Source organism: Diaphorobacter sp., from assembly GCF_050251835.1.
Classification (GTDB): Bacteria; Pseudomonadota; Gammaproteobacteria; order Burkholderiales; family Burkholderiaceae_C; genus JBFXIE01.
The window spans coordinates 50874-107551 of sequence record NZ_JBFWLZ010000005.1 but is presented as its reverse complement, the minus strand read 5'-3'; the positions used below and the strand labels follow the sequence as shown (position 1 = coordinate 107551).

The following is a 56678-nucleotide window of genomic DNA, read 5'->3' as shown; positions in this document are numbered from 1 at the left end:
ACCTGCTCGCCAGCACGGTCGGTCACATCGGCCAGGCGCGCGGCAAGCTGCTCTGGCACATCGGCGCCCATACCCAGGTGAATGCCCTGCGTCAGCGTGATGTGCGCCGCCTCAAACGTGCCGGCACCCGCGCACAGGATGGTGCGGGTGGGCGCGCTCTCGTGCGCCAACGCCAGCATGGCGGGCACCACGGCCTCGGGCCGCAGCGCTTGCAGCACCTCCTGCGGAAAAAGGGATTCGGTCATGCGCGTGGCAGCGGTGGGCGCCAGCGCATTCACATGGATGCCGTATTTGGCGCCCTCGATGGCCAGGGTCTGCATCAAGCCCACCTGCGCCATCTTGGCCGCGCCGTAGTTGGCCTGGCCAAAATTGCCGTACAGGCCCGAAGACGACGTCGTCATGACGATGCGCCCGTAGTTCTGCGCCTGCATGTGTGGCCACACCGCCTTGCAGCAGTGGGCAGCGCCCATCAGGTGCACTTGCACCACCAGCGCAAAGTCGTCCATGTCCATCTTGGCAAACGACTTGTCGCGCAGGATGCCGGCGTTGTTCACCAAGATGTCCACACGGCCCCAGGCGTCCACCGCCTGCTGCGCCATGGCCTGAACGGCGGCAAAGTCGGTCACCGACGCGCCATTGGCCAGCGCCTGGCCGCCCGCGGCGCGTATCTCATCGACCACCGCCTGCGCCGCCGTCACCGAGCCGCCGCTGCCGTCCACAGCGCCTCCCAGATCATTGACCAGCACCTTGGCGCCGCGCGCCGCGAGTGCCAGCGCATGCTGGCGGCCCAGACCGCCGCCGGCGCCCGTCACGATGGCCACGCGGCCTTGAAAGTCGAGAGTCATGTCCCCGGTCTCCTATGCGATGAATGCATCAAAAAATATAGCTGCTTGCGCTTGTCGAATCAGCGCCGACGGCTGATTTTGCTTGAATTCGTACGGCCACCTCGCCGCAGCGCTCGCAACAATCCAAGGGTTATCCCTTGCCGCACTGGACAAACTTGTGGATAAGCATGAACAAGCGCTGTATGACAGATTTAAGGCATTGATTTACATGGAATTGTCTTGCACTGATGATTTTTTAGGCAGGCAGGCACCGGTTATCCATGGCCACATTGGACAATCATGGGGATAACTATGGACAAGCGCTGTATGGCTCGCGTAAGTGCTTGATTTGCTTCGCACCTCATCGTTGTGCCTGTTTTTTAGGCAGAATCGCCCACACTAAGGTGGATCCCGTCCTGGTGGACATCCACTATCAATTCAGTAGCTGCTCGCGCCCTTTCTCAAAAGGGCTGCAGCCGATTTTTATTAGAAACCATGAGCAACCAGAACACCCCACCCTTTTTCATCGCCCAGGTGGGCGACGACGGCACGCAATGCGACGCCTGGCCCGAGCAACCCTTGCTGGCATCGCTGGAGCAAGGCGGCATCGACTGGCCCAGCTCATGCCGCAACGGCACATGCCGCACCTGCATCGGCCTGCTGGCGAAAGGCGAGGTGCGTTATCGCCTGGACTGGCCGGGCCTGTCGCCCGAAGAAAAGGCCGAGGGCTGCGTGCTGCCCTGCGTGGCCTATCCGGTGAGCGACATCAAGCTGGAGGCGCCAGGCATCTGAGCGATGCATCTGGGACTAAAATCCGCCGCTTCGGGACTGCGCGTCCCTCATCCGTGCGGCCGGGGCCGCGACGCCTGTTCTTTGGGGGCACCCACCATTGCCCACCCGCCGGGGAACGCGCACCGCCCTGGCCTGGCCCGCACGGCCCACCCGAAAGCCCTGCATGAACACCCCCCTCACACCGGCGCCGATCTCGCCCGTCCAGGACATCGTGGCCGAGCTGCGCGCCGGCCGCGTAGTGATCCTGGTCGATGAAGAAGACCGCGAAAACGAAGGCGACCTGGTCATTGCCGCAGACCACGTCACGCCCGAGGCCATCAACTTCATGGCCCGCTTTGGCCGCGGCCTGATCTGCCTGACCCTGACCCGCGAGCGTTGCGAGCGCCTGCAGCTGCCGCCCATGGTGGCGCGCAATGGCACCAAGATGGGCACTGCCTTCACAGTGTCGATTGAGGCCGCCGAAGGCGTGACCACCGGCATCAGCGCTGCCGACCGCGCGCGCACCGTGCAAGCCGCCGTGGCGCCCGGCGCCCAGGCCGCCGATCTGGTGCAGCCCGGCCACATCTTCCCGCTGCAGGCCGTCGATGGCGGTGTGCTGATGCGCGCCGGCCACACCGAGGCCGGTTGCGACCTGGCCGCCATGGCCGGCTGCAGCCCGGCTGCGGTGATTTGCGAGGTGATGAAGGACGACGGCACCATGGCCCGCCTGCCCGACCTGCAGCTGTTTGCCGCCGAGCACGGCCTGAAGATCGGCACCATTGCCGACCTGATCGAACACCGCAGCCGCACCGAGTCGCTGGTTGAAAAGGTGGGGTCGCGCCAGATTGCCACGGCGTTCGGCGCGTTCACCATGCACGCCTTCCGCGACCAGCCCAGCCAGGCTGTGCACCTGGCGCTGGTCAAGGGCCAGTGGAGCGAGGCCGACAGCGTGCCCGTGCGCGTGCACGAGCCCCTGTCGGTGCTGGACCTGCTGGAGGCAGGCCGCGTCATGCACTCCTGGGGCCTGGACGACAGCCTGCGCTACATCAGCCAGCAAGGTCAGGGCGTGGCCGTGCTGCTGAACTGCGGCGAAAGCGCCGACCAGCTGCTGGAACAGTTTGAAGGCCGGGCCCGCGCCGCACAGGCGCCCGAGCGCGGCCGCATGGATCTGCGCACCTACGGCGTGGGCGCGCAAATCCTGCGCGACGTGGGCGTGACCAAGATGCAGCTCATGGGCCAGCCGCGGCGCATGCCCAGCATGGCGGGCTACGGACTCGAGATCACCGGCTACATCCCCAAGGAATAACCATGTTTGATGCACAAAAAGGCACATCTGACAAGCAAGTTGGCAGCAAGCTGCGCATCGGCATCGTGCAAGCCCGCTGGAACGAAAACATCACCAGTACCCTGGCGGCCGCCTGCCACGCCGAGCTGCTGCGCCTGGGCGTGCAGGAGCAGCACATCCGCCATGTGCTGGTTCCTGGCGCCCTGGAAGTGCCCACCGCCCTGCAGGCCCTGGCCGAGCGCGACGAGTTTGACGCGCTGATCGCTCTGGGCTGCATCATCCGCGGCGAGACCTACCACTTCGAGCTGGTGGCCAACGAGTCGGGCGCTGGCGTCACGCGCATCGCGCTGGACTACCAGATCCCGGTTGCCAACGCGATCATCACCACCGAAAACCTGGAGCAGGCCGTCGCCCGCCAGACCGAAAAAGGCGTGGACGCGGCCCGCGTGGCTGTCGAAATGGCCAACTTGCTGGAGGAACTGTCGTGAGCGACTCCAACGCGCCCAGCTCTCAGCGCGCACCGCGCCCGCCGCGCCAGTCACGCACCGGCACCACCAGCACCGGAGCGCGCAAGGCGGGCTCCAAGTCGGGCCGCAGCCGCGCCCGCGAATTTGCGCTGCAGGCGCTGTACCAGCATCTGGTGGGCGGCAACGACGCCGCCGCCATCGACCTGTTCACGCGCGACCTGGCGGGCTTTCACAAGGCTGACGCCGCGCATTACGACGCGCTCTTGCACGGCTGCATCACCACCGCCCAGTACATGGACGAGCTGATAGCGCCGCAGCTCGACCGCAAGATGAGCGAGATTTCGCCCATCGAGCATGCGGTGATGTGGATTGGTGTGTACGAGTTTCAGCACTGCCAGGACGTGCCCTGGCGCGTGGTCATCAATGAGTGCATCGAGCTGGCCAAGGAATTTGGCGGCACCGACGGACACAAGTACGTCAACGGCGTGCTGGGCAGCCTGGCGCCGCAGCTGCGCGCCGCCGAAGTGGCGGCCGACAAATCCGACAAGGGCGGCAAAGCCGACCCGGTCAGCTGACGGGCCGGGGCCCCGCAGGCCGCGGGTGCCGCCCGGCATCGTTTGTCACCCCTAAGCGCCCGCGCACTGCGGGCGAAAAGCACGCCATGAAATTCTCCACCCGCGCTGAGCGCATCGAACCCTTTTACGTAATGGAAGTGGCCAAGGCCGCCCAGGCTCTGGCGCACGAGGTGGCGGGCTCGCCCGAGCCGATGATCTTTCTGAACATCGGCGAGCCCGACTTCACCGCGCCACCTCTGGTGCAGCAAGCCGCCATCCGCGCCGTGCACGACGGCCAGACGCAGTACACCGCATCGCTGGGCCTGGAGGCTTTGCGCGAACGCATCAGCGGCTGGTATGCGCAGCGCTTCGGCGTGGATGTGCCTGCGCGGCGCATCGTGGTGACGGCTGGCGCATCGGCCGCGCTGCAGCTGGCGTGCCTGGCGCTGATCGACGCGGGCGACGAGGTGTTGATGCCCGACCCCAGCTACCCCTGCAACCGCCACTTCGTCAGCGCAGCGGAAGGCAAGGCGGTGCTGATCCCCACCACGGCGGACGAGCGCTTCCAGCTCAGCGCCGCCAAGGTCGAGGCCGCGTGGGGGCCCAGGACGCGCGGCGTGCTGCTGGCGTCGCCCTCCAACCCCACAGGCACATCGATCGCGCCCCATGAGCTGCGCCGCATCCACGACGTGGTGCGCGCCAAGGGCGGGCTGACCATCATTGACGAGATTTACCTGGGCCTGTCCTACGACGACGCGTTTGGCCAGACGGCTCTGTCGCTGGGCGAGGACATCATCAGCATCAACAGCTTCAGCAAGTACTTCAACATGACCGGCTGGCGCCTGGGCTGGATGGTGGTGCCAGACAGCATGGTGCCGGTGGTGGAGCGCATGGCGCAAAACCTGTTCATCTGCGCCAGCACCGTGTCGCAGCACGCGGCGCTGGCCTGCTTTGATCCAGACAGCATCGCCGAGTACGAACGCCGCCGCGCCGGGTTCAGGGCGCGGCGCGACTATTTCATCCCCGCACTGGATGCCCTGGGGCTGTCGGTGCCGGTGATGCCCGATGGCGCGTTCTACGCCTGGGCCGACTGCACGCAGGCTGCCGAGCGCCTGGGCGTTGCCGGCAGCTGGGATGTTGCCTACGAGCTGATGCGCCGCGCCCACCTGGCCGTCACGCCAGGGCGCGACTTCGGCACCGCCGACACCCGGCGCTTCGTGCGCTTTTCCACGGCCAACTCGATGGCGCAGCTGCAGGAGGCGGTAGCGCGCCTGCAGCGCCTGATCGGCTGAGGAACACGGCATGGCTTTCGAGTGGCCCGTGCGCATCTACTGGGAGGACACCGACGCCGGCGGCATCGTGTTCTATGCCAACTACCTCAAGTTCTTCGAGCGCGCGCGCACCGAATGGCTGCGCTCCATGGATCTGGGGCAGCAACAATTGCGGGAACTCACGGGCGGCATGTTTGTCGTATGCGACGCACGCCTGCGCTATTTGCGCCCTGCCCGGCTGGACGATGAACTGATTGTTACCGCCAGCCTGCGCGAAGGGGGCCGCGCTTCGCTCACAATCGAGCAGCAGGCGCTCCTGAAACCAGAGCAGATGACCCTCGATTCCCCACCCGCACTGCTGTGCGAAGGCACCATCCGCATCGGCTGGGTGGATGCCGCCACCATGCGCCCCGGGCGCATTCCGGCCTCTCTTTTCGAACGACTCACTTCATCATGAATTCCCAAGACATGTCCATCCTGAGCCTGATGCTCAATGCCAGCTGGGTGGTGCAGCTGGTGATGCTGCTGCTGCTCGGTGTGTCCGTGGCCAGCTGGGCCGCCATCTTTCGCAAGTTGTTCGCGCTCAAGCGCGTGAAAGCGCTCAACGATGACTTTGAGCGCGACTTCTGGTCGGGCACCAGCCTGAACGACCTGTACGCCAGCGCCGCACAAAACGCCAAAAGCGCCGGCCCCATGGAACGCATTTTTGCCAGCGGCATGCGCGAATACCAAAAGCTGCGCGAGCGCCGCATCAGCGATGCCGGCACGCTGCTCGACGGCGCACGCCGCGCCATGCGCGCGAGTTTTCAGCGCGAGATGGACGTGATCGAGTCCAGCCTGTCATTCCTGGGCTCGGTGGCCTCGGTATCGCCTTACGTGGGGCTGTTTGGCACGGTGTGGGGCATCATGCACGCCTTCACCGGCTTTGCCGGCATGGAGCAAGTCACGCTGGCCACCGTGGCGCCAGGCATTGCCGAAGCGCTGGTGGCCACCGCCATTGGCCTCTTTGCCGCGATTCCCGCTGTGATTGCCTACAACCGCTTTGCGCGAGACATCGACCGCGTGGCCACCCACCAGGAGACCTTCATCGAAGAATTCTCCAACATCCTGCAGCGCAACCTGGGCGCGCAGCCCGGCTCGCCCTCGGGGCATTGACCGAGAACTGACATGCCCGCAATGGCCTCTCGAAGCGGCACGCGCCGCCGCTCCATGAACGAAATCAACATGGTGCCCTTCATCGACGTGATGCTGGTGCTGCTCATCATCTTCATGGTGACGGCGCCCATGCTCACGCCCGGAATGGTGGATGTGCCCAGCGTGGGCAAGAGCAAGAACCAGCCCAAAATCTTTGCCACCGTGATCGTGAACCAAGACGGCTCACTGCGCTTTAAGACACGTGATGCCGAGCGCACGCTCAGCCAGCGTGAGATTGGCAACGCGGCGCTGATTTGGCAGCAGGCTCAGAGCGGCGAGTCTGCGGTGGTCATTGCAGCTGAGAAGAACGTCCAATACGAAACCGTGGTCAAAGCTATGGACGCGCTGCAAAAAGCAGGTGTCCAGCGCGTGGGCTTATCCGTCAAACAAGGCGGCTAAACCGGTTTGAACGAATCACGCATGCACGCCACCCACGACCGCGACCAGTTTGCCCCGCCCCGCCCGCCCGGACGCCTGCGGGCCGTCGCCCTGGCGGTGCTGGCCCACGCCGCGCTCATTGGCGCGCTGACCTGGGGCGTGAACTGGAAGAGCAGCACGGACCAGCCAGCGGTGGAGGCAGAACTGTGGTCCGCCTTACCACAGCAGGCCGCGCCGCGTGCGGTGGAGCCACCCCCACCGCCACCGCCCAGCCCGACACCTGAGCCCGCACCTGCGCCGACACCTGCACCGCCGCCGCCACGGCAGGAGCAGGCAGACGCACGCGAGGCCGACATTGCGCTCGAGCGCGAGAAAAAGCGCCTGCAAGAAGAAAAGAAAAAGCGCGAGCAACTGGAGCGCGAGAAGCGTGAACGCGAGCGGCAAGCGCAGCTGGAGCGGGAAAAGAAGGAAAAAGAGCGCCTGCAAAAAGAGAAGGAAAAAGCTGAACGCGAAAAAGCCGAGCGCGAGAAGGAGCAGCGCGAAAAACAGCTGGCCGAGCAAAAGAAGCTGGAGCAGCAAAAAGCCGAGCAGGAAAAGCAAAAGAAGCTGGCCGAAGAAAAACGCAAAGCCGCCGAAGAAGCCAGGCGCGTGGAAGCCATGCGCCAGGAGAACCTGCGCCGCATGCAGGGCCTGGCAGGCGCCACCGGCGGCGAATCTGCCACCGGCACCGCCCTGCGCAGCTCGGGCCCCTCGGGCAGCTACGGCGGCAAGGTGGCAGCCAAGGTCAAGCCCAACATCGTCTATCCCGACACCATTGCCGGCAACCCGCGCGCCGAGGTGGAGGTGCGCGCCGCGCCCGACGGCACCATCGTCGGCGCGCGCATCACCCAGTCCAGCGGCAACAAGGCCTGGGACGACGCCGTGGTGCGTGCCTTGCAGCGCACCGAAACCCTGCCGCGCGACGTGGACGGGCGCGTGCCCTCGTCCCTGGTGATCGGCTTTCGGCCAAAGGATTGAGTCAGCGCAAACGCAGCTGCCAAAGGTTACCGCACCGGGGTTTGAGCCAAAACAGGCTCAAGCCCATGTAAAACAAGCGCTGCCAGCTATAGTTTTTGAATCATTGTCAAGCGCGCTGCTCGATCATGCGGTTGATGCGCAACGCGCCCAGCGTGCACACCACGCCGGACAGCAAATACAGCGTCACGGCGCCAAGCCCGAAACGTGCCGACAGCCCCAGCGCCACCAGCGGCGCAAAGGCGGCGCCAATCAGCCACGCCAGGTCGGACGACAGCGCAGCGCCCGTGTAGCGGTGCTGGGTGGAGAAGTTCGACGTGACCGTGCCCGAGGCCTGGCCGTACGACAGGCCCAGCAGCACAAAGCCCAGCAGCAAAAACGCGGTGCCGCCCAGAGTATTGCCGCCCAGCAGCCAGGGCGTGGCCAGGCTGAACAGACCGATCAGCACCGCCATCGCGCCCAGCAGATTGCGCCGGCCCACACGGTCGGCCAGCCGGCCGGAAACGGCCACCGCTCCCATGGCCAAAAAGGCGCCCACTATCTGCACGCCCAGCACCTCGGTCATGGAGCGTTCGGAATACAGCGCCAGCCACGACAGCGGAAACACCGTCACCACATGAAACAGCGCAAAGCTGGCCAGCGCGGCAAAGGCGCCCAGCACCACGTTGCCGCCCTCGTCGCGCATCACGCGGCCCACGCCCACGGGCTCCAGCTCTTTTTCCTGCAGCAGCTCGGCATAAGACTGCCCCACCACCAGGCGCAGCCGGGCAAACAGCGCAACCACGTTGACTGCAAACGCCACAAAGAACGGGTAGCGCCAGCCCCAGGACAGGAACTCTTCGCTGGACAGGCTGCCGTAAAGATAGGCAAACAACCCAGCCGCCAGCGCAAACCCCACGGGCGCGCCCAGCTGTCCGACCATGGCGTACCAGCCACGGCGCTCGGGCGGCGCCGCCATGGCCAGCAGTGACGGCAGGCCGTCCCACGAGCCGCCCAGCGCCAGCCCCTGACCAAAGCGCAGCACCACCAGTGCCGCAGCAGCTGCCAGCCCCGCCGTCTGGTAGCCAGGCAAGAAGGCCATGCCGGCCGTGCAGGTGCCCAGCAGGAAAAGCGCCACCGTCAGCTTGGTGCCGCGCCCCCAGCGGCGCTGCACGGCCATCGACAGCGCCGTGCCCAGCGGCCGGGCGATGAAGGCAATCGCAAAAATGGCAAAGGCTGCCAGCGTGCCGTCCAGCCGCGACAGGAAGGGAAACAGCAGCGACGGGAACACCAGCACGCAGGCGATGCCGAACACGAAAAAGTCGAAATACTCGGAGGCGCGCCCGATGATCACGCCCACGGCAATCTCGCCCGGGGTGACGTCTTCGTCGGTGTGCGCGTGCGACAGCGACGCCGCACTCTCAGGGCCGTGAACGGGGTATGCGATGGAACCGCTAGTCATGACCGTACTCCTTGGGCTTTGCAGACACATTCACGTTCTACACGCAAGCCCGTAGGTCAACAAGTGCGCTTACACTGACGCCCCGCGCGGGAAAACCCGCACGCCCACCAGCCAGGAACGTCGGTGCGGCAACGCCCGCAAGCCGGGCAAGGCCCGGATCAAGCAAAAACCTTGACCCAGGACAAAATGTCCAATCGACAAAGCTGCTAGGCGTATTAAATTCCCGACGGTTCGGTAATCCGCGTTTACACCTAGCCTCGCGCTGCCCTGGCGGCGCAAGCCAGTTCATGTTTTTTACACGCCCTTTGCAATGCTCCAACTGAAGAAACTCCGCGGGCCCGCCTGGCTCGCCGCGGCCCTTGCCGCAGCCAGCCTGGCTGGTTGCAGCAAGGCCGTCGTCCTGAACCCTGCGGGAGACATCGCCTCCCAGCAGGGCAACCTGGTGGTGACTGCCACCTTGCTGATGCTGATCATCATCGTGCCAGTGATCGTGCTGACGCTGCTGTTCGCCTGGAAATACCGCCAGAGCAATACCAGCGCCGAATACGACCCAGAGTGGCATCACTCCACATCGCTGGAGCTGGTGATCTGGAGCGTGCCGCTGCTGATCATCATTGCCCTGGGCGCGCTGACCTGGATCGCCACCCACAAGCTCGACCCCTACCGCCCTCTGGATCGCATCGACGCACAGCGCCCGCTGCCCGCAGACGTGCGCCCGCTGGAGGTGCAGGTGGTGGCCATGGACTGGAAGTGGCTGTTTTTCTACCCCGAGCAAGGCATTGCCACCGTGAACGAGTTGGCAGCGCCGGTGGATCGCCCAATTTTGTTCAAGCTCACCGCCACATCGACGATGAACGCGTTTTATGTGCCCGATCTGGCCGGCATGATCTACGCCATGCCCGGCATGCAGACCGAGCTGAACGCCGTCATCAACAAGCCCGGCGTGTACAACGGCCTGGCCTCGCACCACAGCGGCCCTGGCTTTTCTGGCATGACCTTCAAGTTCCACGGCCTCAGCGATGCCGACTTCGCGCAGTGGGTGGACAAAGCCAAGACCGAGGGCAAGCCCCTGGACAAGGCTGCCTACCTGCAACTGGCCCAGCCCAGCCAGCGCGACCCCGTGCAGCGCTTTTCTGCGGTCGAGGACGGTCTGTACGACAAGGTGCTCAACCGCTGCGTCGAAGACGGCCAGATGTGCATGCACGACATGATGGCCATCGACGAGCGTGGCGGCGAGGCCTATGTCAAGGCCGTCGGCCTGACGCTGCCACAGGACGTGTGCACCGCCAGCAACGCGCCGCAGATTCTGGCTGCCCTGCAGCCGGTTGCGGCCACCCCTGAGGCAACCAACCAGCAGTGACTTTGACGGGTCCGTTGCCGGCGCGAGCTGGCGGGTGGCCCACTAGCCAAGAGATTCGATATGTTGTCTGAACAAACTACCCCGGCCCACTGGCTGTTGGGCCGCATCACCTGGGACTCGATCCCGATGGCGCACGAGCCCATCGTGCTGTGGACATTCATTGCGGTGGTACTGGGCGGCATGGTGATGCTGGCCGGCATCACCAAGTTCCGCCTGTGGGGCCCGCTGTGGCGCGACTGGATCTGCTCGATCGACCACAAGAAGATCGGCATCATGTACATGATCCTGGGCCTGGTCATGTTCCTGCGCGGCTTTGCCGACGCGGTGATGATGCGCCTGCAGCAGTCCATGGCCTTTGGCGAGAACATGGGCTATCTGCCGCCGCACCACTACGACCAGATCTTCACGGCCCACGGCGTGATCATGATCTTCTTCGTGGCCATGCCCTTCGTGACGGGCCTGATGAACTACCTGGTGCCGCTGCAGATCGGCGCACGCGACGTGTCGTTCCCGTTCCTGAACAACTTCAGCTTCTGGATGACCACCGGCGGCGCCGTGCTGGTGATGGTCTCGCTGTTCCTGGGCGAGTTCTCCACCTCCGGCTGGCTGGCGCTATCCACCCTCGGGGCGCAAGACACTGGCGTGGGGCTGGACTACTACATCTGGGGGCTGCAGGTGGCGGGGGTGGGCACCACCTTGTCGGGTATCAACCTGATCGTCACCATCATCAAGATGCGCGCGCCGGGCATGAACCTGATGAAGATGCCCGTCTTCACCTGGACTGCCCTGTGCACCAACGCGCTGATCGTGGCATCGTTCCCGGTGCTGACGGCCGCGCTGGTACTGATGAGCCTGGACCGCTACCTGGGCACCAACTTCTTCACGAACGACCTGGGCGGCAACCCCATGCTGTACGTGAACCTGATCTGGATCTGGGGCCACCCCGAGGTGTACATCCTGATCCTGCCGTGCTTTGGCGTGTTCTCAGAGATCGTGGCCACGTTCAGCCGCAAGCGCCTGTTTGGCTACACCTCCATGGTGTATGCCACGGTGTGTATCACCATCTTGTCGTACCTGGTGTGGCTGCACCACTTCTTCACCATGGGTTCGGGCGCCAGCGTGAACACCTTCTTCGGCATCACCACGATGATCATCTCGATCCCGACGGGCGCCAAGATCTTCAACTGGCTGTTCACCATGTACAAGGGCCGCATCCGCTTCACCGTGCCCATGCTGTGGACGGTGGGCTTCATGTGCACCTTTGCCATCGGCGGTATGACCGGCGTGCTGCTGGCCGTGCCCCCGGCCGACTTCGTGCTGCACAACAGCCTGTTCCTGATCGCGCACTTCCACAACGTGATCATCGGCGGCGTGGTGTTCGCCGTGTTTGCCGGCATCAACTACTGGTACCCCAAGGCCTTTGGCTACAAGCTCGATGAGTTCTGGGGCAAATGCTCGTTCTGGTTCTGGCTGGTGGGTTTCTGGGTGGCGTTCACGCCGCTGTACATCCTGGGCCTGATGGGCGTGACGCGCCGCGTGAGCCACTTTGAAGACCCTTCGCTGCAGATCTGGTTCATCATCGCCGCCTGCGGCGCGGGCCTGATCGCCCTGGGCATTGCCAGTTTCTTCATCCAGCTGATCGTGAGCTACCTCAAGCGCGAGCAGCTGCGCGACGTGACTGGCGACCCCTGGGACGCCCGCACGCTGGAGTGGGCCACCTCCTCGCCCCCGCCGCAGTACAACTTTGCCTTCACGCCCGTGGCGCACGAGATCGATGCCTGGTGGGACATGAAGAAGCACGGCTACCAGCGCCCGCTGACCGGCTTCCAGCCGATCCACATGCCCGCCAACACGGGCGCAGGCGTGGTGATTGCCGCGCTGTCCACCCTGTTCGGCTTCGCGATGATCTGGCACATGTGGCCGCTGGCGATCGCATCGTTCGCCGCGACCGTGCTGGCCTCGATCATCCATACCTTCAACTACAAGCGTGACTACTACATCCCCGCAGCCGACGTGGCCGCCACGGAAGACGCACGCACCCAGCAGCTTGCAGCAGCCCATGTCTGATACCACCACCTTGCACGCGGGCGGCGCCGCCGCCCTGGCCCCGCGCCAATACCACCTGGCACACGAGCCCCACCCCGAGAACGGCACGTCCCTGGGTTTCTGGCTCTATCTGATGAGCGACTGCCTCATCTTTGCCGCCCTCTTCGCCACCTACGGCGTGCTGGGCCGCAGCTATGCCGCGGGCCCCACGGGCGCGCAGCTGTTCGACCTGACGCTGGTGGCCATCAACACGGCCTTCCTGCTGACGTCGTCCATCACCTTCGGCTTTGCCATGCTGCAAAAGCAGGCGGGCAACGTGCGCGGCACGCTGACCTGGCTGGCAGTCACCGGCCTGCTGGGCCTGGCCTTCCTGGGCGTCGAGCTGTACGAGTTTGCGCACATGATCCATTTGGGCGCCACGCCCCAGCGCAGCGCCTTCCTGTCGTCGTTCTTCACGCTGGTGGGCACGCACGGCCTGCACGTCACCTTCGGCCTGATCTGGCTGGTCACGCTGATGATCCAGATCAGCAAGCACGGGCTGATCCATGAAAACAAGCGCCGCCTGAACTGCCTGTCCATGTTCTGGCACTTTCTGGACGTGGTCTGGATCGGCGTCTTCACCTTTGTGTACCTGATGGGGGTGCTGTAAATGAGCGCACACGACATTCACGCCGGCCACGCCGGGCACGACGACCATGGCCACGACCATGACGACCTGCACGTCACCAAGGGCGACTACGTCAAAGGTTTCATCCTGGCGGTCATCCTCACCGTGATTCCCTTTGCCCTGGTGATGGGCGACGTGATCCAGAACCGCAGCACCGCCGTGCTGGTGCTGGGCATCTTCGCGATGGTGCAGGTGGTGGTGCACATGGTGTACTTCCTGCACATGAACGGCAAGATCCAGGGCGGCTGGACCATGCTGTCCACCATCTTCACTGTGGTGTTCCTGGCCATCACCATTGCCGGCACGCTGTGGGTCATGTTCCACATGAACGCCAACATGATGCCCGCGCACGCCAACCCCATGGCCCCCGCGCAGCACCAGGGCGCCCCGGCACACCAGCCTGGCGCACATTGACACCGCAGGCCCCACGCGCCATGGAGCCGCAGCGCTCCCGCGCGCACTCCAACCTGACGATGGCGATGCTCGCTCTGGCGGGCATCGCCTTGTTCGTTGTCTTCTGCGCACTGGGCTGGTGGCAGGTGGAGCGGCGCGCCTGGAAGCTGGCCCTGATGGATCGCGTGGAACAGCGCCTGCGCGCAGCGCCCGCCCCTGTGCCACCGCGCGCCGAATGGCCGCGCGTGGATGCCGCCGGCTTTGAATACCAGCCGGTGCGCACGCAGGGCCGCTGGCTGGCAGGCAAAACCGTGCTGACCCAGGCCACGACCGCGCTGGGGGCGGGCTTTTGGGTCATCACACCGCTACAGCTGGACGGTGGCGGCCAGGTGCTGGTCAACCGCGGCTTCATTCCGCAGTCGCAACGCAGCCAGTGGATGGCAGGCTCCGGCAGCCCAGGCGTGCACGACGGCGAGGCCGCGCAGGTGCGGGGCCTGTTGCGCATGAGCGAACCCGGCGGCGGCTTTTTGCGCCGCAACGACCCCGCGCAGCAGCGCTGGCATTCGCGCGACGTGGCCGCCATCGCGCAGGCGCAGGGCTTGGCCGATGCGGCGCCGTTTTTCATCGATGCTGGCATCCCCGACGCCCGCGCGCCCGCACCCACCGAAGGGTATGCAGACGCGATCCACGCCGGCCCTTGGCCCAGGCCCGGCATGACGGTGGTGCGCTTCAACAACAGCCATCTGGTGTACGCCATCACCTGGTTCGGTCTGGCCGCGATGGTGGCGGCTGCCGCGGCCTTCGTGGCGCGCTACGAGCTTCGGCTGCGTGCCGCTCGCTGAGCGCCCCCGATGACCTCCCCTGACAACCATGCTGCCGCCCCCGGCGCACCGGCCCTGAAGGCGCGCTCGGCCGATGCCGCTGCCGGCCTGAAAAACCTGCACCAGCTCATCCAGTTGCGCTGGATTGCCGTGGTGGGCCAACTGTTCACCATCGAGGTGGCGCACTACGTGCTGCACCTGCCCTTGCCGCTGCGCGAGATGCTGATGGTGGTGGGCTGCCTGGCGCTATACAACGCCATCAGCTTTCTGCGCTGGCGCACCGGACATGGCGTGCGCAATGCCGAGCTGTTTCTGGCGCTGCTGGTGGATGTGGCCGTGCTCACCGTGCAGCTGCATTTGAGCGGTGGCACCAGCAACCCCTTTGTCTTTCTGTACTTGCTGCAGGTCACGCTGAGCGCGGCGCTGCTGCGCACCGTGCACATCTGGGCCATGGTGCTGATCACCACCGCCTGCTTTGCGCTGCTGGCCCACCTCAGCGTGCCGCTGCGGCTGCCGCCCGACTTTGCGCGTGGCCTGGGCAGCCCGTATGTGCTGGGGCTGCTGGTGTGCTTCGTGCTGAACGCGGGGCTGGTGGTGGTCTTCATGTCCCGCATCGGGCACAACCTGCGCCAGCGCGACGCGCGCCTGGCCGCCATACGCCAGCGCGCCGCCGAAGAGGAACACATCGTGCGCATGGGGCTGTTGGCGTCGGGCGCGGCGCATGAGCTGGGCACGCCGCTGGCCACCATGGCCGTCATTTTGGGCGACTGGCGGCGCGACCCCGCGCTGGCCACCCACCCTGCCCTGCAAGAAGACGTGGCCGAGATGCAGCGGCAGCTGCAGCGCTGCAAGACCATCGTCAGCGGCATCCTGATGTCGGCCGGCGAGACGCGTGGCGAGGCATCGGCCCAGACCACCGTGTGCCAGTTTCTGGACTCGCTGGCCCGCGAATGGCAGGCAACGCGCCCGGTGGGCCAGTTCAGCTACGACAACCGCTTCGGGCAGGACACGCCCATGGTGTCCGATGTCACGCTGCAGCAAATGGTTTTCAATGTGCTGGACAATGCCCGCGACGCATCGCCCCACTGGGTCGGCCTGGTGGCCGAGCGTGATCAAGACCTGCTGCGCATCACCGTCACCGACGACGGCCCGGGGTTCGCAGCCGCCACGCTGTCGCAATTTGGCAAGCCCTACCAGTCCAGCAAGGGCCGCCCCGGCGGCGGGCTGGGCCTGTTTCTGGCGATGAACGTGGCGCGCACGCTGGGTGGCAGCGTGCAAGCGCACAACCGCCCTGGCGGCGGCGCCCAGGTCACGATCACGCTGCCGCTGGCCGCGATTGCGCTGCAGGAGCCCCCTCAACACCATGGACAACGCTGAACGCTTGCTCCTCATCGTCGAAGACGACGAAGCCTTTGCGCGCACGCTGGCCCGCTCGTTCGAGCGGCGCGGCTACCGCGTGCTGCACGCCGACGGGCTGGCGCAGGCCCAGCAGTTGCTGTCCAGCCACACACCGGGCTACGCAGTGGTGGACCTCAAACTCAAGGGCGAGGCCACGGGCCTGAGCTGTGTGCGGACGCTGCACGCTGCCAATGCCGACATGCTGATCGTCGTGCTGACGGGCTACGCCAGCATTGCCACGGCCGTCGAAGCCGTCAAACTGGGCGCCTGCCACTACCTGGCCAAGCCATCGAACACCGACGACATCGAGGCAGCCTTTGGCCTGACCGAGGGCAACCCCGAAGTAGAACTGACCAACCGCGCCAGCTCCATCAAGACGCTGGAGTGGGAGCGCATCCACGAGGTGCTGGCTGAAACCGGCTTCAACATCTCGGAAGCCGCGCGGCGCCTTGGCATGCACCGGCGCACACTCACGCGCAAACTGGACAAGCGGCGCGTCTGACCAGAGCCAAAACAGCATTTAGCGCTTATGAATAAAGCGCCAACAGCTCCTGATTCAGGAGCAAACTGAAATAGTAAGACAATTCTGCCCATGACCCTCAAAGCCCCCGAACTGCTGCTGCCCGCCGGCTCTCTCGACAAAATGCGCGCCGCCTACGACTTTGGCGCCGACGCCGTGTACGCCGGCCAGCCGCGCTACAGTCTGCGCGCGCGCAACAACGAGTTCCGCCTGGAGCAGATCGCCCAGGGCATCGAAGAAGCCCACGCGCGCGGCAAGAAATTCTTCGTCACCAGCAACCTGATCGCGCACAACGACAAGGTGCGCACCTACCTGCGCGACATCGAGCCCGTGATTGCCTGCAAGCCCGACGCCTTCATCATGGCCGACCCCGGCCTGATCATGATGGTCAAGGAAAAGTGGCCCGAGACCGAAATCCACCTCTCGGTGCAAGCCAACACCACCAACTACGCCACGGTGAAGTTCTGGCAACGCGCAGGGGTGTCGCGCATCATCCTCTCGCGCGAGCTGAGCCTGGACGAGATCGAGAAGATCCGCCAAGAATGCCCGGACATGGAACTGGAAGTGTTCGTTCATGGCGCGCTGTGCATTGCCTACTCGGGCCGTTGCCTGCTCAGCGGTTACTTCAACCGCCGCGACCCCAACCAGGGCACCTGCACCAACGCCTGCCGCTGGGAATACAAGACGCACGAATCCGCCGTGGACCCCAACACCGGCGAGGCCCTGGCGCAAGGCATGGAGCAAGGCTTCAACTTCGCGCAGGCACGCGAGGAGGCGGACAGCCAGTTCACCAGCACCTGCGGCAGCGGCCAGCGCCACCCCAAGGCCGACCAGGTCTATCTGATTGAAGAGATGGGCCGCCCGGGCGAGCTGATGCCCATCATGGAAGATGAGCACGGCACCTACATCATGAACTCCAAGGATCTGCGCGCCGTGGAGCATGTGGAGCGGCTGGTGAAGATCGGCGTCGATTCGCTGAAGATCGAGGGCCGCACCAAGAGCCTGTACTACGTGGCGCGCACCGCACAGGTGTACCGCCGCGCCATCGACGACGCCGTGGCGGGCCGCCCCTTCAACCCGCACCTGATCACCGAGCTGGAAGGACTGGCCAACCGTGGCTACACCGGCGGCCTGCTGGAGCGCCGCCCGGCCAACGATTACCAGAACTACGAAACCGGCAACAGCGTGCTGCAGCGCGCTCACTTTGTGGGCGAGGTACGCGGCTACGAGAACGGCCTGGCCGAGGTCGAGACCAAGAACCGCTTCCAGGTCGGCGACACCCTGGAGATCATCCACCCCCAGGGCAACCGTCAGGTGCGGCTGGAAAAAATGTTCAACCTGGAGGGCGAGCCCGTACAGGTGGCCCAGGGCAGCCCGGTGCGCGTGCGCATCCCGCTCGAAGGTCCGGTGGAGGGCGCGCTGATCTCCCGGCTGCTTTGAATTCGATAGCTGCCAGCGCGCCCCCAGCAAGTGTCTTCCTCACTGAAATACCTGAAACACTGATGTAGCAAGCGCTGGCAGCTCCTATTTTTGAAGGCCTCGTGGGACGACCTGGGGCCTTTTCCTTTTGTTTTGGACTGCCATGAACCCGAACGACATCACCGTCCTGCCCGAACTGCTGGCCTACATCGATCCCCTGACCCCTGAAGAAGACGAAGCGCTGGAGCGCAGCATGCTCGAAGAGGGCTGCCGCGACGCCCTGGTGCTGTGGGGCAACATCCTGGTGGACGGCCACAACCGCTACCGCATCTGCACCAAGCACGGCCTGCCGTTCCAGACCGTACAGAACACGCGCTTTCAGAACATGGACGACGTGCACCTGTGGATGATCGACCAGCACCTGGGCCGGCGCAGCGTGTCGGAGTTCCAGCGCGGCGTGCTCGCCCTGCGCAAGCGTGAAATCATCGCCAGCCGCCGCGCAGCTGCGGCCGCAGCCGTGGTCGCCGCAAAGGCCGAAGCCGCCCAGGCCCCCGATGCACAGGCCCCGTGGGAAGGCGATACCGACCCGGTGGTGGCGCAGGCCCTGGCCAGCGTGCCCAAGGTACCGGACGAAGCCTTGGATACCCGCGAGGCACTGGCCCGCGTGGCCCGCCTGACGGCGGCGCAGGTCAAGGCCATCGAGACCATCCACCAGAATGCCGCGCCCGAGGTGGTGGCCGCCGTGAAATCGGGCGAGCTGTCACTCAACGCCGCCGCCGTGGTGGCCACGCTGCCCGTGGAAGAGCAGAAAACCGTGGCGGCGGGCGGTGCCCAGGAGCTCAAGCAGGCGGCCCGCCGCGTGCGCGATGCCAAGAAAAAACCCAAGGCCGAGGCTACAGCGTCCGGAGGCGACGGCCCCTCCACCGCCGAGGCGGCTCCCGACGCAGCCCGGCTGCAACAGCGCGTGGCCGAGCTGGAGGCCGAAAATGAGCGTCTGCGCCAACAGGTCAAGGCATTGCAAGACCTTCTGGCCGAAGTGAGCTGAGCCAGGTTTTCCTGGCGGGCACAAGTGCTCATACAGAGGCCGCAACAGTCTGCGTGTCGATGCCGGGCTGCATCGCCATCGCGGCGGTATCCCCTGGCTATGACCCAAACTGGGTAGTGACGACGTGGGAGAAGCTGCGCATACTGCATCTCCATGCGCCTTCGCCTGCCCAAACCTGCACTATGTCCAACGGCCTTGTGGTGCACCCTTGCCCTGTGCCCGGCGTGGACGCAGGCCGGGGGGCAGGAAAGCACCCAGGCGGCCAGCCTTCGCCAGCAGGCCATTGCCCACGAGCACGGCGAAGGCGTGGCGCGCGACGCACGGCGGGCCGTAGAGCTGTACTGCGCCAGCGCGCGGCTGGGCGACGTGCTGGCCCAGTACAACCTGGGATGGATGTACGCCCACGGGCGCGGTGTGCCGCGCGACGATGGGGCTGCTGCTTTTTTCTTCCATGCAGCCGCCGAACAGGGGCTGGAGGTGGCTACGCGCATGCTTCGGGTGGTGGGCGGCACCACCGGCGAAGTGCCCGAGTGCATGCGCCTGCCGCCGCCCGCTGCGGCAGACACGGCCCCGCCCGGCGTGGACTACCAGGCCATCGCGCCGCGCAAGATCATGCAACTGGTGCACCAGATGGCGCCGCAATACCAGGTGGAGCCCCAGTTGGCGCTGGCCATCATTGCAGCAGAGTCCAACTTCAACCCCCAGGCGCTGTCGGCCAAGAACGCGCAGGGACTGATGCAGCTGATTCCCGAAACCAGTGAGCGTTTCAACGTCAAAAACCCCTACGACCCGGCGCAAAACATCCGAGGAGGACTGGCCTACCTGCGCTGGCTGCTGGCCTACTTTGAAGGCGACGTGGCACTTGTGGCCGCGGCCTACAACGCTGGTGAGGGCAAGGTGGAGCGCTACCGCGGTGTGCCGCCTTACCTTGAAACGCGCACCTATGTCCAGCGCATACTGAAGGCGGTGGGCACCAAGGCGCATCCGTTCGACCGCAGCGTGACGCAGCCCTCGCCCGCGCTGCAGCGGATCCGGCTGGCGCCGCGGCCCGGCTGATTTGCTGGCTTGACCTCGGCCCAAACAACCCGCGAAAGCCGGGCGCAAGCATCTATCGGTCAGTAAAACACTGCACAAAAAGAACCCCGCCAGGTTCGTACCGGGCGGGGTTGCTGGCTTGGTGGGCTTCCAGCAGGCAAGCCCAAACAGGGCATCAGAGCATCAGGCGGCAACGCCCTTGGCCACGTCTGCGTATTCTTCGATCTGGTCGAAGTTCATGTAGCGATAGACGCTGGCCTTGTCGGCATCGATCACGCCCATCTCCTGCAGGTACTCTTCCTTGGTCGGCAGCTTGCCCAGGCGCGAGGCAATGGCGGCCAGCTCAGCCGAGCCCAGGAACACGTTGGTGTTCTTGCCCAGGCGGTTGGGGAAGTTGCGGGTGGAGGTGGAGATGACCGTCGCACCCTCACGCACCTGCGCCTGGTTACCCATGCACAGCGAGCAGCCGGGCATTTCGGTACGGGCACCAGCCGTGCCGAAAGCCGCGTAATGCCCTTCCTTGATCAGCTCGTTCTGATCCATCTTGGTCGGCGGGGCCACCCACAGCTTGACGGGAATGTCGCGCTGACCACCCAGCAGCTTGGCCGCTGCGCGGAAGTGCCCGATGTTGGTCATGCACGAGCCAATGAAGGCCTCGTCGATCTTGGTGCCGGCCACTTCGGACAGGAACTTGGCATCGTCCGGGTCGTTGGGGCAGCAAACGATGGGCTCCTTGATGTCGGCCAGGTCGATCTCGATCACAGCGGCGTATTCAGCGTCCTTGTCGGCCTCCAGCAGATCCGGCTTGGCCAGCCAGGCTTCCACCTTCTCGATGCGGCGCTGCAAGGTCTTCGCATCCTGGTAGCCGTCGGCGATCATGTTCTTCATCAGCACGATGTTCGACTTCAGGTACTCGATGATCGGCTCCTTGTTGAGCTTGATCGTGCAGCCAGCAGCCGAGCGCTCGGCCGAGGCATCCGACAGCTCGAACGCCTGCTCCACCTTCAGATCAGGCAGACCTTCGATTTCAAGAATCTTGCCCGAGAAGATGTTCTTCTTGCCGGCCTTGGCCACGGTCAGCAGGCCCGCCTTGATGGCATACAGCGGAATGGCGTGCACCAGGTCGCGCAGCGTCACGCCGGGCTGCATTTCGCCCTTGAAACGCACCAGCACCGACTCGGGCATGTCCAGAGGCATCACGCCCGTGGCGGCGCCGAAGGCCACCAGGCCGGAGCCAGCCGGGAAGGAGATGCCGATCGGGAAGCGGGTGTGCGAGTCGCCGCCGGTGCCCACGGTGTCGGGCAGCAGCAGGCGGTTGAGCCAGCTGTGGATCACGCCGTCACCTGGGCGCAGGGCCACACCGCCACGGTTGCTGATGAAGGCAGGCAGCTCGCGGTGGGTCTTCACGTCCACGGGCTTGGGATAAGCCGCGGTGTGGCAGAACGATTGCATCACCAGGTCAGCCGAGAAGCCCAGGCAAGCCAGGTCTTTCAGCTCGTCACGGGTCATGGGGCCGGTGGTGTCTTGAGAACCCACGGTGGTCATCTTGGGTTCGCAGTATGTGCCGGGACGTACGCCCTGGCCTTCCGGCAGACCCACGGCACGGCCGACCATCTTCTGCGCCAGCGTGAAACCGGCCTTGGACTCGGCGGGCGCTGTGGGCAGGCGGAACACGGTGGAAGCGGGCAGGCCCAGGAATTCACGCGCCTTGGCGGTGAGCGACCGGCCAATGATCAGGTTGATACGGCCACCAGCGCGCACTTCGTCCAGCAGCACGTCGCTCTTGAGCGCAAATTCGGCCACGGTTTCGCCGTTCTTGACGATCTTGCCGTCGTAGGGCAGCACGTCGATCACGTCCCCCATTTCCAGCCTGGACACGTCCACTTCGATCGGCAGCGAACCGGAGTCTTCCTGTGTGTTGAAGAAGATGGGGGCAATCTTGCCGCCCAGCGTCACGCCGCCGAAACGCTTGTTCGGCACGAAAGGAATGTCCTGACCGGTGGCCCAGATCACGCTGTTGGTAGCCGACTTGCGCGAAGAACCGGTACCCACCACGTCGCCCACATAGGCCACGAGGTTGCCCTTCTTCTTCAGGTCTTCGATGAACTGCATCGGGCCACGCTTGCCGTCTTCCTCGGGCTTGAAGGCTGCGTCAGGACGCGTGTTCTTCAGCATCGCCAGGTAATGCAGCGGGATGTCGGGGCGGCTCCAGGCGTCGGGAGCGGGGGACAGGTCGTCGGTATTGGTTTCGCCAGGCACCTTGAACACGGTGACGGTAATTTTCTTCTCGACTTCAGGGCGGCTGGTGAACCACTCGGCATCGGCCCAGCTCTTCATCACTTCCTGGGCCTTGGCGTTACCCGCCTTTGCTTTGGTGGCGACGTCGTTGAAGAAGTCGAACATCAGCAACGTCTTCTTCAGCGCTTCAGCAGCCACGCCAGCGACTTCAGCGTCGTCGAGCAACTCGATCAAGGGATGCACGTTGTAGCCACCCACCATGGTGCCCAGCAGTTCGGTGGCCTTGGCCTTGGAGATCAGGCCAACCTGGATGTCGCCATGCGCCACGGCCGCGAGGAAAGAAGCCTTTACCTTGGCCGCGTCGTCCACACCCGGCGGCACGCGGTGCGTCAGCAAGTCGAGCAGGAATTCGGCCTCGCCAGCGGGCGGGTTCTTGATCAGCTCAATCAGCTCGGCCACCTGCCTGGCCTCCAAAGGCAGGGGGGGAATGCCCAGGGCGGCGCGCTCGGCCACATGGTCGCGATAGGCTTTCAACATGTCTTTTTTCTCCGGAATGGTCTTGGTTTTCAAAGTGGGACAACAAAAACCCGGCCTGGCATGCGCACGCCAAACGCACGCATGGCAAAGCCCGGGCCAGGGGGGCGAGAGCGGGTTAGCGGGTGACAGGACTGTCCAGCAAGCTGGGTGGCGGGTTTTTCTTGATGGCCGCAGCCACTACCACCTGCTGCGGACCCATGCACTCGTCAGCTATGCGCTGGCCCAATTTGTGATTCATGAGCATGGACTTGTTGGCAATTTGAATCCAGACTGCACCGGCCTTCTGGTCTTCCAGACGCACGGCGCTGGTGGCTGCCACGACGGGAGCCATGTGATAGCGAAAGCCCTTGCCATGCACGAAGAAACGGCCAGGCGACTGCGGATCAGCCTCCACCTCGACAAAGGCGCCGAGTTCGCAGGCCATGCGGCCGGTATAGACAGACTCGGCAATCGCCAGCTCCTGGGGGGTGAGCGCAATTTCGGCCGCACTGATGCCAGCCGCCACCTGCATGGCACCACTGTGCAAGCGGGTGCGGCTGCTGGTGGGTGCTGCCTTGGCCACCACGGTCGCCGACTTGTCTGGGGCTGCCTTCGTGGACTTGGCGGCCGGCTTGGCGGCGGCGGTCTTGTTGGCGGTGGCCTTCTGACTCTGCGCCTTGACTGCAGGCTTGGCAGGCGATTGCGATGCCGTCTGCGCGGCGGCCAATGCGGGAATCAGGGCTATGAGCGCGGAAGCGATGAGGGTCTTCATGGGGACTCCTGCGGGGGGTGGGATTTAAAACGGGCGGTTTGGCAGCAAGGATACCCGTGTCATGCCTCGGCCTGTGGTTGTGCAAACCAGGCCTGCGCCTCGGGGGGGAGCGCGCGGCCGGTCTGGTGCGCACGATCAAGCACCTGCCAGAAGTAGCGGTAACTGGCTCGATCGTGCAATACGCCATCTTCGCTGATAGGGGCCCAGTCAGCTTCCATGGCGGCGCAAATGATACGGGCGGCACGTGCGATCTCGGACTGCTCGGGCGCAAAGGCCGCGAGGATCGGGCGGATCTGCGCCGGGTGAATGCTCCACATGCGCGTGTAACCGTATTCACGGGCTGCGCGGCCCGCTGCGGCCTGCAGCACGGCTGCGTCGCTGAACTCGGTGACCACGCAATGCGACGGCACCTTGCCGTGGGCATGGCAGGCGGCGGCAATCTCTAGTTTGGCTCGCACGACCAGCGGGTGCTGAAACTGCCCATCCGATGTCATGCCTGTGGCGGGAATGGCGCCGCCATGGGCCGACACAAAGTCCATCAACCCGAAACTGAGACTCTGGATCCGCGGGTGCGCCGCAATATCAAAGGCACGGTGCACTGCCGCCGGTGACTCGATGAGTGCGTGCAGCGGCAAATGGTTGGCGCCGGCAGCGTCCAGCGCACGCTCAGCCGCCAGAACGTCATCCACCGTCTCCACCTTGGGCAGCATGATGTGGCACAGGCGAAGGCCCGCCTCGCCCGCGATGATGGTCATGTCCTGCTGAAAAGCGGGGTGATCCACCGTGTGCACACGTGCCGCCACGCGCGCTCCCGGCGCCGCATCCCGGGCCAGTTGGGCCACCAGCATGGCGTGCTCGCGCTCTTGCCCCACCGGAGCGCCGTCCTCGCAATCCAGAGTTACGTCAAACACGCAATGCCCAAATTCGAGCTGCATCTGCTGCTGCAACTGCAGGCTTTTGCGCATGCGCACTTCCACGCCACTGTAGTGATCGCACACGGGAATGCCGTGAGCGCCCGCCTGGGCGCCTAGCAGGACTTGGGCAGGATGTGCTGCGGACGTTGTCATGGGGCACGCTGCGCGAAAAAGAAGGCCGGGGCAAAGCCCGCCAGGTTGCGGACATCCTGCTGTGCCAACCAAAACCGGCTTGCGCAACGCAGGCAGGCATGAATGAAACCGGCGCGTAACCCGGCAGGCACAAAGCCGAGAACAGCTGGAAGCCTATCCGAGATGACGTTCGGTACCAGCATCACATCACCCACGGATCGCCCGATGGCGCACCCCGCGCCGACGCTGCGCCGGGAAACGGGGGTGGCAGCAGGGAACCGGACTGAAAAACCCGCGCCGCCAGTCCGCTCGCCAAGGAGACACTGCAACGGCGCATGGTTCCGAGCGTGCATGGATTACAGCAGGTGCTTGACGCCGTCCTGCTCGCCCTGCAGTTCCGCCAAAGTCTTGTCGATGCATTCTTGCGAGAATGCATCGATTTCCAGACCTTCGACGATTTTGTATTCGCCGTTTTCAGTGGTCACCGGAAAGCCGAACACAATGCCCGCTGGGATGCCGTACTCGCCATTGGAAGGCACTCCCATCGTCACCCACTCGCCGTTGGAGCCCAGGGCCCAGTCGCGCATGTGGTCGATGGCAGCATTGGCTGCCGACGCTGCGGACGACAGGCCACGCGCAGCGATGATGGCCGCGCCGCGCTTGCCCACGGTGGGCAGGAACACATCCTTGTTCCAGACCTGGTCGTTGATGGCATCCTTGACCGACTTGCCGTCCACAGTGGCGAAACGGTAATCAGCGTACATGGTGGGCGAGTGATTGCCCCACACCGTCAACTTCTTGATATCGCCGACTTTGAAGCCACCCTTGGTAGCCAACTGCGAAGCTGCGCGATTGTGATCCAGGCGCAGCATGGCGGTGAAGTTCTTGGCCGGCAGATCGGGGGCCGACTTCATGGCGATGTAGGCGTTGGTGTTGGCGGGGTTGCCAACGACCAGCACCTTCACGTTACGGCTAGCCACCTTGTTCAGCGCCTTGCCTTGCACGGTGAAGATGGCAGCATTGGCGGCCAACAGGTCGGCGCGCTCCATGCCGGGGCCACGCGGACGGGCACCGACCAGTAGCGCGTAGTCGGTGTCCTTGAAGGCTTCTTCGGGGTTGCTGTGCGCTTCGATGCCAGCCAGCAGCGGGAAGGCGCAGTCCTCCAGCTCCATGATCACGCCCTTGAGCGCGTTCTGGGCTTTTTCGTCGGGAATCTCGAGCAGTTGCAAGATGACGGGCTGATCCTTGCCCAGCATTTCGCCGGAGGCGATGCGAAACAGCAGTGCGTAACCGATTTGGCCTGCAGCGCCTGTAACGGCGACGCGAACGGGTTTCTTGCTCATGAAAAAGCTCCAGGATTGATATGACAGAAAGAAAGGTGTTGGTGCAAGGTTGCACCAGCGCCAGTCAGCAGCCCGTGCCCCGCAAAACAGGCGCAAAGTGTACCGCCGTTTCAGGCGCAGGGTCAATTTGTCTTGTGTCTTATATAAGATATGATCTGATATCACCTTCCTGAATGCGGGCTCGCCCGCCCTGCACCAACATGCCGCTTGCTACCCCGTCAAACACCGAAGGCACGTTCGTACCAAGCACGGGCGCGGGCGCCGCCACACCGGCATTCAGTCCGCTGTACCAGCAAATCAAAGGACTCATCCTGCACAGCCTGCAACACGGCGAATGGAAGCCAGGAGAAGCCATTCCGAGCGAAACCGATCTGGCAGCCCGCTTTCGCGTAAGCCAGGGCACCGTGCGCAAGGCCATTGACGAACTGGCCGCAGAAAATCTGGTCACCCGCCGCCAAGGCAAGGGCACCTTTGTGGCCACCCACGCTGAGCATCAGGTGCAGTACCGCTTCCTGAAACTGCTGCCGGACACGGGAGATGCGCGAGTCGAAGGACCCGCGCAGCGCACCATTTTGGAATGCCGCCGCACCCGCGCCAGCGCCGAGATCGCCCGCATCCTCGCACTACGCGCCGGCGATCCCGTGATCCAGACCAAACGCATTCTTTCTTTTGCGGGCGTACCCACCATCCTGGAAGACATCTGGCTGCCCGGTCATGCATTCAAGGGGCTGACGGCCGATCAGATGGCCCAATACCAAGGTCCCACTTACGCGATGTTCGAGCTGGATTTCGGCGTACGCATGGTGCGGGCCGAGGAAAAAATACGTGCCATACTGCCCGACGAAACCCAGGCGCACTGGCTCAACGTGCCGCCCGGCACTCCCCTGCTCAGCGTGGAACGTCTGGCTTACACCTACAACGATGTTCCGATGGAGTTACGCCGCGGCCTGTATCGAACAGACACCCACCATTACCACAACGAACTGAGCTGACACGCCGCACAACCCGCCGCACATCAAGAAAATACGCAGTCCCCACAGGTACTCCCTGTTGCATTGCAATAGAATTTTGCGTTACCTGAACCCGCGCAATTACAACGCAGTTACATCCACGAAAGCACACCTGCCATGACTGAGCTTGCCAAGAAACGGCCTGAGTACCGCAACATCAACATCTTCAACGACGTGAGGACCTACCGCTTGCCCGTAGCCGGCTGGGTGTCCATCCTGCATCGAGCAAGCGGCATGATCATGTTCCTGCTGCTGCCCTTTGTGATCTGGATGTTTGACGCCTCGGTGTCCTCTGAAATCTCCTTTGGCACATTCACTGCCGCCTTCTCTGCCGGCCTGGGTTTCGTGCCGGGGTGGCTGGTCAAGCTGGTGGTTTTGGCCCTGATCTGGGCTTACCTGCACCACCTCATTGCCGGCCTGCGCCATGTCTGGATGGACGTGAGCCACTCCGCTGTCAGCAAGGAGTTCGGCAAGAGTTCTGCCATCGTGACGCTCGTGGTCAGCATCGGCCTGACCTTGATCTTGGGCGCCAAGCTCTTCGGCCTGTATTGATCCGCGCTCTGCGCACATGCCTCTTTAGCAAGAATAAGGAACACCCATGTCTGTGAATTACGGCTCCAAACGCACCGTCGTCGGTGCCCATTACGGTGTGCGCGACTGGCTGGTTCAGCGCGTCACCGCGGTTTTGATGGCCCTCTTCACCCTGGCCGTCCTGGTACAGGTCATTTTCAGCAAAGGCTCTGTCGGCTACGACCTGTGGGCCGGCATTTTTGCTGCCCAATGGATGAAGCTGCTGACGTTCGCCGTCATCGTGGCCCTGATCTGGCACGTCTGGGTTGGCGTGCGCGACATCTGGATGGACTACGTCAAGGCCGCAGGTCTGCGCCTGGTTCTCCAGGTCTTCACCATCGTCTGGCTGGTGGCTTGCGCCGGCTGGGGCTTCCAGGTTCTGTGGCGTCTCTGACTCCCCCGATTGAAAGAAAACAATGAGCTACACCAAAGCCAATCTCACCAAGCGCAAGTTTGACGTGGTCATAGTCGGTGCCGGCGGCTCCGGCATGCGCGCCTCGCTGGAACTGTCCCGCGCTGGCCTGAACGTGGCCTGCCTGTCCAAGGTCTTCCCCACCCGCTCGCACACCGTGGCAGCGCAGGGCGGCGTGTCCGCGTCGCTGGGCAACATGTCCGAGGACAACTGGCACTACCACTTCTACGACACCATCAAGGGCTCCGACTGGCTGGGTGACCAGGACGCCATTGAGTTCATGTGCCGCGAAGCACCCAATGTGGTGATCGAGTTGGAACACTTCGGCATGCCGTTCGACCGCAACCCTGATGGCACCATCTACCAGCGCCCGTTTGGTGGTCACACCGCCAACTATGGCGAAAAGCCCGTGCAACGCGCCTGCGCCGCGGCCGACCGAACCGGCCACGCCATGCTGCACACGTTGTACCAGCAGAACGTCAAGTCGAAGACCAACTTCTTCGTCGAATGGATGGCGCTGGATCTGATCCGCAACACCCAGGGCGACGTGGTGGGCGTGACTGCACTGGAGCTGGAAACCGGCGACCTGTACGAACTGCATGCCAAGGCCGTGCTGCTGGCCACCGGCGGTGCAGGCCGCATCTTTGCTGCATCTACCAACGCCTTCATCAACACCGGTGACGGCCTGGGCATGGCGGCACGTGCCGGCATCCCGCTGCAGGACATGGAATTCTGGCAGTTCCACCCCACCGGCGTGGCCGGCGCTGGCGTGCTGCTGACCGAGGGTTGCCGTGGCGAAGGCGCGATCTTGCTCAACAGCAATGGTGAACGCTTCATGGAGCGCTACGCTCCCACGCTGAAGGATCTCGCGCCGCGCGACTTCGTGTCCCGCTCCATGGACCAGGAAATCAAGGAAGGTCGCGGCTGCGGTCCCAACAAGGACTACATCCTGATGAAGCTCGACCACCTGGGCGCCGACACCATCCGCAAGCGCCTGCCCTCGGTGGAGGAAATTGGCCACAACTTCGCCAACGTGGACATCACCAAGGAGCCTATCCCCGTGGTGCCCACCATTCACTACCAGATGGGTGGCATTCCCACCAACATCAACGGCCAGGTGGTGGTGCACGACGGTGTGCAAAACAAGGTGGTCAACGGTCTCTATGCCGTGGGCGAATGCTCCTGCGTGTCGGTGCACGGCGCCAACCGCCTGGGCACCAATTCGCTGCTGGATCTGCTGGTGTTCGGCAAGGCCGCTGGCAAGCACATCGTGGAATTCGTCAAGCGCTTTGGCGACCACCATGCCGTGCCTGCCGACGGCTCTGACCGCACCCTGACGCGACTCAACCAGCTGCAAGAGTCCAAGGAAGGCATTTACGCCCAGGACATCGCAGGCGACATCCGCAACTCGATGCAACAGCATGCTGGTGTGTTCCGCACGCAAAAGGGCATGGACGAAGGTGTGGTCAAGATCAACGCCATCCGCGAACGCGTGGGCGCTGTGACGCTCAAGGACAAGTCCAAGGTCTGGAACACGGCCCGCATGGAAGCGCTGGAAGTGGACAACCTGATCGAAGTGGCCCAGGCCACGATGACCTCCGCAGCGGCCCGCAAGGAATGCCGCGGTGCGCACACTGTCTATGACTACGAGCACCCCGCCGACCACCCCGAGTTCCCGCTGGGCCGCAACGACAAAGACTGGCTCAAGCACACGATGTGGCACAGCGAAGGCAACAGCCTGACCTACAAGCCCGTCAACCTCAAGCCCCTGACCGTGGACAGCGTGCCGCCCAAGGTTCGCACGTTCTAACCCCGACGCCCACGAAAGAACATCCCCATGAAGCGTACTTTCAAAATCTACCGTTACGACCCGGACAAGGACGCCAAGCCGTACATGCAGACCGTCGAGCTGGAGCTTGACGGCCACGAGCGCATGCTGCTGGATGCCCTGGTCAAACTCAAGCAGATGGATCCTTCCATCTCGTTTCGCCGCTCCTGCCGCGAAGGGGTGTGCGGCTCTGACGCGATGAACATCAACGGCAAGAACGGCCTGGCCTGCCTGACGAACATGAAGACCCTCACGGGCGACATCGTCTTGAAGCCCCTGCCCGGCTTGCCCGTGATCCGCGACCTGATCGTGGACATGACACAGTTCTTCCAGCAGTACAACTCGATCAAGCCCTACCTGCAAAGCGACATCTACGCCTCGCCCAGCAAGGAGCGCCTGCAGTCGCCTGAAGAGCGTGAAGAGCTCAACGGCCTGTATGAATGCATCTTGTGCGCCAGCTGCTCCACCAGTTGCCCATCGTTCTGGTGGAACCCAGACAAGTTTGTGGGCCCTGCGGGCCTGCTGCAGGCCTACCGCTTCATCGCGGACAGCCGCGACACGGCCACCGGCGAGCGTCTGGACAACCTGGAGGATCCCTACCGCCTGTTCCGCTGCCACACCATCATGAACTGCGTGGACGTGTGTCCCAAGCACCTGAACCCTACGCGCGCCATTGGCAAGATCAAGGAATTGATGGCACGCCGCGCCATCTGAGAACCATGGCCGACGAAGTACTGCTGGACGAACGCGAAGTAGCCATTTTGCGGTGGCGTTCCCGCCGCGGACTGGTCGAGAATGACCTGTTCATCGAGCGGTTCTTTACGACCCACGGCTCGCGCCTGACCGCTCGTCAGGCGCGAGGACTCACGGCATTGATGGACTTGTCGGATAACGACCTGCTGGACCTGCTGCTGCGCCGCACGGAGCCAGCGGGCGAGATCGACACCGACGAAGTCAAGGACGTGCTGAAACAGCTGCGCCAACGTGCATAGCACCCGGCCTTGTGCAAGGCAAACTACAAAAGGAAACTGGAAATGAAACTGGCAGACAACAAAGCGACGCTCTCGTTCAGCAACGGCAGCCCCAGCGTGGAGCTTCCCGTGTACCAGGGCAGCATCGGCCCAGATGTGGTGGACATCCGCAAGCTGTACGCGCAGACCGGCATGTTCACCTACGACCCCGGTTTCCTGTCCACGGCCTCCTGCCAGTCGTCCATTACCTACATCGACGGCGACAAGGGCGAGCTGCTGTACCGCGGCTACCCCATCGAGCAACTGGCCGAAAAGTGCGACTACCTCGACACCTGCTACCTGCTGCTCAAGGGCGAACTGCCTGGCGCCACGCAGCGCGATGATTTCCACAAGCTGGTGCTGCAGCACACCATGGTGCACGAGCAGATGCAGTTCTTCCTGCGCGGTTTCTGCCGTGACGCACACCCCATGGCCGTGCTGACGGGCCTGGTGGGCGCAATGTCGGCCTTCTATCACGACAGCACCGACATCAATAACCCCCAGCACCGCGACATCGCTGCCATCCGGCTGATTGCCAAGATGCCCACGCTGGTGGCCATGGCCTACAAGTACGGCAAGGGTGAGCCCTACATGTACCCGCGCAACGACCTCTCGTATGCAGGTAACTTCCTGCGCATGATGTTCGGCACGCCGTGCGAGGACTACAAGGTCAACCCCGTGATCGAGCGCGCGATGGATCGCATCTTCATCCTGCACGCAGACCACGAGCAAAACGCCTCCACCTCCACCGTGCGCCTGTGCGGCTCGTCGGGCACCAACCCCTTCGCTGCCATCTCCGCTGGCGTGGCCTGCCTGTGGGGCCCTGCCCACGGCGGCGCCAACGAAGCCTGCCTGAACATGCTGGAAGACATCCAGCGCAACGGCGGCGTGGCCAAGGTGGGCGAGTTCATGGAGCAGGTCAAGGACAAGAACTCCGGCGTCAAGCTGATGGGTTTTGGCCACCGCGTGTACAAGAACTACGACCCCCGCGCCAAGCTCATGCAAGAGACTTGCAACGAAGTGCTGGCCGAGCTGGGTCTGGAAAAAGACCCGCTGTTCGCCCTGGCCAAGCAGCTCGAGAAGATTGCCCTGGAAGACGACTACTTCGTGCAGCGCAAGCTCTACCCGAATGTGGACTTCTACTCCGGCATCGTGCAGCGCGCCATCGGCATCCCGGTCAACCTGTTCACCGGCATTTTCGCGCTGGCCCGCACCGTCGGCTGGATTGCCCAGCTCAACGAGATGATCAGCGATCCCGAATACAAGATTGGCCGTCCACGCCAGTTGTTCACAGGTTCCGAACGCCGCGACGTACCCGACCTCAACAACCGCTGATAGGCGCGTTGCCTGCCCGCAGGCAACCGCTTCCCAAAGCCCGCACGCACTGGTTGCCTGCGGGCTTTTTTGTCTCTGCCACTGGGCCGCGCAAGCGCAGGCTCAGACTGCCGAATGCGCTTGAAATCGGCTTGCACGGCCGCCTTCATGGCTTATACCCCTACCCAGTAATAATGAAAAACACCTTGTTAACGCATACCAGATCGTCATATTTCTTTTATACTCACCCATAGTACGAGAAAACTGCATTGTTTCAGGCTTTACGACAACCGCCAGCACCATGCCACACAGCGCCGAGGACAAGCAACGCGCCATCACGCGGCTACGCCGTATCCGCGGCCAGGCCGAGGCCCTGGAACGCGCCGTAGAAGCGGGCAGCGACTGCGCGCCCCTTCTGCAGCAGCTTGCTGCCCTGCGCGGCGCCGTGCATGGGCTAATGGCCGACCTGCTCGACAGCCATATCCGCGAAACGCTGGCGCAGCAGCCCGCGCCCTCGCCTCAGGCGGTCGATGAAACCCTGTCCCTGCTGCGCTCGTATCTGAAATAACCTGCCCCTCTTTCAGTCAGCCCCAGGAGTCCTCCCATGAAATCCCGCGCCGCCGTAGCCTTCAAAGCTGGTGAACCCCTGCAAATCGTCGAGATCGACGTCGCGCCGCCCCAAAAGGGCGAAGTGCTGGTCAAGATCACGCACACCGGCGTCTGCCACACAGACGCCTTCACGCTCAGCGGCGACGACCCCGAGGGCATCTTCCCTGCCGTGCTGGGCCATGAGGGCGCGGGCATCGTGGTCGAAGTGGGCGAAGGCGTGACCAGCGTCAAGCCGGGCGACCACGTCATTCCGCTGTACACCGCCGAATGCGGCGAATGTCTGTTTTGCAAGAGCGGCAAGACCAACCTGTGCGTGGCCGTACGCGCCACGCAGGGCAAGGGCGTGATGCCAGATGGCACCACGCGCTTTTCATACAACGGTCAGCCCATTTATCACTACATGGGCTGCTCCACCTTCAGCGAATACACCGTGGTGGCCGAGGTGTCGCTGGCCAAGGTCAACCCCGACGCCAATCCCGAGCAAGTCTGCCTGCTGGGCTGCGGCGTGACCACCGGCCTGGGCGCGGTGAAGAACACCGCCAAGGTGCAACCGGGCGACTCAGTAGCCGTCTTCGGACTGGGCGGCATCGGGCTGGCGGTGATCCAGGGTGCCCAGCTGGCGAATGCCGGCCGGATCATCGCCATCGACACCAATCCGTCCAAGTTCGACCTGGCGCGCACCTTCGGCGCCACGGACTGCATCAACCCCAAGGACTACGACAAGCCAATCCAGCAAGTCATCGTCGAGATGACCGGATGGGGCGTGGACCACAGCTTCGAGTGCATCGGCAACGTCAATGTGATGCGTGCCGCGCTGGAATGCGCACACCGCGGTTGGGGCCAGAGCGTCATCATTGGCGTGGCCGGTGCGGGGCAGGAGATCAGCACCCGCCCCTTTCAGCTGGTCACCGGCCGCAAGTGGCTGGGCACGGCCTTTGGCGGCGTCAAGGGCCGCAGCGAGCTGCCCGGCATGGTCGAAGACGCGATGGCCGGCAAGATCCAGCTGGCGCCGTTTGTCACCCACACCATGGGCCTGACCGACATCAACCAGGCGTTCGACCTGATGCACGAAGGCAAGTCGATCCGTTCGGTGGTGCGCTACGCGGATTGAAGCAGTAGCATTTTTTGGCTCTAGCGCTTATTTGACAAGCGCTTACAGCTATCAATACAGAAGCAACCCAACCTATGCCCAAATCCCTGGAACTGCTCTCCGCCCATGCCTGCTTTGGCGGCGAGCAGCGCTTTTACCGCCACGCATCGCGCACCGTCGGCCTGCCAATGCGCTTTGCCGTGTATCTGCCGCCCCGGGCGCTGGACAGCGCACATGTCGGCGAACGCGTACCCGCACTGCTTTACCTGGCGGGCCTGACGTGCACTGAAGAGACCTTCCCCACCAAGGCCGGCGCGCAGCGTCTGGCAGCAGAGCTAGGCATGGCACTCATTACCCCCGACACCAGCCCGCGCGGCGCAGGTGTGGCAGGCGAAGCCGACGCCTGGGACTTTGGCGTGGGCGCGGGCTTTTACCTGGACGCCACGCAGGCGCCCTGGTCCACGCACTGGCGCATGGAAAGCTATCTGCTTCAGGAGTTGTTGCCGCTGGTCACCAGCGCGCTGCCAATTGACGCCGCCCGGCTGGGCATCTTCGGCCACAGCATGGGCGGGCATGGCGCGCTCACGCTGGCACTGCGCTACCCGGGCCGTTTCAAAAGCCTGTCGGCGCTGGCACCCATCTGCGCGCCCACGCAATGCCCCTGGGGTGAAAAAGCCTTCACTGGCTATCTGGGCGCCGACCGCTTGAGCTGGGGCGAGCACGACGCCACCGTGCTGATCGAAAACTACCCCGCCGCACCCTACCCGGGTGGCATCCTGATCGACCAGGGGCTTGCAGACAAATTCCTGCCCGACCAGTTGCACCCGCACCTGTTCGAGGCTGCCTGCGCATCAGCGGGCCAGCCGCTCACGCTGCGCCGCCACGCGGGCTACGACCACGGCTACTACTTCATCCAGAGCTTCATCGACGACCACCTGCGCCACCACGCGCGGCAGTTGGGCGTGCCTGGGGCGTAAGCTCAAAACAGCACGCCTTGCCCCCGCGCCAGCGCCGGGCGGTACTGCGACAAGTCAAGCTCGGTGCGCTGGCGGTTCAGGCCCAGGCGCGCGCAGGTTTTCTCAAAGCGCTGGCGCAGCAGGTCGGCCCACAGGCCGGTGCCTTTCATGCGGGTGGCGTGGTGGCTGTCGTAGCTCTTGCCGGCTGCACGCGCGGCTGGGTCGATGCCGTGCAGATCCTGGATGCGCGCCATGACGCGCGCGGCGCGCTGCGGATAGTGCAGCTGCAGCCATTCGAGCATCAGCGCGTCCAGCTCCCACGGCAGACGGATCACCGTGTAGAAGGCCGAGGTAGCGCCCGCATCGCGCGCGGCGGCCAGCACCTGCTCCATATCTTCGGTGATGAAGGGAATCTGCGGCGCCACACTCACGCCCACGGGCACGCCGGCATCGGCCAGCGCGCGTATGGTGCGCAGGCGCCGGTGCGGCGCGGCGGCGCGCGGCTCCAGCACACGCGCCAGCCGCGCGTCCAGCGTGGTGATGGTCACGTAGGCCGCGGCCAGGCGGCTGTGCGCCAGCGGGGCCAGCAAGTCCAGGTCGCGCTCCACGCCGCTGCTCTTGGTAATCAGCGAAAACGGGTGGCGCGCATCGTGCATCACCTCGATCAGCGCACGGGTCAGGCGCAGCTCGCGCTCCACGGGCTGGTAGCAGTCGGTGGCCGAGCCGATGTTGACCACCGACGGCCTGTGGCTGGCACGCGCCAGCTCGGTGCGCAATACGTCGGCAATGTTGCGCCTGGCGATGATGCGCGTCTCGAAGTCCAGCCCCGGCGAGAGGTTGAGGTAGCTGTGCGTGGGCCGCGCGTAGCAGTAGATGCAACCATGCTCGCAGCCGCGATAGGGGTTTACCGACTGCTCGAAAAAGATATCGGGCGAGTCGTTGCTGCACAGTGCGCTGCGCGCGTCTTCAAGGATCACCTGGGTTGGCAAGGAAGTTGCGGCCGCATCACCCTGGTCATCCCGACCGTCCACACTGCCACTTGGTTCAACTGCCTGCGCACCCCAGCCATCATCGAAGGGCTCGCGCGCATTGCGCATGAAACGGTGGGACGGCTGGGAGGCCGCGCCGCGCCCCTTGAGCGCGCGCACAGGCACCCGCACCACGGCAGCGGGCCGCTGCGCGCCAGGGTCTTCGTCGTGCATGAATGACTGCATGATCTGACACATCACAAGCTGTATGAATGAACAGTCATTCTGGCACTTTTTGACAGATCGCAACGCGCTACGCCTTTCTTCAGCACACGGCAAGCGCAGCAGCAATTCGCACTGCGCGCGTGTGTGATCGCTTGGCAAAACGCCGATCCCGACGCACAATCGCACCCCTTCGCGCATCAAGATGCGCGCAATCCACAGAACAAGCCTTGGCCCGGACAACCCCGTTGCCCGGGCTTTTGTCTGTCAGAACGCGTCTGCACAGTGGCCGCGTTTTCACCACCGTTTACGAGGAAGTCACACCATGCAGAGCAAGCCCAACATCATCCTGTCGTCCCTGGACATGGATCGCATCGAAGCCCTGCTGGACAAACAAACCGCACCCTTCCCCGGACGCGAGGCGCTGGAGGCAGAGCTGAACCGCGCCGACGTGTTCGACCCCAAGGACATGCCGCCCAACGTGGTCACCATGAATTCCACCGTGCGCTTCACGCTGCTGGAATCCGGCAAGTCCAACACGCTGACGTTGGTGTACCCCAGAGAAATGGACGGATCGGGCGAAAAGGTGTCGGTGTTCGCGCCCGTGGGCATTGCCCTGCTGGGCCTGAGTGTGGGCGATGAGTTTCAGATGCCCAGCCCCACGGGACAGGTCACGGTACGGGTGGATGCCATCGAGTTTCAACCCGAAAACGCGGGCGAGTTGCACCGCTGAAGCATCTCGGCTGCTGCAGCGCGACCAGTAACGCGGCGCGCAGCGGCTGCCTTGTTTTCTTATTGCTTTCTGTTCAGTCCAGCGCTGCCATCAACGTCGTCGTCAACAGCCCCGCGCCCACCAGCCCGGCTTGCCAGCGTAGCGCAAGATTCCAGCTGGGCACGTGACGCTCCACGTGCTCATACAGCACATGGCCCGCGTAGAGTGACAGCCCGAAGGCGATCACCATACCCGCCAGCGCAGCCGTCACCGACTGCGGCCAGAAATGGCTCTCCACGGCATTGACCAGCACACACACGGCAAAGTGCGCCAAAAACACCGAGTAAGACATCTGCCCCAGCCGACTCAAAGGTGACCAGCCTTGCCAGCGCGCCGTTGCCGGAAGGCGCATGACAGCCACCAATGCCAGCGATGTGGTGCCGGCCAGCGCGATGCGCGGGCGCCAGTCCAGCACCAACGCCGTCAGCACCAGCGCCGCCATCAGCAGCGCCCAACCCCAGGCAGCCGCACGGGGCGCCTGCACGGCCCACCAGGCCATCATGCCCAGACCGTAGGCGCCAAAGAAATACACGGCCCAGGTGTCCCAGTCTGCGTCGCGGTTGAAGTACAGCAGCGACGCTGCCACGCCCGCCACCACCAGGGCCTGCGCAAAGCTCACACCCCAAGGTCCGCGCGGCTCTTGCGCAGGCCCGCCGCCGCGCGCACGCAGGATCGCCGTAGCGCGGGATGCGCACGCCAGCACCAGCGTCATCAGCGCAAACAGCTGAAAGTCGATCGCCACATACCAAACACCGGCCGACAGCGATTCCTCGCCCAGCACCCCCTGCAGCAAGAGCGCATGCGCCAGCAATTGCACCAGGCCCGGCGGGTCAGACACGTAGGGCTGGTCAAACCACGGCTGCACCGCCGCCTGCACCACGATGGCCAACACCAGCGCCGCCGCATAAGGCACCACCAGGCGCACAAAGCGCCGCGCGATGCGCTGCGCGGGGTCTGCAAAGCGCGCACTGCCTTGAGGCGCCAGACTGGATGCCGCAAGATAACCGCCCAGCACCAGGAACACTTGCACTGCCATGCGCGCGTATTCGTACAGCCAGTCGATCACCCCGGGAATCACCTGGCGCGCCACGTCAGACATGGGACCATAAAACGCCAGGTGGTGCCAGACGATGGCGGCGCAGGCCAAGCCCTTGGTGCAGTCGATCAACGCACTGCGGCTAACGTGGGACATGGGTGGCAATCGGGAAGGCTTTCAGGCCCAGCAAGGGGCTGACCATCAAAGCCAGCAGCCCCGGGCCTACGCCTGCGAAAGAGAGGAAAGACAAAACAACGTCATTATTGTGCGCCTTTCATCACACTCATGCACGGCGCCAACAGCCACGTCGGCACTTTCTGTGCCCGGCGCCCAATCAAGGCCATGGTGCAATTCAAAAACTCTTCCCACGGCGAACCGGCCATTTGTCTCGCACTCTTGGAGAGCGGGGCAGCCGCCGGGACATCAGCCGCGCCGTAGGCCAGATCTACGCCTTGCGGCCTCCGGCCGCAGAGCCGCTCAACGCCGACCAGATCAAGGAGACATTGGAGTTCTCTCGCGCCAACAACGCCACCAGCATCGGGCTCAAGAATGAGGCCTGCCGGCCTGATACAGCTGCGCCATCAAAAGCGCCACGCCCAGCAGCGCATATGCGACATGTACGGGCTAATCGACCGGCTGATGACCCGGCGCGACGACTTGCAGCACCTGTCGCACGAAATCGACATGCAGCTCATGGAAATGGGCATGGCCGTGACGCTGCGGCGCGAACTCAAGAACCGCGTCACAGGTTCAAAGGGCCGCGCCCAACCCGATGAAACGGACGACTGACCACAGTCCACCCGGAAAAGAAGAACAGCTCCCGAGGGAGCTGCTTTTGTTTCAATGCTTGGCAGGCTTTTCGCGTGCTAGCAATTCGCGGCGCGTGGCCTCGTCATCCATCAGTTCGTACCACATCGCGTTGAGCACCGCGAAGGCCGCCGCCAGCGGCAGGCCGAGCAACCAGGCGAAATACCACATGGTTTTGTTTCCTTTCTTGCAGCTTCGTGAGCCAGGGGATTAATAAGAGTGGCCCCGGCCATCGACGATGGCCATGGGATCGATCTTGCCGCGCAGCACGCTGTAAACCCAGCTGGTGTAGGCCAGGATGATGGGCACGAAGATCAGTGCACACACCAACATGATGAACAGTGTCAGATGGCTGGACGAGGAATCCCAGACCGTGAGGCTGTGCTGCGGGTTCAGCGACGAAGGCAGAATGAACGGGAACATGGACGCGCCCACGCTGGCGATGATGGCCGCGATGCCCAGACCGCTGGACAGCAGCGCCAGCCACTCGCGGCGCAGCCGCATGCCCAGGGCCGCCAAGAGCGGCAGCAGCAGGCCCAGGGCCGGCACCAGGTAGAGCGCGGGCTGCGCCCGGTAATTGGCAAACCAGGCACCCGCATGCACTTCGGCCGTCTTGAACAGCGGGTTGGACGGCCCCACGGGATCGACCGCGCTGGTGATGCGGTAACCGTTGAACGTCGCCAGCCACACGCCTGCCACCGCGAACAGCACCGTGGTTGCAATGGCGGCAATCACGCCGAAACGGCGCGCGCGGGCTGCCACCTCGCCCTCGGTCTTGAACACCAGCCAGGATGCGCCGTGCATGAGCAACATGGCCAGAGAGACCAGGCCAGCCAGCAGCGCGAACGGGTTGAGCAGACCGAAGAACGTACCCTCGTAGTAGATGCGCATGTCGGGCGCGAGGCGAAAGGGCACGCCCTGCAGTACGTTGCCCACGGCCACGCCGAAGATCAACGCCGGCACCACGCCGGCCATGCACAGCACGGCATCCCAGCGCGCACGCCAGGCGGGTTCCTCGCGCTTGCTGCGGAACTTAAAGGCCACGGGGCGCAGGATCAGCGCTACCAGCACGGCGAACATGGCCAGGTAAAAACCGGAGAACGAGATGGCATACAACTGTGGCCAGGCCGCGAAGATGGCACCACCGCCCAGGATGAGCCAGACCTGGTTGCCCTCCCACACGGGGCCTACGCTGTTGATGACGACGCGTCGCTCCACGTCGGTTTTGCCCACCAGAGGCAGCAAGGCCGCCGCTCCCAGGTCGAAGCCATCGGTCACGGCGAAGCCGATGAGCAGCAGGCCCAGCAGTCCCCACCACAGAAGGCGAAGGACGTCGTAACTCAGCAGTTCGTGAAGAATCATGGTGTCAATCTCCCCAGCTCATTGCCCGCGGGCGAGCTTTTGCATCAACGGAAAATAGGTGGTCAGGTGCGGCTCACTCTCCTCGTGCGGCCCCTTGCGTATCGCCTTGATCAGCAGCTTCATCTCGATGACGAAAAGCACGGTGTAAATGGCGACGAAGCCGGCGATGGTCAGCAGCAGCGTGCCCGCCCCCAGGTTGGAAACGGCCAGCGCCGTGGGCAGCACGCCTTCGATGATCCAGGGCTGGCGGCCCACCTCGGCTACGATCCAGCCGCATTCGGCGGCAATCCAGGGCAGTGGAATGGCGAATACCGCCAGCTTGAGCATCCAGGGATGCGCATCCAGCCTGCGGCGCACCGACAGCCAGAAGAACGCGGCCGTGAGCAGGATGAAGAACATGCCTAGCCCCACCATGATGCGAAAGCTCCAGAACAGCGGCCCCACGGCCGGCACCGTGTCCCAGGCAGCTTGCCGGATCTGCGCGTCCGTCGCCTGACGCGGGTCGTCCACATAGCGCTTGAGCAGCAGCGCGTAGCCCAGCATGGCACCCTTGTCCTCGAACGCCGCCCTGGTCTCGGCCGGTACCTGATCCGGTGCACGCACCGCACGGATGGTCTCCAGCGCGTCATAGGCCACGATGCCGTCCCGCACGTACTGCTCGGTCTTCTTGACCAAATCGTTGATGCCCGGAATCTCGGTGGTCAGCGAACGCGTGCCGATCAGGCCCATGACCCAGGGAATGTGCACGGCGTAATGCGTCTCGCGCGCCTCCTTGTCGGGGAACCCGAAGGCCGTAAAGGCGGCCGGCGCAGGCTCGGTGTCCCACATGGCCTCGATGGAGGCCAGCTTCATCTTCTGGTGCTCCGACGACAGATAGCCGCTTTCATCACCCAGCACCACCACTGACAGTGCCGCGGCCAGGCCGAACGAGGCAGCCACTGTCATGGAACGGCGCGCCAGTTGGATGTGCCGGCCCTTGAGCAGGTACCAGGCCGAGATGCCCAGCACGAAGATGGCCGCTGTCACATAGCCGGCCGAGACCGTGTGCACGAACTTGGCCTGAGCCACGGGGTTGGTCAGCACGGCGAAGAAATCGGTGACCTCCATGCGCATGGTCTGGGGGTTGAACTGCGCGCCCACGGGGTTCTGCATCCAGCCGTTGGCGATCAGGATCCACAGCGCCGAGAAGTTCGAACCCAGGGCCACGCACCAGGTAGCCACCAAGTGCCCTACCTTGCTCATGCGATCCCAGCCAAAGAAGAACAATCCCACAAAGGTGGCTTCGAGAAAGAAAGCCATCAGCCCCTCGATGGCGAGCGGCGCGCCGAAGATGTCGCCCACATAGTGGCTGTAGTAGCTCCAGTTCATGCCGAACTGGAACTCCATCACGATGCCGGTGGCCACACCCATGGCGAAGTTGATGCCGAAAAGTGCGCCCCAGAACTTCGTCATGTCGCGCCAGATGGTGCGGCCCGTCATCACGTAGACGGTCTCCATGATGGCGATGATCACGGCCAGGCCGATGGTCAACGGAACGAAAAGGAAGTGGTAGAGCGCCGTTACCGCGAACTGCAGCCGCGATAAATCGACGATGTCGAAGTCCATGGTGAGATCCTTTCTCTCGAGTTACTTGGGATGAATTCCTTGCTGCCAAACTATGCTCAGCCGTCTTGCCGCAGACGGCCTAGTGCCTCATCGAACGCTGGCGCGCCACGCCGTGCGTCCGCCACCACCACGCCCTCGCTCACCCACAGCAGGCGGTCGGCCAGTCGGGCCTCGCGAAGCTTGTGGGTAGCCACAACCACGGTATGCCCCTGCGCAGCGCCCTCCAGACGCGCCAGCAGATCAGCAGCCGTCTGCGCGTCCAGCCCCTCAGTGGGCTCGTCCAACAACCAGCAGCGCGCCGGACTCAGCAGCAACCGCGCCAGTGCCAGGCGCCGCGCCTGACCGCCTGACAGGCCCAGACCGCCCTCTCCCAGGCGTGTATCCAACGCCTGGGGCATGGCCCGCACGTCCGGCGCCAGGCCTGCGACCTCCAGCGCCGCCCACAGCCGCGCATCGTCGGCGCCGGGGCTGGCCAGCAAGAGGTTGTCGCGCAGGCTGTCCTCGAACAGCTCTGTGCGCTGCGTCATCCAGGTGCAGCGCTGCGCCCGCACGGCGCCGCCCAGCGGCTGCAGCTCGCCCGCCATCAGTGACAGCAGCGTGGTCTTGCCCGCGCCGCTCGCGCCCAGCAGGGCCACCCGTTCGCCATCGTGGATGCGCAGCCGCTGCGGCAGCCCGGCGCCATGGGGTGCCACAGCCTGTTCCAGCTCCACGGCCACGCCGGCGCACGGCGAGGCCTGCAAAATCTGGGCGGCGTCGTCCCAGCCGCACACAGCTGAGGCCAGCCGGCGCGCGGCCAAGCCGCTGCGGCCGGACTCCAGAGCGCCGCGACGCATTGCAGCAAACGGCTCTACAGCCGTCAGCACCAGCAGCACAGCCAGTGCAGCCACGGGAGCGCCCAGCAGGCCGGACTGTGCCAGCCAGCCCACCCCTAGCAGCACGCCAGCCAGGGCCAGTGCGGCACACAGGCCCTGGATGAAGGACACCCTGGCCTCCAGGCCATAGAGCACGCGATCCGCATCAGCCACGCGTGCATCCAGCGCGGCGATGCGCTCGCAATGAGCGGCCAGGGTGCCGGCCATCACCAGCTCTGTCTGCCCGGCCACCAGATCGGCGGTACGGGTTCGCAGCGACTCCAGCGCCAACGCACGGCGCACTGCAGGACGGCGCGCGGCACGCGCCAACCACAGTGCGCTGCCAAAGCCCGTGACCAGCAGCCAGGCGGCCAAGGCCAGGCCCAGCCACCAGCGCATGAACCCCAGGGCAAGAACCACCATCAGCGTGGCGCCAGCGGCCGCCACCAGCGGCACGAACAGGCGCAGGTACAGGCTGTCCAACGCATCCACATCGGCCGTCAGCCGCTGCAGCAATCGCGCCGGGCGCAACCGCAGGCTCCGCGCCGCGGCAGGTGTGGCCCAACTGCGCAGCAGCCGCTCGCGCAGCGCGGCCAGCACGGCCAGGGTGGCTTCATGCGTAACCAGCCGCTCGGCATAGCGCGTGCCCGTGCGCCCCAAAGCCAAAAGTCGAATTCCCGCCGAGGGCATGAAAACATCAAAAACCAGGGCCGTGGCCGGCATCAGTCCGGCCAGCGCCGTGGCCGTGATGAACCAGCCCGACAAACCCAACAGCGCCATGCCCATGAGCACCGTGAGCAAGGCCAGCAATGCGCCGCCCAGCCACAGGCGACGCGGTGCCATGCTTGCCAGGGTCGAGGACACCGCCAACAGGCTGGAGCGGGGCTTCATGCGATGCACTCCTCGTTGGTCATGTCGGCCAGGCGGTTCTGCGCAAAGGCCCCGGCATCGGGCGTCAACACCACCACGCGATGCATGGCGGCAGCCAGCTCCGCATCATGGGTGGCGACGATCAGCGTGCGCCCACCCGCCAGATGTAGCAGGGCATCGGTGACCTGGGCGGCCGTGGCGGGATCCAGATGCGCCGTGGGCTCGTCAACCAACAGCAGGCCCGCATCGCGTGCCAAGGCCAGGCGTGCCAGCGCCAGTCGCACGATCTCGCCGCCCGACAAGCCGGCGCCGCCCTCGCCCAGCGTGGCGCCGGCACGCGCCTGGGCCACCGCGCCCAGCCCCGCAAGCCGCATGGCCTTACGCAGCTCACCGAAGGCCAGACCCTGACGGCCCAGCGCGAGGTTGCTTGCAACCGAGCCAGCAAATACATGGGGGCTCTGCCCCATCCAGGCCATGCTTGCGCGCAGCCTGCCCGCCGATTCGGCATCGATCAACTGGCCATCCACATGGATGCGCCCCAGCCCTGCCATGGGCAGCAGGCCCGCGATCTGCGCCAGCAACAGCGATTTGCCGCTGCCGCTGGGGCCCCACAGCGCCACATGCTCGCCAGGCCGCACGTTCAGGCTCAGGAGAGACAGCGCGTTGACACCACCAGGCGCCTGGGGTAGCACCTGCTCCAGGCGCAAGGCGCAGGCTCGGCCACCAGCTCGGCGCGGTGCGGCGAGCGCCCCGGGCAGCGGCTGAGCGTCGCGTCCCAGGCCATCGAGCGACTGCAGCGCGCCCTCACCACTGGCCCGGTCATGCCAGACGGCAGCCACCTCTCGCAGCGGCTCGAAGAAGCTGGGTGCCAGCAGCAGTACGAACAACGCCTGGCTCAGCACCAGGGTCTGCCCCCAACTGCCGAAGGGCAGATGGCCGAGCAGATGGAAGCCCACATAAACGGCCACCATCGCCACGCCCAAGGCCGAGAAAAATTCCAGCACCGCCGACGAGAGAAAGGCGATGCGCAGCACCCGCATGCTGCGCTCGCGCAATGATTCTGCGTTGGCACGCAGGCGCAGGGCCGTGGCGTCGATTGCGTCCAGCGCACGCAGCGTGGACAGACCGCGCAACCGGTCGAGCAAAAAGGCATTCATGCCGCCCAGCTCCACCATCTGCGCCTCACTGGCCATCTTGGCGCGCCAGCCCACGATGGCCATGAACAGCGGAATCAACGGCGCAGCGAGCACCAGGATCAGCGCCGCAACCCAGCTCTGGCTGGCAACGGCCAGCGCGATCAGTGGCGGCACGATGCGCACGCGCCACATGGCGGTCTGGTAGCGCGACAGCCAGGGCACGATGGCCTCGGCCTGCTCGGCGATGGCGCTGGCCGCCTGACCGGAAGCCGCGCGCCGGCGGTCCAGCGGCGAGGTGCCCGCCAGCGAGCGCAGCACCTGGATACGCAGCGCGCTCAGCAGGGAGCGGGCCTGCATCTGGGCCTTGCGCACACCGCTGGCCTCGCACCAGGCACGCAGCGCGCCCAGCAGTGCCACGCCAGCAGCCAACGACCACAGCGGCGCCATGCCCCGCCCGTCGGCGATGGCCTGAATCGCCAGCGCCAGCAGCAGCGCCTGGGGTAGCCAAAGCAGCGAAGCCAGCACCAGCCGCCCCGTTCCCGCCATTGGTCGGCGCGCAAGCCGATCGAAACCGGACGACGACGAGGCGCAAGGTTTTTTCATTGATTCTGAAATTTCAGTATTTACTAAAATTACACAAATTCTAAGCAATCTTGTATTGACTGTGTTGACGAATGACGGAAAGTGAATGCAGCAGTCCGGCGTGCGCTCGGCCAGGCAAGGCTGGCCATCAATTTGGCCTTCTCTCGCAGGATCCAGGAACCCCAAAGAAAACGGCGCACGAAGGCGCCGTGTCTGGGAGCAAGGGGTTCGCCTCGTCGGCGGTGCGTCGTCAGGCTGGCACGAGCACACGTTCAAGCGCCTGTTGGTACTCGCGCTTGAGGCGGGCGATCAACTCGCCCGCACCTGTGACCTCGCGGATAACACCAATACCCTGGCCGCAGCCCCAGATGTCCTTCCAGGCCTTGCGGTCGCTGCCAAAGTTCATCTTGCTCGGGTCGGACTCAGGCAGGTTGTCCGGATCCAGCCCGGCATTGCGGATGGATGGCGCCAGATAGTTGCCGTGCACGCCGGTGAACAGGTTGCTGTAGACGATGTCGTCAGACGTGCACTCGACGATGGCCTGCTTGTAGGCGTCGGCAGCGCGCGCCTCGTGCGTGGCGATGAAGGCCGAGCCGATGTAGGCAAAGTCGGCGCCCATGGCCTGCGCCGCCAAAATGGCGCCACCCGATGCGATGGAGCCCGACAGCGCCAGCGGGCCGTCAAACCACTGACGAATCTCCTGCACCAGCGCAAACGGGCTTTTGACGCCCGCGTGTCCGCCAGCGCCTGCCGCCACGGCCACCAGCCCGTCGGCGCCCTTGTCGATGGCCTTGTGCGCAAACTGGTTGTTGATGACGTCGTGCAGCACCACGCCGCCCCAGCCGTGCACGGCCTGGTTCACGTCTTCGCGCGCGCCCAGGGACGTGATGACGATCGGCACCTTGTATTTGGCGCACACCTGCAGGTCATGTTCCAGGCGGTCGTTGCTCTTGTGCACGATCTGGTTGATGGCAAAAGGTGCTGCGGGTTGTTCGGGGTGTGCCCGGTTCCAGGCGGCCAGCGTCTCGGTGATTTCGGCCAGCCAGTCGTCCAGCTGCTCTGCCGGGCGCGCATTGAGCGCCGGCATGGAGCCCACGATGCCGGCCTTGCACTGCTCAATCACCAGCTGGGGGTTGCTGATGATGAACAGCGGCGAGCCGATCACGGGCAGGCTCAGCTTTTGCAGCACTGGGGGCAGCTTGGACATTCGTGCAATCTCCTTGGTAGTTATGATCAAAAAAAGCTGCAGCGCTTATCAATAAAGCGCTAGCAGCTATCAAAACAGAAGCAATTTTCAGAACGACTCGAGCGCCAGCGCCGTGACGCTGGGCGCGCCGTGCACGATGGCGTCGCGCTGGCCGGGCGCGCGCGTCAACAGGTGATCGGCATAAAAACGCGCGGTGACGATCTTGGCCTGCATGAAGGCCGCGTCCTGCCCCTGGGGCGCCAACTCTTGTGCAACCAGCAGCGCGCGCGCCAGCTGCCAGCCCGCCACCAGGTTGCCGGCCAGCATCAGGTAGGGCACGCTGCCTGCATACACGTCGTTGGGGTGGGCCTTGGCACCGCCAGCGATGAAGTCCACCACCTCCACAAACGCCTCGCGCGCCGCACCCAGGCGCTGGGCCACGGCCAGGGCGTCGGCCGTGCCGCTGGCGCGCAGCCCGGCTTCGGTCTTTTCGATCTGCGCAGCGACGGCCTTGGCCATCTTGCCGCCGTCGCGCGCGGTCTTGCGGCCCACCAGGTCATTGGCCTGGATGGCGGTCGTGCCTTCGTAGATGGTCAGGATCTTGGCATCGCGCAGGTACTGCGCGGCGCCGGTTTCTTCGATGAAGCCCATGCCGCCGTGCACCTGCACGCCCAGGCTGGCGACTTCCAGGCTCATTTCGGTGCTGTAGCCTTTGACCAGCGGCACCATGAACTCATAGAACGCGGCGTTGTCCGCACGCACCTGCGCATCGGGGTGGTGGTGCGCCGCGTCGTAAGCGGCTGCGGCCGTGATGGCCATGGCGCGGCAGCCCTCGGTGTAGGCGCGCATGGTCATCAGCATGCGGCGCACGTCGGGGTGGTGGATGATGGCTGCGCTGGCGGCCACGCTGCCATCCACCGGGCGGCTTTGCACGCGGTCGCGCGCATACTGCGCGGCCTTCTGGTAGGCACGCTCGGCAATGGCCACGCCCTGCACGCCCACGGCATAGCGCGCGGCGTTCATCATGATGAACATGTACTCCAGGCCGCGGTTTTCTTCGCCCACCAGATAACCCACCGCGCCGGGCCCGGCGCTGTCTGCGACGCTCGCCGCCATGCCGTCGCCAAACTGCAGCACGGCCGTGGGCGATGCCTTGATGCCCAGCTTGTGCTCGATGGACACGCAGTGCACGTCATTGCGCGCGCCCAGGCTGCCATCCTTGCCGACCAGGAACTTGGGCACCACGAACAGGCTGATGCCCTTCACGCCCTCAGGCGCGCCGGCCACGCGCGCCAGCACCAGGTGCACGATGTTCTCGGCCATGTCGTGCTCACCGTACGTGATGAAGATCTTGGTACCAAAAATTTTGTAGGTGCCGTCGGGCTGCGGCTCGGCCTTGGTGCGCACCAGCGCCAGGTCGGAGCCTGCCTGCGGCTCGGTCAGGTTCATGGTGCCGGTCCACTGGCCCGAGATCAGCTTTTCAAGATAGATCGCCTTGAGCTCGTCGCTGCCGGCGGTCAGCAGCGCCTCGATGGCGCCGTCGGTCAGCAGCGGGCACAGCGCAAAGCTCATGTTGGCGCTGTTGAGCATTTCTACGCAGCACGCGCCGATGGTCTTGGGCAGGCCCTGGCCGCCAAAGTCCGCCGGATGCTGCAAACCCTGCCATCCGCCCTCGGCAAACTGGGCAAAGGCTTCCTTAAAGCCTGGCGTGGTCGTCACCACCCCGTCCTTGAACGACGACGGATTGCGGTCCCCATCCACATTCAGCGGAGCCACCACGCCCTCGTTGAACTTGGCGCACTCCTCCAGCACGGCAGCGGCGGTGTCGAGGCCGGCATCTTCAAAACCGGGAATCTGCGCAATCTGGTCAATACACGCCAGGTGCTCTATGGCAAACAGCATGTCCTTGACGGGGGCGATGTAGCTCATGGGTTCTCCAACTCAACAACAATATGAATGTGATGAAAAAAGGCATCGCTTGCGATGCCTCTTGCCGATGCAACGGCCTGCTGCGCCTTACAGCGCCTTGACCAGCTCCGGCACCGCCGTGAACAGGTCCGCCTCCAGCCCGTAGTCGGCCACGCCGAAGATCGGCGCCTCGGGGTCCTTGTTGATCGCCACGATCACCTTGCTGTCCTTCATGCCCGCCAGGTGCTGGATGGCCCCCGAGATGCCGCAGGCGATGTACAGCTGCGGCGCCACGATCTTGCCCGTCTGGCCCACCTGCCAGTCGTTGGGCGCGTAGCCCGCATCCACCGCGGCGCGGCTGGCGCCCAGCGCCGCGCCCAGTTTGTCGGCCAGCGGGGTGATGACTTCGTCGAACTTTTCCTTGCTGCCCAGCGCGCGGCCGCCCGAGACGATGATCTTGGCCGCCGTCAGCTCGGGGCGGTCGCTCTTGGTGACTTCGCGCCCGGCAAAGCGGCTCTTGCCGGCGTCGCCCACGCTTGCTACGCTTTCAATAGCTGCTGGCGCTTGTCCTTCCTGGGCTGCAGCATCAAATCCCGTGGTACGCACGGTGATCACCTTGACGGCATCTGCACTTTGCACGGTGGCAATGGCGTTGCCGGCGTAGATGGGGCGCTCGAAGGTGTCAGAAGCGACCACTTTGGTGATGTCGCTGATTTGCGCCACGTCCAGTTTGGCGGCCACGCGCGGGGCCACGTTTTTGCCGCTGGCGGTGGCGGCAAACAGGATGTGGCTGTAGTTGCCCGCAATGTGCAGCACCTGGGCGGCCAGGTTTTCTGCCAGGCCGTCTTTGAGCGCTGCGCCGTCGGCGTGGAGGACTTTGGCGACGCCAGCGATTTTTGCCGCGGCCTGCGCTGCGCCCTGGGCGCCTTCTCCGGCCACCAGGATGTGCACGTCGCCGCCGCACGCCAGTGCTGCGCTGACGGTGTTGAGGGTGGCGGCCTTGAGGCTGGCGTTGTCGTGTTCTGCAATGACGAGTGTGGTCATGTTCGTGTTCTCCTGGGGGTCAGATGACCTTGGCTTCATTCTTGAGTTTGTCCACCAGGGTGGCGATGTCGGGCACTTTGATGCCTGCGCCGCGTTTGGCGGGCTCGGCCACTTTCAGGGTTTTCAGGCGCGGGGCGACGTCCACGCCCAGGTCTTCGGGCTTGACGGTGTCCAGCGGCTTTTTCTTGGCCTTCATGATGTTGGGCAGCGTGACGTAGCGCGGCTCGTTCAGGCGCAGGTCGGTGGTGATGACGGCCGGGGTGTTCAGGTGCAGGGTTTCCAGGCCGCCGTCGACTTCGCGGGTGACGCTGACTTGGTCGCCGCTGACTTCGACTTTGCTGGCAAAGGTGGCCTGGGGCAGGTCGGCCAGTGCGGCCAGCATCTGGCCGGTCTGGTTGGCGTCGTCGTCAATGGCCTGTTTGCCCAGGATGATCAGGCCGGGTTGTTCTTTGTCCACCAGGGCCTTGAGGAGCTTGGCCACGGCCAGGGGTTGCAGCTCTGCGTCGGTCTCCACCAGGATGGCGCGGTCGGCGCCAATGGCCATGGCGGTGCGCAGGGTTTCCTGGCACTGGGCCACGCCGCAGCTCACCGCGATGACTTCGGTGGCCACGCCTTTTTCCTTCAGGCGCACGGCTTCTTCGACGGCGATTTCGTCAAAGGGGTTCATGCTCATCTTGACGTTGGCAATGTCCACTCCGCTGCCGTCCGACTTCACGCGGACTTTGACGTTGTAGTCCACCACGCGTTTGACGGGGACCAAGACTTTCATAGCTGCTCCTAGAGAATGACGGGTCTATTGACGTTTACGTAAACCAACTGATTCTATTGCGCGGTGCAACAAACCCGTCAAAGAAACACGCAAAAAAAGAACGATTGTGCTTTTTTGATTACAGCGCAGCGCGCGTGCTCAAAATCGCACCCGTGCCGCCTGCCGTGGGGCAACGCCAGCCCCCCCAACCGCAGATCACGCGACGGATACAGCACCTGGCGGCGAGCCACCCTCTTGACCAGACGCGGGCTGCACTTGCGGCCGCACATGCACAACGCGCTGTGGATACGGAATGTCGATACCGTGAGCACGCAGCGCCGCCAGAATGGCAAGATTGATGTCCGAGCGCAAAACGAGCGCCCCGTTTTCCGGGTCGGCAATCCAAAAACCCACGGTGAACTCCAGCCCGTCCGCGCCAAACGCCGACAGCGCCACCGACGGCCCCGGCTCGCGCAGCACGCGCGGGTTGACCAGGGCAGCATCGCGCAGCAGACGCATGACCAGATCGACATCACTGTCGTACCCCACGTTGACCACCGTGGACAGCCAGACACGCGGATCGGCCAGCGAGAGGTTTTCCACGCGCTGGGTGATCAGCATCTCGTTGGGCACGATGGATTCGCGCCCCACGCCCGAGCGAATCACCGTGTAGCGCCCGGTGATGTCGGTGATGCGGCCCTCGAACCCATCCACGCGCACGTTGTCGCCAATGCGCACGCTGCGCTCAGCCAGGATGACGAACCCACTCACATAATTGGCCGCCAGTTTCTGCAGGCCAAAGCCGATGCCCACGCCCACGGCGCCGCCCAGCACCGACAGGGCCGTGAGGTCAATGCCCACGGTCGAAAGAGCCAGGATCAGCCCCACGAACATCAGCAGCGCGCGCGCCGCATTGCTGAGCGCCTTGCGCACCGACAGCTCACTGCCCGTGACCGAGCGCAGCAGACGCGACTCGATGGTCGAGGAGATCCACAGCGTCAGGATCAGCACGGCGCAGGCCGTCACGAAGCCCTCGATCATGGTGCGCACCGACAGCGTGCTTGTGCCCACCTTCCAGGTGATTTCGTCAAGCTGCTGCAGCACCAGCGGCAGCAGGCCCGTCACCCACAGCACCATGCCCAGCCAAGCCAGCCACGAGATGGTGCGCTCGATCGGCCGCACCCAGGCCGACTGGGGAAAAGCCGCCTGCAGCACCTTGACCCCCACGCGGATCACCACCAGCGAAATGAGCACCGGAATGACCACCTTGAACGCCGCCAGGGGCATCCACTGCGCAAGCACCGTGCGCGCCAGGTAGCCCAGGCCCAGCAAGGTCAAGGGAAACAGCACGCCGTCAAACACCTTGGCGCCGAACAGGATGGAACGCGACGGATCACGGTGCAGCGCGCGGCGCAAGCCAGAAACCACGAACCAGGCCACAACCACGCACAAGGCCAGGGCCGCCAGCTCCGTCAATACCGTGGTCTGCGCAAAAGACCGAGCCCATTGCCGTAAGTCGTCAAACATCAGAGAACCGGATTGCACAGGAATCAAACCTTCCATGCGGGAATGCGCTTTTCGGCAAAAGCACGCGCGCCCTCTTGCGCGGCTTCGTCCATCATGTTGACGGCCATGACCTGGCCGGCCAGCTGGTAGGCGGCCTCCAGCCCCAGTTCGCGCTGCTGGTACACCAGCGCCTTGCCCAGGGCCACGGCCACGCGGGGCTTTTGCAAGATGGACTGCACCAGGGATTCGACCTCGGCGTCCAGCGCCTCGGTCGGCACCACGCGGTTGACCAGCCCCTGATCCAGCGCGGTGCGCGCATCGATGAAGTCGCCTGTCAGCAACATCTCCATCGCCCGCTTGACCGGCACGTTGCGCACCAGCGGCACGCTGGGCGTGGCGCAGAAAAGGCCGTAGTGGATGCCGCTGGTGGCAAAGCTGGCCGTGTCGCTGGCCACGGCCAGGTCGCACTGGGCCACCAGCTGGCAACCTGCCGCCGTGGCCATGCCGTGCACGCGCGCGATCACCGGCACCGGCAGCTTGTGGATGCTGAGCATCATGCGGCTGCACTGGGCAAACAGGCGCTGGTACCAGGCCAGATCAGGGTTGGCCGCCATGTCCTTGAGGTTGTGACCTGCGCAAAAGGCCTTGCCGGTGGCGGCCAGCACCACCACGCGCACGGTCTCGTCGCGCGCTACACCGTCCAGCGCCTGCTGCAGCGCGGCCAGCATGTCGTGGCCCAGGGCGTTGAAGCGGGGGGCGTCGTCAAGCGTCAGCGTGACCACGCCGCGGCTGTCGCGCTGCACGCGCAGGGGGCCGGTGCCGGGCGCCGTGGTGGTGATCGAAGTCATAAGGTGTAGTTACTCAATGGCAGAAAACTGAAAACGCACGGCCCGCGGGCGCGCAGGCACTGCGGCGCGGGACGCTCAAAGGTCGGCAAGCACGCGCACATGCGCCTCGACGCTGCGCGCGAGCGGGCCCATTACGTAGCCGCCCTCCAGACACGAGACGATGCGCCCGCCGGAAAAACGCCGGGCCACGTCCTTGATGCGCATGGTGATCCAGGTGTAGTCCTGCTCGTTGAGGCTGAGCTGGCCCATGTCGTCGTCGCGGTGCGCGTCAAAACCGGCGCTGATGAAGATCATCTCGGGCTTGAAGGCTTCCAGGCGCGGTATCCACATCATCTCGACAATGTCGCGCACGTCCATGCCCTTGGTGTAGGCCGGCACGGGCACATTGAGCATGTTGGGTGCCGGATTCTGGTCGCCGCTGTAGGGGTAGAACGGGTGCTGGAAGATGCTGACCATCAGCGCGCGCTCGTCGCCGGCCAGGATGTCTTCGGTGCCGTTGCCGTGGTGCACGTCAAAGTCCACCACCGCCACGCGCTTGAGGTTGTGACGCTGCAGCGCGTACTTGGCCGCCACGGCCACGTTGTTGAAGAAGCAAAACCCCATGGCCTTGGTGCGCGTGGCGTGGTGACCGGGGGGGCGCACGCTGCAAAAGGCGTTCTCCAGCTCGCCAGCAATCACCGCGTCGGTAGCTGCCAGCGCGGCACCCGCAGAGCGCAAGGCAGCTTTCCAGGTGTGGCGGTTCATGGAGGTGTCGGTATCCACCTGCACAAGGGGCGGGCCGCCGGCCAGCTCTTCCTCGATCAGCCAGTCCGACAAGCCACGCAGCGCGGCAATGTGCATGCGGTCGTGGGCCAGTTCCAGGTCGGCCAGCGGGGCCGGCGGCGCCTCGCGGTGATCGAGCAGGTCGGCCACGCCGCTCACCAGCAAGCGATCGTGAATGGCATCGAGCCGTGCCGGGCATTCAGGGTGTCCCGGCCCCATCTCATGCATGGAACAGTCCCGATGGGTGAAAAAGCCTGTCTTGCTCGCTGTCATTGCCCGTGTCTCTATCGTTTTTGGGATAACGTCGTGCCATGCATGCACAGCACACTATCAAATCGCTTTTGAACCAGCTTAACACGGTGATTGTTGGCAAAACCGCTCAGGTACAGGATTGCGTGGCCTGCCTGCTGGCCGGCGGGCATCTGCTGATCGAGGACGTGCCCGGCGTGGGCAAAACCACGCTGGCCCACGCCCTGGCGCGCACCTTCGGGCTGCAGTTTGCGCGCGTGCAGTTCACCGCCGACCTGATGCCCAGCGACCTGACCGGCGTGTCGGTCTATGAGCGCGGCAAGGAGTCCTTCGTGTTCCACCCCGGCCCGGTGTTCGCCCAGGTGCTGCTGGCCGACGAGATCAACCGCGCCAGCCCCAAGACGCAAAGCGCGCTGCTGGAGGCCATGGAAGAAAAGCAGGTGTCGGTGGAGGGCGAGACGCGCCCCCTGCCCCACCCGTTCTTCGTGATCGCCACGCAAAACCCGCATGACCAGCTGGGCACCTTCGCGCTGCCCGAGAGCCAGCTGGATCGCTTTCTGATGCGCATCTCGCTAGGCTACCCCGACCGCGCTGCCGAGCGCCTGCTGCTGGCCGGCAGCGACCGGCGCGACATGCTGGACGGCCTGCTGCCGCTGCTGTCGCAAGATGACCTGGCCCAGCTGCAGCAGCAGGTGCTGGCCGTGCATACGGCCGAGCCGCTGCTCAATTACGTGCAGGACCTGATCGCCGCCACGCGCTCGGGCCGCTGGTTTTTGCAGGGCCTGTCGCCGCGCGCGGGCATCGCGCTGATGCGCGCGGCCAAGGCCCAGGCGCTGATCGAGGGGCGCGACTACGTGGCGCCGGACGACGTGCAGGCCATCCTGCCGCAGACCATCGCCCACCGCCTGGTGCCCGTGGGCGACGCCGGCCGCGGCGCCGTGGAGCAGGTGCGCGCCATGGTCGAATCCGTGCCCCTGCCATAACAGCATGTCCGCAACTTACGAGCACGCCACGCCGCCCGCGGCCGCTGGCGCGCAACGCACATCCTGGCGCAGACCCTTGGGCGGCATCGCCGCCCGCTGGCAGCGCTGGTGGCTGGCGCGCCTGCCATGCACCGACACGCTCGCGCTGACCCAGCGCAATGTGTACATCCTGCCCACGGGCTCGGGCTGGATGCTGGCGCTCACGCTGCTGGTGCTGCTGGTGGCGTCGATCAACTTCCAGCTCAACCTGGGCTATCTGCTCACCTTCTTGCTGGCCGGCAGCGCGGCCGTGGGCATGCACCTGTGCCACGCCACGCTGCGCGGGCTGACGCTGCACCTGGCGCCGCCCGAGCCGCAGTTTCTGGGCGCAGGCGCGCTGCTGCAGGTGCAGTTGACCAACCCGCGGCAGGGCACTCGCTACGGCATCGCCGTGGCCGTGCGCGGCGACGGCCACGCCACCGACTGGGCCTGGACCGACGTGCCCGGCCAAAGCAGCGCCACGGTGCAGGTGGCCTTCCAGCCCGCGCGCCGCGGCCTGCAAAGCGTGCCGGTGCTGATGGCGCAGACCCGCTACCCGCTGGGCACCTTTCGCGTGTGGACGCTGTGGCGGCCCGCGGCGCAGGTGCTGGTCTATCCGCGCCCCGAGCTACCCGCGCCGCCCCTGCCGCCCGGCCAGCCGCGCGCGGGCAGCAGCGGCCAGGCGCCCGCGCGCGGCATGGGTGAATTTGACGGCGTGCGCGCCTACCGGCGCGGTGACCCGCTCAAGCTGGTGGTCTGGAAGAAGGCCGCCAAGTCGCTGGCCACCGGCACCTACGACCTGGTCAGCCGCGACACCCAGCAGGCGCAGCGCAACGAGCTTTGGCTGGACGCCGCCGCCACCGGCCTGCAAGACCCCGAGGCCCGCCTGTCGCGCCTGACGGCCTGGGTGCTGCAGGCCGACCGCCTGGGCGTCGAATACGGCCTGCGCCTGCCCGGCCGCGAGATCGCCCCCGACAGCGGCGCCGCACACCAGCGCCGCTGCCTGGAGGCACTGGCGCTGTGCTGAACCATCCATTCCGCTCGTTAATGATGAAATCAGCCTCCAGCCCAATCAATACAAGCGCAAGAAGCTATTTAATTAATAGCGCAATTGCGCATCCGCGCCCCCCGCGCCCGTACTGCGCCGCCCTGCCATGAAACTGTCGCAACGGCTTTCCCACCTGCCGCGCGAGGCGCGCGACACGCTGTTTCTGCTGGCCGTGGTGGCCTGCTGCGTGGCGCCGCTGGCGCCGCACCTGCCCGCGTGGACCAGCGTGCTGACGGCCGCGCTGCTGGCCTGGCGCGGCTGGCTGGCGGTGCAGGGGCGCGCGCTGCCGGGGCGCTGGCTGATCGGCGCCCTGCTGGCGCTGGCGGTGGCGCTCACCCTGCTGTCGCACCGCACCATCGTCGGGCGCGATGCGGGCGTGACGCTGATCGTGCTGCTGCTGGCGCTCAAGACGCTGGAGCTGCGCGCGCGGCGCGACGCCATGGTGGTGTTCTTCCTGGGCTTTTTCACGCTGCTGGCCAACTTCTTTTTCTCGCAATCGCTACCCACGGCCGCTGCCATGCTGGTGGCGCTGCTGGGGCTGCTGACGGCGCTGGTCAACGCCCACATGCCGGTGGGCCGGCCGCCGCTCACGGTGCCGATGCGCACGGCCGCGCGCATGGCGCTGCTGGGCGCGCCCATCATGGTGGCGCTGTTTGTGCTGTTTCCGCGCATGGCGCCGCTGTGGGGCGTGCCCGACGATGCGCGCGCCGGGCGCAGCGGCCTGTCGAGCGAGATGAGCATCGGCAGCATGGCCTCTTTGGTGCTGGACGACAGCGTGGCCATGCGCGTGCGCTTTGACACCCCGGGCGGTGCCCCGCCGCCGCAAGGCAGCCTGTACTTTCGCGGCCCGGTGCTCACGGCCTTCAATGGGCACGACTGGTATGCGCTGTCGCAGCCCGAGGCGCGCGGCATCACCTGGGCCGACCCCACGCCCGCCAATCTGCAGGTGCAGGGCGAACCCCTGCGCTACGAGGTCACGCTGGAGCCCAGCCGCCGGCCCTGGCTGCTGACGCTGGACGCCGCGCAAGACCGCCCCGATCTGCCCCCGGGCACCCGGGCCATGATGTCGCCCGAGCTGCAATGGCTGGCCAGCCGCCCCATTGCCAGCGTGCTGCGCTACCGCGCAGCCAGCCACCTGCGCTTCACCCATGGCCCCGAGCGCCGCACCGCGCAAATGCAAGGCTACGTGCAGCTGCCTGCTGAGAAAAACCCCCGCACCCTGGCCCTGGCCACGCAGATGCAGGCCGACCCGCAACTGGCCGCGCAGGTGGCCGCCCGCGGCGCGCAGGCCTATGTGGATGCAGCGCTGCAGCGCCTGGCCCGTGGCGGCTACACCTACACGCTAGAGCCCGGCGTGTATGGCGAGCACACGGCCGACGAGTTCTGGTTTGACCGCAAGGAAGGTTTTTGCGAGCACATCGCCTCGGCCTTCGTGGTGCTGATGCGCGCGCTGGACGTGCCCTCGCGCATCGTCACCGGCTACCAGGGCGGGCAGATGAACGAGATCGACGGTTACTGGACCGTGCGCCAGAGCGACGCCCACGCCTGGG

At 64.9% G+C, this 56678-nt stretch carries 54 protein-coding genes (1 of these 54 only partly in view); 34 read left to right on the top strand and 20 right to left on the bottom strand.

The genetic code is table 11. The features are described 5' to 3' along the window. On the bottom strand, nucleotides 1–845 hold the 5' portion of the coding sequence (locus AB7E35_RS03430; RefSeq protein WP_428162820.1) for an SDR family NAD(P)-dependent oxidoreductase. 73 nt of this gene lie to the left of the window's left edge; the window shows 845 of its 918 coding nt (coding positions 1–845); it begins with the start codon at nucleotides 843–845; its stop codon lies off the left edge, out of view. 474 nt (nucleotides 846–1319) lie between these two features. On the opposite strand from AB7E35_RS03430, the gene AB7E35_RS03425 reads away from it, so the two are divergent. The 9 genes from AB7E35_RS03425 to tolA all read left to right on the top strand — a co-directional run bounded on the left by AB7E35_RS03425 (nucleotide 1320) and on the right by tolA (nucleotide 7761). Beyond that, nucleotides 1320–1616, top strand: coding sequence for a 2Fe-2S iron-sulfur cluster-binding protein (locus AB7E35_RS03425; RefSeq protein ID WP_428162821.1), 297 nt, complete (start codon nucleotides 1320–1322; stop codon nucleotides 1614–1616). A 163-nt stretch (nucleotides 1617–1779) separates the two neighbouring features. Then, a complete protein-coding gene (gene ribBA / locus AB7E35_RS03420) occupies nucleotides 1780–2901 on the top strand; it encodes a bifunctional 3,4-dihydroxy-2-butanone-4-phosphate synthase/GTP cyclohydrolase II (RefSeq protein ID WP_428162822.1) in 1122 nt (373 codons plus the stop codon). Nucleotides 2902–2903: 2 nt separating this feature from the next. Next, nucleotides 2904–3368, top strand: coding sequence for a 6,7-dimethyl-8-ribityllumazine synthase (gene ribH / locus AB7E35_RS03415; protein WP_428167075.1), 465 nt, complete (start codon nucleotides 2904–2906; stop codon nucleotides 3366–3368). Continuing rightward, nucleotides 3365–3922: a transcription antitermination factor NusB gene (nusB, locus tag AB7E35_RS03410; protein ID WP_428167074.1), complete on the top strand. Its 558-nt coding sequence runs from the start codon at nucleotides 3365–3367 to the stop codon at nucleotides 3920–3922. Before ribH ends, nusB begins: the two co-directional genes overlap by 4 nt. A gap of 86 nt (nucleotides 3923–4008) precedes the next feature. Beyond that, entirely contained in the window at nucleotides 4009–5193 is a 1185-nt protein-coding gene (locus tag AB7E35_RS03405; RefSeq protein WP_428162825.1) for a pyridoxal phosphate-dependent aminotransferase, read from the top strand. 10 nt (nucleotides 5194–5203) lie between these two features. Further along, a complete protein-coding gene (locus tag AB7E35_RS03400) occupies nucleotides 5204–5629 on the top strand; it encodes a YbgC/FadM family acyl-CoA thioesterase (RefSeq protein WP_428167073.1) in 426 nt (141 codons plus the stop codon). Continuing rightward, a complete protein-coding gene (tolQ, locus tag AB7E35_RS03395; RefSeq protein ID WP_428162827.1) occupies nucleotides 5626–6327 on the top strand; it encodes a protein TolQ in 702 nt (233 codons plus the stop codon). The genes AB7E35_RS03400 and tolQ overlap by 4 nt, the downstream gene beginning before the upstream one ends. 12 nt (nucleotides 6328–6339) lie before the next feature. Next, nucleotides 6340–6765 (top strand): ExbD/TolR family protein, encoded by a 426-nt coding sequence (locus AB7E35_RS03390; RefSeq protein WP_428167072.1) that lies wholly within the window; start codon nucleotides 6340–6342, stop codon nucleotides 6763–6765. Between the two features lie 21 nt (nucleotides 6766–6786). Further along, nucleotides 6787–7761 (top strand): cell envelope integrity protein TolA, encoded by a 975-nt coding sequence (tolA, locus tag AB7E35_RS03385; protein ID WP_428167071.1) that lies wholly within the window; start codon nucleotides 6787–6789, stop codon nucleotides 7759–7761. Between the two features lie 106 nt (nucleotides 7762–7867). Here the strand turns inward: tolA and AB7E35_RS03380 are convergent, their stop codons facing one another. Continuing rightward, nucleotides 7868–9199: an MFS transporter gene (locus AB7E35_RS03380; RefSeq protein ID WP_428162830.1), complete on the bottom strand. Its 1332-nt coding sequence runs from the start codon at nucleotides 9197–9199 to the stop codon at nucleotides 7868–7870. Between the two features lie 310 nt (nucleotides 9200–9509). Here AB7E35_RS03380 and cyoA point away from each other — a divergent pair, with 310 nt between their 5' ends. The 10 genes from cyoA to AB7E35_RS03330 all read left to right on the top strand — a co-directional run bounded on the left by cyoA (nucleotide 9510) and on the right by AB7E35_RS03330 (nucleotide 19924). Next, the gene (gene cyoA / locus AB7E35_RS03375; protein WP_428162831.1) at nucleotides 9510–10559 is read left to right on the top strand and encodes a ubiquinol oxidase subunit II; all 1050 of its coding nucleotides are present in this window, start codon (nucleotides 9510–9512) and stop codon (nucleotides 10557–10559) included. Between the two features lie 60 nt (nucleotides 10560–10619). Beyond that, nucleotides 10620–12626 carry a cytochrome o ubiquinol oxidase subunit I gene (cyoB, locus tag AB7E35_RS03370; protein ID WP_428162832.1) on the top strand — a complete coding sequence of 669 codons (2007 nt, stop codon included), beginning with the start codon at nucleotides 10620–10622 and terminating at the stop codon, nucleotides 12624–12626. Beyond that, the gene (cyoC, locus tag AB7E35_RS03365) at nucleotides 12619–13254 is read left to right on the top strand and encodes a cytochrome o ubiquinol oxidase subunit III (protein ID WP_428167070.1); all 636 of its coding nucleotides are present in this window, start codon (nucleotides 12619–12621) and stop codon (nucleotides 13252–13254) included. The genes cyoB and cyoC overlap by 8 nt, the downstream gene beginning before the upstream one ends. Beyond that, on the top strand, nucleotides 13255–13686 hold the full coding sequence (gene cyoD / locus AB7E35_RS03360; RefSeq protein WP_428162834.1) for a cytochrome o ubiquinol oxidase subunit IV: 432 nt from the start codon (nucleotides 13255–13257) through the stop codon (nucleotides 13684–13686). 20 nt (nucleotides 13687–13706) lie between these two features. Further along, nucleotides 13707–14507 (top strand): SURF1 family protein, encoded by an 801-nt coding sequence (locus AB7E35_RS03355; RefSeq protein WP_428162835.1) that lies wholly within the window; start codon nucleotides 13707–13709, stop codon nucleotides 14505–14507. A 9-nt stretch (nucleotides 14508–14516) separates the two neighbouring features. Then, entirely contained in the window at nucleotides 14517–15863 is a 1347-nt protein-coding gene (locus AB7E35_RS03350; RefSeq protein ID WP_428167069.1) for an ATP-binding protein, read from the top strand. Continuing rightward, entirely contained in the window at nucleotides 15850–16386 is a 537-nt protein-coding gene (locus tag AB7E35_RS03345) for a response regulator transcription factor (protein WP_428162837.1), read from the top strand. Before AB7E35_RS03350 ends, AB7E35_RS03345 begins: the two co-directional genes overlap by 14 nt. Nucleotides 16387–16476: 90 nt before the next feature. After that, nucleotides 16477–17844 (top strand): tRNA 5-hydroxyuridine modification protein YegQ, encoded by a 1368-nt coding sequence (gene yegQ, locus AB7E35_RS03340; RefSeq protein WP_428167068.1) that lies wholly within the window; start codon nucleotides 16477–16479, stop codon nucleotides 17842–17844. A 142-nt stretch (nucleotides 17845–17986) separates the two neighbouring features. Continuing rightward, on the top strand, nucleotides 17987–18868 hold the full coding sequence (locus tag AB7E35_RS03335) for a plasmid replication/partition related protein (protein WP_428162839.1): 882 nt from the start codon (nucleotides 17987–17989) through the stop codon (nucleotides 18866–18868). A gap of 153 nt (nucleotides 18869–19021) precedes the next feature. After that, nucleotides 19022–19924 (top strand): lytic transglycosylase domain-containing protein, encoded by a 903-nt coding sequence (locus AB7E35_RS03330; protein WP_428167067.1) that lies wholly within the window; start codon nucleotides 19022–19024, stop codon nucleotides 19922–19924. Nucleotides 19925–20086: 162 nt separating this feature from the next. Here the strand turns inward: AB7E35_RS03330 and acnB are convergent, their stop codons facing one another. The 4 genes from acnB to AB7E35_RS03310 form a co-directional block, all read right to left on the bottom strand. After that, nucleotides 20087–22678, bottom strand: coding sequence for a bifunctional aconitate hydratase 2/2-methylisocitrate dehydratase (gene acnB / locus AB7E35_RS03325; RefSeq protein ID WP_428162841.1), 2592 nt, complete (start codon nucleotides 22676–22678; stop codon nucleotides 20087–20089). A gap of 115 nt (nucleotides 22679–22793) precedes the next feature. After that, nucleotides 22794–23429 (bottom strand): hypothetical protein, encoded by a 636-nt coding sequence (locus AB7E35_RS03320; RefSeq protein WP_428162842.1) that lies wholly within the window; start codon nucleotides 23427–23429, stop codon nucleotides 22794–22796. Nucleotides 23430–23488: 59 nt separating this feature from the next. Next, the gene (locus AB7E35_RS03315) at nucleotides 23489–24496 is read right to left on the bottom strand and encodes an HpcH/HpaI aldolase/citrate lyase family protein (protein WP_428167066.1); all 1008 of its coding nucleotides are present in this window, start codon (nucleotides 24494–24496) and stop codon (nucleotides 23489–23491) included. 335 nt (nucleotides 24497–24831) lie between these two features. Then, nucleotides 24832–25818 carry a malate dehydrogenase gene (locus AB7E35_RS03310; RefSeq protein ID WP_428162844.1) on the bottom strand — a complete coding sequence of 329 codons (987 nt, stop codon included), beginning with the start codon at nucleotides 25816–25818 and terminating at the stop codon, nucleotides 24832–24834. A 200-nt stretch (nucleotides 25819–26018) separates the two neighbouring features. Here AB7E35_RS03310 and AB7E35_RS03305 point away from each other — a divergent pair, with 200 nt between their 5' ends. The 10 genes from AB7E35_RS03305 (at nucleotide 26019) to fghA (ending at nucleotide 34638) form a co-directional block, all read left to right on the top strand. Further along, entirely contained in the window at nucleotides 26019–26810 is a 792-nt protein-coding gene (locus AB7E35_RS03305; protein ID WP_428162845.1) for a GntR family transcriptional regulator, read from the top strand. Between the two features lie 135 nt (nucleotides 26811–26945). Continuing rightward, a complete protein-coding gene (sdhC, locus tag AB7E35_RS03300; protein ID WP_428167065.1) occupies nucleotides 26946–27380 on the top strand; it encodes a succinate dehydrogenase, cytochrome b556 subunit in 435 nt (144 codons plus the stop codon). Nucleotides 27381–27426: 46 nt separating this feature from the next. Next, entirely contained in the window at nucleotides 27427–27792 is a 366-nt protein-coding gene (sdhD, locus tag AB7E35_RS03295) for a succinate dehydrogenase, hydrophobic membrane anchor protein (RefSeq protein ID WP_428167064.1), read from the top strand. Nucleotides 27793–27814: 22 nt separating this feature from the next. Beyond that, nucleotides 27815–29620: a succinate dehydrogenase flavoprotein subunit gene (gene sdhA / locus AB7E35_RS03290; protein WP_428167063.1), complete on the top strand. Its 1806-nt coding sequence runs from the start codon at nucleotides 27815–27817 to the stop codon at nucleotides 29618–29620. Nucleotides 29621–29647: 27 nt separating this feature from the next. Beyond that, nucleotides 29648–30352: a succinate dehydrogenase iron-sulfur subunit gene (locus AB7E35_RS03285; protein WP_428162849.1), complete on the top strand. Its 705-nt coding sequence runs from the start codon at nucleotides 29648–29650 to the stop codon at nucleotides 30350–30352. Nucleotides 30353–30357: 5 nt separating this feature from the next. Continuing rightward, the gene (locus AB7E35_RS03280; protein WP_428162850.1) at nucleotides 30358–30630 is read left to right on the top strand and encodes a succinate dehydrogenase assembly factor 2; all 273 of its coding nucleotides are present in this window, start codon (nucleotides 30358–30360) and stop codon (nucleotides 30628–30630) included. A gap of 42 nt (nucleotides 30631–30672) precedes the next feature. Continuing rightward, on the top strand, nucleotides 30673–31983 hold the full coding sequence (locus tag AB7E35_RS03275; protein ID WP_428162851.1) for a citrate synthase: 1311 nt from the start codon (nucleotides 30673–30675) through the stop codon (nucleotides 31981–31983). A 280-nt stretch (nucleotides 31984–32263) separates the two neighbouring features. After that, the gene (locus tag AB7E35_RS03270) at nucleotides 32264–32530 is read left to right on the top strand and encodes a metal/formaldehyde-sensitive transcriptional repressor (RefSeq protein ID WP_428162852.1); all 267 of its coding nucleotides are present in this window, start codon (nucleotides 32264–32266) and stop codon (nucleotides 32528–32530) included. A gap of 36 nt (nucleotides 32531–32566) precedes the next feature. Continuing rightward, nucleotides 32567–33682, top strand: coding sequence for an S-(hydroxymethyl)glutathione dehydrogenase/class III alcohol dehydrogenase (locus tag AB7E35_RS03265; RefSeq protein WP_428162853.1), 1116 nt, complete (start codon nucleotides 32567–32569; stop codon nucleotides 33680–33682). Between the two features lie 74 nt (nucleotides 33683–33756). Beyond that, nucleotides 33757–34638: an S-formylglutathione hydrolase gene (gene fghA, locus AB7E35_RS03260; RefSeq protein WP_428167062.1), complete on the top strand. Its 882-nt coding sequence runs from the start codon at nucleotides 33757–33759 to the stop codon at nucleotides 34636–34638. Between the two features lie 2 nt (nucleotides 34639–34640). On the opposite strand, the gene AB7E35_RS03255 is transcribed toward fghA, so the two are convergent. Further along, complete coding sequence (locus AB7E35_RS03255; RefSeq protein WP_428162855.1) at nucleotides 34641–35819, bottom strand: PA0069 family radical SAM protein; 1179 nt, start codon at nucleotides 35817–35819, stop codon at nucleotides 34641–34643. Between the two features lie 313 nt (nucleotides 35820–36132). Here AB7E35_RS03255 and rnk point away from each other — a divergent pair, with 313 nt between their 5' ends. Continuing rightward, nucleotides 36133–36540 (top strand): nucleoside diphosphate kinase regulator, encoded by a 408-nt coding sequence (rnk, locus tag AB7E35_RS03250; protein WP_428162856.1) that lies wholly within the window; start codon nucleotides 36133–36135, stop codon nucleotides 36538–36540. A 73-nt stretch (nucleotides 36541–36613) separates the two neighbouring features. Here the strand turns inward: rnk and AB7E35_RS03245 are convergent, their stop codons facing one another. Next, the gene (locus tag AB7E35_RS03245) at nucleotides 36614–37771 is read right to left on the bottom strand and encodes an acyltransferase family protein (RefSeq protein WP_428162857.1); all 1158 of its coding nucleotides are present in this window, start codon (nucleotides 37769–37771) and stop codon (nucleotides 36614–36616) included. Between the two features lie 459 nt (nucleotides 37772–38230). Between AB7E35_RS03245 and AB7E35_RS03240 the strand changes: the two genes are divergently transcribed. Then, nucleotides 38231–38404 carry a hypothetical protein gene (locus AB7E35_RS03240; protein ID WP_428162858.1) on the top strand — a complete coding sequence of 58 codons (174 nt, stop codon included), beginning with the start codon at nucleotides 38231–38233 and terminating at the stop codon, nucleotides 38402–38404. Between the two features lie 51 nt (nucleotides 38405–38455). Here AB7E35_RS03240 and cydX read toward each other — a convergent pair whose 3' ends face one another. The 12 genes from cydX to AB7E35_RS03180 all read right to left on the bottom strand — a co-directional run bounded on the left by cydX (nucleotide 38456) and on the right by AB7E35_RS03180 (nucleotide 53103). Then, nucleotides 38456–38593 carry a cytochrome bd-I oxidase subunit CydX gene (gene cydX / locus AB7E35_RS03235; RefSeq protein WP_428162859.1) on the bottom strand — a complete coding sequence of 46 codons (138 nt, stop codon included), beginning with the start codon at nucleotides 38591–38593 and terminating at the stop codon, nucleotides 38456–38458. Nucleotides 38594–38632: 39 nt separating this feature from the next. Next, on the bottom strand, nucleotides 38633–39784 hold the full coding sequence (gene cydB / locus AB7E35_RS03230; RefSeq protein ID WP_428162860.1) for a cytochrome d ubiquinol oxidase subunit II: 1152 nt from the start codon (nucleotides 39782–39784) through the stop codon (nucleotides 38633–38635). Nucleotides 39785–39802: 18 nt separating this feature from the next. Continuing rightward, a complete protein-coding gene (locus tag AB7E35_RS03225; protein WP_428162861.1) occupies nucleotides 39803–41389 on the bottom strand; it encodes a cytochrome ubiquinol oxidase subunit I in 1587 nt (528 codons plus the stop codon). Between the two features lie 56 nt (nucleotides 41390–41445). Beyond that, nucleotides 41446–43131: an amino acid ABC transporter ATP-binding/permease protein gene (locus AB7E35_RS03220; RefSeq protein WP_428162862.1), complete on the bottom strand. Its 1686-nt coding sequence runs from the start codon at nucleotides 43129–43131 to the stop codon at nucleotides 41446–41448. Further along, entirely contained in the window at nucleotides 43128–44792 is a 1665-nt protein-coding gene (gene cydD / locus AB7E35_RS03215; RefSeq protein WP_428162863.1) for a thiol reductant ABC exporter subunit CydD, read from the bottom strand. The genes AB7E35_RS03220 and cydD overlap by 4 nt, the downstream gene beginning before the upstream one ends. Before the next feature lie 286 nt (nucleotides 44793–45078). Further along, nucleotides 45079–46035 carry an NAD(P)H-dependent flavin oxidoreductase gene (locus tag AB7E35_RS03210; protein WP_428167061.1) on the bottom strand — a complete coding sequence of 319 codons (957 nt, stop codon included), beginning with the start codon at nucleotides 46033–46035 and terminating at the stop codon, nucleotides 45079–45081. A gap of 87 nt (nucleotides 46036–46122) precedes the next feature. Continuing rightward, nucleotides 46123–47943, bottom strand: coding sequence for an acyl-CoA dehydrogenase (locus tag AB7E35_RS03205; protein ID WP_428167060.1), 1821 nt, complete (start codon nucleotides 47941–47943; stop codon nucleotides 46123–46125). Between the two features lie 87 nt (nucleotides 47944–48030). Further along, the gene (locus tag AB7E35_RS03200; RefSeq protein ID WP_428167059.1) at nucleotides 48031–48966 is read right to left on the bottom strand and encodes an electron transfer flavoprotein subunit alpha/FixB family protein; all 936 of its coding nucleotides are present in this window, start codon (nucleotides 48964–48966) and stop codon (nucleotides 48031–48033) included. Nucleotides 48967–48985: 19 nt separating this feature from the next. After that, entirely contained in the window at nucleotides 48986–49735 is a 750-nt protein-coding gene (locus tag AB7E35_RS03195) for an electron transfer flavoprotein subunit beta/FixA family protein (RefSeq protein ID WP_428167058.1), read from the bottom strand. A gap of 195 nt (nucleotides 49736–49930) precedes the next feature. Continuing rightward, entirely contained in the window at nucleotides 49931–51241 is a 1311-nt protein-coding gene (locus AB7E35_RS03190; RefSeq protein ID WP_428164189.1) for a mechanosensitive ion channel family protein, read from the bottom strand. 23 nt (nucleotides 51242–51264) lie between these two features. Continuing rightward, on the bottom strand, nucleotides 51265–52068 hold the full coding sequence (locus tag AB7E35_RS03185; protein ID WP_428167057.1) for an enoyl-CoA hydratase: 804 nt from the start codon (nucleotides 52066–52068) through the stop codon (nucleotides 51265–51267). Nucleotides 52069–52143: 75 nt separating this feature from the next. Continuing rightward, nucleotides 52144–53103: a histone deacetylase family protein gene (locus AB7E35_RS03180; RefSeq protein WP_428167056.1), complete on the bottom strand. Its 960-nt coding sequence runs from the start codon at nucleotides 53101–53103 to the stop codon at nucleotides 52144–52146. 38 nt (nucleotides 53104–53141) lie between these two features. Here AB7E35_RS03180 and AB7E35_RS03175 point away from each other — a divergent pair, with 38 nt between their 5' ends. From AB7E35_RS03175 to AB7E35_RS03165, 3 genes are all read left to right on the top strand, one after another. Beyond that, on the top strand, nucleotides 53142–54062 hold the full coding sequence (locus tag AB7E35_RS03175; RefSeq protein ID WP_428164186.1) for an AAA family ATPase: 921 nt from the start codon (nucleotides 53142–53144) through the stop codon (nucleotides 54060–54062). 4 nt (nucleotides 54063–54066) lie between these two features. Further along, complete coding sequence (locus tag AB7E35_RS03170; protein ID WP_428167055.1) at nucleotides 54067–55107, top strand: DUF58 domain-containing protein; 1041 nt, start codon at nucleotides 54067–54069, stop codon at nucleotides 55105–55107. 127 nt (nucleotides 55108–55234) lie between these two features. Beyond that, nucleotides 55235–56678: DUF3488 and transglutaminase-like domain-containing protein (locus tag AB7E35_RS03165; RefSeq protein ID WP_428167054.1), on the top strand; the 1444-nt coding region annotated here is incomplete at its 3' end.

Coding starts and splice junctions, on each gene's coding strand:
- AB7E35_RS03425 (WP_428162821.1), top strand. CDS start 1,320: ATGAGCAACCAGAACACCCCACCCTTTTTCATCGCCCAGGTGGGCGAC.
- ribBA (WP_428162822.1), top strand. CDS start 1,780: ATGAACACCCCCCTCACACCGGCGCCGATCTCGCCCGTCCAGGACATC.
- ribH (WP_428167075.1), top strand. CDS start 2,904: ATGTTTGATGCACAAAAAGGCACATCTGACAAGCAAGTTGGCAGCAAG.
- AB7E35_RS03405 (WP_428162825.1), top strand. CDS start 4,009: ATGAAATTCTCCACCCGCGCTGAGCGCATCGAACCCTTTTACGTAATG.
- AB7E35_RS03400 (WP_428167073.1), top strand. CDS start 5,204: ATGGCTTTCGAGTGGCCCGTGCGCATCTACTGGGAGGACACCGACGCC.
- tolQ (WP_428162827.1), top strand. CDS start 5,626: ATGAATTCCCAAGACATGTCCATCCTGAGCCTGATGCTCAATGCCAGC.
- AB7E35_RS03390 (WP_428167072.1), top strand. CDS start 6,340: ATGCCCGCAATGGCCTCTCGAAGCGGCACGCGCCGCCGCTCCATGAAC.
- tolA (WP_428167071.1), top strand. CDS start 6,787: ATGCACGCCACCCACGACCGCGACCAGTTTGCCCCGCCCCGCCCGCCC.
- AB7E35_RS03380 (WP_428162830.1), bottom strand. CDS start 9,199: ATGACTAGCGGTTCCATCGCATACCCCGTTCACGGCCCTGAGAGTGCG.
- cyoA (WP_428162831.1), top strand. CDS start 9,510: ATGCTCCAACTGAAGAAACTCCGCGGGCCCGCCTGGCTCGCCGCGGCC.
- cyoB (WP_428162832.1), top strand. CDS start 10,620: ATGTTGTCTGAACAAACTACCCCGGCCCACTGGCTGTTGGGCCGCATC.
- cyoC (WP_428167070.1), top strand. CDS start 12,619: ATGTCTGATACCACCACCTTGCACGCGGGCGGCGCCGCCGCCCTGGCC.
- cyoD (WP_428162834.1), top strand. CDS start 13,255: ATGAGCGCACACGACATTCACGCCGGCCACGCCGGGCACGACGACCAT.
- AB7E35_RS03355 (WP_428162835.1), top strand. CDS start 13,707: ATGGAGCCGCAGCGCTCCCGCGCGCACTCCAACCTGACGATGGCGATG.
- AB7E35_RS03350 (WP_428167069.1), top strand. CDS start 14,517: ATGACCTCCCCTGACAACCATGCTGCCGCCCCCGGCGCACCGGCCCTG.
- AB7E35_RS03345 (WP_428162837.1), top strand. CDS start 15,850: ATGGACAACGCTGAACGCTTGCTCCTCATCGTCGAAGACGACGAAGCC.
- yegQ (WP_428167068.1), top strand. CDS start 16,477: ATGACCCTCAAAGCCCCCGAACTGCTGCTGCCCGCCGGCTCTCTCGAC.
- AB7E35_RS03335 (WP_428162839.1), top strand. CDS start 17,987: ATGAACCCGAACGACATCACCGTCCTGCCCGAACTGCTGGCCTACATC.
- AB7E35_RS03330 (WP_428167067.1), top strand. CDS start 19,022: ATGCGCCTTCGCCTGCCCAAACCTGCACTATGTCCAACGGCCTTGTGG.
- acnB (WP_428162841.1), bottom strand. CDS start 22,678: ATGTTGAAAGCCTATCGCGACCATGTGGCCGAGCGCGCCGCCCTGGGC.
- AB7E35_RS03320 (WP_428162842.1), bottom strand. CDS start 23,429: ATGAAGACCCTCATCGCTTCCGCGCTCATAGCCCTGATTCCCGCATTG.
- AB7E35_RS03315 (WP_428167066.1), bottom strand. CDS start 24,496: ATGACAACGTCCGCAGCACATCCTGCCCAAGTCCTGCTAGGCGCCCAG.
- AB7E35_RS03310 (WP_428162844.1), bottom strand. CDS start 25,818: ATGAGCAAGAAACCCGTTCGCGTCGCCGTTACAGGCGCTGCAGGCCAA.
- AB7E35_RS03305 (WP_428162845.1), top strand. CDS start 26,019: ATGCCGCTTGCTACCCCGTCAAACACCGAAGGCACGTTCGTACCAAGC.
- sdhC (WP_428167065.1), top strand. CDS start 26,946: ATGACTGAGCTTGCCAAGAAACGGCCTGAGTACCGCAACATCAACATC.
- sdhD (WP_428167064.1), top strand. CDS start 27,427: ATGTCTGTGAATTACGGCTCCAAACGCACCGTCGTCGGTGCCCATTAC.
- sdhA (WP_428167063.1), top strand. CDS start 27,815: ATGAGCTACACCAAAGCCAATCTCACCAAGCGCAAGTTTGACGTGGTC.
- AB7E35_RS03285 (WP_428162849.1), top strand. CDS start 29,648: ATGAAGCGTACTTTCAAAATCTACCGTTACGACCCGGACAAGGACGCC.
- AB7E35_RS03280 (WP_428162850.1), top strand. CDS start 30,358: ATGGCCGACGAAGTACTGCTGGACGAACGCGAAGTAGCCATTTTGCGG.
- AB7E35_RS03275 (WP_428162851.1), top strand. CDS start 30,673: ATGAAACTGGCAGACAACAAAGCGACGCTCTCGTTCAGCAACGGCAGC.
- AB7E35_RS03270 (WP_428162852.1), top strand. CDS start 32,264: ATGCCACACAGCGCCGAGGACAAGCAACGCGCCATCACGCGGCTACGC.
- AB7E35_RS03265 (WP_428162853.1), top strand. CDS start 32,567: ATGAAATCCCGCGCCGCCGTAGCCTTCAAAGCTGGTGAACCCCTGCAA.
- fghA (WP_428167062.1), top strand. CDS start 33,757: ATGCCCAAATCCCTGGAACTGCTCTCCGCCCATGCCTGCTTTGGCGGC.
- AB7E35_RS03255 (WP_428162855.1), bottom strand. CDS start 35,819: ATGCACGACGAAGACCCTGGCGCGCAGCGGCCCGCTGCCGTGGTGCGG.
- rnk (WP_428162856.1), top strand. CDS start 36,133: ATGCAGAGCAAGCCCAACATCATCCTGTCGTCCCTGGACATGGATCGC.
- AB7E35_RS03245 (WP_428162857.1), bottom strand. CDS start 37,771: ATGTCCCACGTTAGCCGCAGTGCGTTGATCGACTGCACCAAGGGCTTG.
- AB7E35_RS03240 (WP_428162858.1), top strand. CDS start 38,231: ATGTACGGGCTAATCGACCGGCTGATGACCCGGCGCGACGACTTGCAG.
- cydX (WP_428162859.1), bottom strand. CDS start 38,593: ATGTGGTATTTCGCCTGGTTGCTCGGCCTGCCGCTGGCGGCGGCCTTC.
- cydB (WP_428162860.1), bottom strand. CDS start 39,784: ATGATTCTTCACGAACTGCTGAGTTACGACGTCCTTCGCCTTCTGTGG.
- AB7E35_RS03225 (WP_428162861.1), bottom strand. CDS start 41,389: ATGGACTTCGACATCGTCGATTTATCGCGGCTGCAGTTCGCGGTAACG.
- AB7E35_RS03220 (WP_428162862.1), bottom strand. CDS start 43,131: ATGAAGCCCCGCTCCAGCCTGTTGGCGGTGTCCTCGACCCTGGCAAGC.
- cydD (WP_428162863.1), bottom strand. CDS start 44,792: ATGGCGGGAACGGGGCGGCTGGTGCTGGCTTCGCTGCTTTGGCTACCC.
- AB7E35_RS03210 (WP_428167061.1), bottom strand. CDS start 46,035: ATGTCCAAGCTGCCCCCAGTGCTGCAAAAGCTGAGCCTGCCCGTGATC.
- AB7E35_RS03205 (WP_428167060.1), bottom strand. CDS start 47,943: ATGAGCTACATCGCCCCCGTCAAGGACATGCTGTTTGCCATAGAGCAC.
- AB7E35_RS03200 (WP_428167059.1), bottom strand. CDS start 48,966: ATGACCACACTCGTCATTGCAGAACACGACAACGCCAGCCTCAAGGCC.
- AB7E35_RS03195 (WP_428167058.1), bottom strand. CDS start 49,735: ATGAAAGTCTTGGTCCCCGTCAAACGCGTGGTGGACTACAACGTCAAA.
- AB7E35_RS03190 (WP_428164189.1), bottom strand. CDS start 51,241: ATGTTTGACGACTTACGGCAATGGGCTCGGTCTTTTGCGCAGACCACG.
- AB7E35_RS03185 (WP_428167057.1), bottom strand. CDS start 52,068: ATGACTTCGATCACCACCACGGCGCCCGGCACCGGCCCCCTGCGCGTG.
- AB7E35_RS03180 (WP_428167056.1), bottom strand. CDS start 53,103: ATGACAGCGAGCAAGACAGGCTTTTTCACCCATCGGGACTGTTCCATG.
- AB7E35_RS03175 (WP_428164186.1), top strand. CDS start 53,142: ATGCATGCACAGCACACTATCAAATCGCTTTTGAACCAGCTTAACACG.
- AB7E35_RS03170 (WP_428167055.1), top strand. CDS start 54,067: ATGTCCGCAACTTACGAGCACGCCACGCCGCCCGCGGCCGCTGGCGCG.